The following is a 55,626-nucleotide window of genomic DNA, read 5'->3' as shown; positions in this document are numbered from 1 at the left end:
GGCCGAATCCTTGTCCTGGAACATCCGGACCATCGCCATCGGCACGACCTGCCACGACACGCCGTAGCGGTCGGTGAGCCAGCCGCACTGCACGGGCTGGCCGCCGCCCTCGAGCAGCCTGTCCCAGTAGTGGTCCACTTCGGCCTGTGTCTCGCACTGCACGAGCATCGAGATGGCCGGCGTGAACTTGTATTGCGGCCCGCCGTTGAGCACCATGAACGCCTGCCCGTCGAGCTCGAAGGTGGCGGTCAGCAGCGAGCCCTTGAGGCTCGGATTGGTGTCGCCCCAGAGCAGTCTGTCGGTCACGCGCGAGTTCGGAAAGATCGAACTGTAGAACTTGAGCGCGTCTTCGCCGTTGCCGTCGAACCAGAGGCAGGGAACGATCTTCTGCATGGGATCTCCTGAGTCTTTGATAATGAACTGAAAGGTTCAGTATCGAGGCAACCCGGGAAGTTTGTCAATCCCTCGCGCCCGAGGGCAGCACGACACGGAACCCCACGCCCCGGTTCGAAAGGCCCTCGGTCACTTTCACCCCACCCCCCATGCGCCCAGCAGCCTGCCTGACGATGGAAAGGCCCAAGCCGGAACCAGGCGCTTCGTGGCCCGCTGCGCGATAGAAGCGCTCGAACACCCGTTGATGTTCGTCCGCAGGAATACCGGGACCATCGTCGGCCACCGTGAGCACCAAGGTTGCCGAGTCTTCGGCGCGAAGCGTCACTGCCACGTGCGCACCGTCGTGCACATACCGAACCGCGTTGTTGAGCAGGTTCTCCACTATCGACTGGAACGCGGGCACGTCGATGGACGCGTCCAGGCTGTCCGGGGCATCGAATGTCAGCTCGATGCCGCGCGCCATGGCGCGCGGCGCTGCCTGCGCGAGGATCTCGCGGGCCTGCTGCGCAACGTCGACGTGCTTCGGCACTGCGGGTTGGGCATCGTCCAGCAGCGCAAGATCGAGCAGTTGCTGCGTCAGGTGGGAGGCCCGCGCGATCGCCTGCTCCAGATGAGCCTGGGCACGGCCGCGGCTCTCGCTGCTGTCCGCACCAGCCAGCGCATGCGCCTGTGCCGCAATGACCGCCATTGGTGTTCGCAGTTCGTGCGCGGCGTCATGCACGAACGCGCGCTCGCGCTCCACCTTGTCGCGCAGTTGCTGCAGCATGCGCTCGAGTGCGGAGGCCAGCGGCCTGAGTTCCGCATAGGGCGGATCGACGCCAAGCGGCGAAAGGTCGGATGCCTTGCGACGCCCGATGCCGTCGGCCAGGCGCCGCAATGGCCGCAAGCCGTGCTTCACCGCAAGCCAGACCGGCAACAGCACGATAGGAAAGGCGAGCAGCAGGTAAGGCAGGACGCTGCGCGTGTTGTTGGGCAGCACCTTGGCGAACGTGCGCTCGGGCTCTGCAATGCGCAGCGACCAGCGCGGGGTCTCATCCTGGTAAACCCAATACGCCTCGCCATCGATGTGCTGCGTTGCTACCTTTCGCAGCGGGCCGGCCAGGATCTCGCCGCGCAGTTCCGGCGATGAATGAATCAGCTTGCCCCCGCGGTCCGACAGCTGGAACCGGAGCGTCCCTGCCGGGTTGCCGCTGATCCGCATGGTCTTGTAGATCGTTTCGGCCGAGGCGACCACGTCGCGCACGCGCGCTTCGTCGTCGAGCTGGGAGATCGCTTGGGTCAACGACCTGCCGAGCTTGCTCAGCCCCTGGTCGACGGTCAGCGACTGCCGGAAGTTGATGTACATGTACGCCTGCAATGCCAGCAGCACGAAAACGAACGCCAGCAGCACCGCAAGAAACACCCGCTGCACGAGCGAGGGGCGCCACAGCCTGCTCATGACACGAGCATGTAGCCCACGCCGCGCACCGTGTGCACCATGGCGGCGCCGATCTTGCGCCGCAGGTTGGACACATGCACCTCCACCGCGGCGAAATCCACCGGCTCGCCCAATGGCTCCAGCTTTTGTGCGAGCACACCCTTGGCAACCACCGCGCCCGGCTCGCGCGCCAGTTCGAGCAGCAGCCGGAATTCGCGCGGCGACAGTTCCAGCGGCTCGCCGTTCAAGTACGCCACATGCCGGCGTGGTTCAATGGCCAGCGCGCCCAGGGTCCACACCTCGCTGGCCTGCCGCGCCGAGCGGCGCAGCACGGCGCGTATGCGCGAAATCAGTTCGGCGGTGGCAAAGGGCTTGATCACGAAATCGTCAGCGCCTCCGTCGAGTCCGGCCAGCCGGTCTTCCACCGCCGATCGGGCGGTGATCACGATGACCGGGAGGCTGCTGCCCTCGCGCCGCCAGCGAGCGAGCAGGTCGAAGCCACTGCCGTCGGGCAGCGACAGGTCGAGCAGCACACAGTCGAAGGCACTCCCGTCCAGTTCGCGCGGTGCATCCACCGCCCGCCGGCGCCATTCGCTGCTCAGGCCGTCGACCTTGAGCGCGGCCTGCAGGGCGCGGCCAAGTTCAAGGTCGTCTTCGATCAACAGGATGTGCACCTGGCCATTGTGCGCGAGCAAACCTTTGGCAAAGCCAAAGGTTGCCACCCGCAGAATCCGGGCCCTGACCGCACACCCGAACATTCACGAGGGACGAAAAGCATGAGAAACATCCGCCCCCCAAGCCGTTGCTACGCCGCCCTGGCGGCCCTGTGCGGCGCCGCAGTACTGCTCGCGGGCTGCGTCGCCGGTCCCACGCACCCCTCGCTGGTGTCGGCGCGGCAGGACGACACGCTGCCGCCTCTTGTGCCGATGCGGCGCTTCGTAGCGAACATCGATGCAGTCAACGGCCATGTTCTTTCACCCGATGGCCAACAGCTCGTATGGGTGCAGGCGGTCGGCACCGACGTCGGGCTTGGCGTGCGCAAGACGTCCGATGCCGCCGAGGTCAAAAGCGCGAGCACCCGAACCTTCGCGATCGGCACGCTCGCCCGACCGTTCGTGTCCGGGCCCACTTACATGTGGCTGCCCGACAGCCGCCACCTGGCCTATCTCAAGGATTTCACGGGGGACGAGAACACGCAGATCTTCGTGCTCGACACCGAGGCTCCAAGCGCCAAGCCGTGGGCCGTGACGCCCTGGCCAGGCGTGCGCTCGACGATGCTGGGATGGGGCGCGCCAGGCAGCGCCACTTTTCTCTTCGCGAGCAATCGGCGGGACCGCTCCAGCATGGATCTTTTCGAAGGCGATGCCCGCACGCGCACCGTGCGCGAAATTGCGCGCAGCAATCCCGACAGTCGCGTGCTGGCCTGGTTCATCGACACGCGGCGCGAACTCGCGGGCCGGATGCGGCAGCTCGGAAGCGCCGACGGCTCGGACCGGCTGCTGGAACTGCGCCAGCCCGACGGCAGTTGGCGCGCCTTCAGAACGGTGAAGGCATTCGATTCCTTCTGGCCGCAGCGCGTCGATCTCGGCATGGGCCGGCTCTGGGCCTTGACGAATGTGGGACGCGACAAGCTTGCCATGGTTGAGGTCGATCTCGCCACCGGCACCGAGAAGCTGCTCGCGGAAGATGCCGAAGTCGATCTCGACTACGGCGTGTTCCCGCCACAGCAGGGGGCGCCGATAGCATATGTTTCCGAACCCGGCCGCCCACGTATTGCCTTTCTCGATAGCGTGCTGGGCGGTGAAGTGGCCGGTGCCGTGAAGACGGCCCGGGAGCGCGGCTGGCTGGAGGCTGAGCCCGTCATCACGCGCCCCGCGAGCATGGCCAATGACATGCGCCGCATCGTGCTGCGCTCGACCACCGAGAACGAAGGTGTCGAATTGCTGCTGGACCGCGCGAGCGGTCAACTCACGCGGCTCACGCCACCGCGCGAACCGACCGCCGACCTCTTCTCGCCCATGGAGCCGTTTTCCTTCAAGGCGTCCGACGGCCTGGTGATACACGGCTATCTGGTGCGCCCACGCGGTGTCCAGGGGCCCGTGCCGCTCGTAGTCAACGTCCACGGCGGCCCCTGGGTCCGCGACTCATGGCAGTCCGCCGGCTTCACGCCGACGCAGATGCTCGCGAACCGGGGCTACGCCGTTCTCTACGTGAACTACCGTGGCTCCAGCGGCTATGGGCGAGCCTTCATGATGGCCGGCGCACGCGAAACCAACGGACGGCTCCAGCGCGATATCGCGGAGGCCGTGCAATGGGCCGTCGACCAGGGCGTGGCCGACCCGAAACGGATGGCCGTGCTTGGTGGCAGCTTCGGCGGTTTCTCGGTCCTTGCCCAGCTTATCCAGAAGCCGCACGACTATCGCTGCGGCGTCGACCTGGTGGGCGTCGCCAACTGGCCCCGCGTGATCGAGAACTGGCCGCCTTTCTGGCGCAACCGCCACTACTTCGCCGTCTTTTTCGGCGATGTGAACAAGCCGGAGGAGCGCGCCCGCATGCTGCAAGATTCGCCCATCTCGCAGATCGACCGCATCACCGCGCCGTTGCTCGTGATTCACGGTGCCAACGACGTGCGCGTGTTGCGGCAGGATTCTGAGGACGTGGTGGCCACGCTCCAGAAGCTCGGTCGGCCGGTCGAGTACATGAGCTTTCCTGACGAGGGCCACAGTGCGCGCAAGTGGCGCAACCGGCTCGCGCAATGGCGCAAGATCGAAGACACCCTGGCGAAGTGCCTTGGCGGGCGCAGCAACGGGTTCGATTTCTATGAGCTGATGCCCCGGCAATAGCAGCCGCAAGGCGACTTTTCTACCTGCCGCTGCCGTGTTCTTTTGCAGCCACCCCGCCAATCATCAGCCAGGCGCTCAACGCGCTGAGCACCGCCAGCCCCGCGCTCAGCAGCATCACCCAGCGAAAGCCCGCGACGAAGGATTCAGCCACGGCCTTCTTCATGGCCGCGGCGGTGGCCGCATCGACGCCCGGCGGCAGTGCTGCGCCGGCCAGCTTGCTGCGCTCGCCTTCGAGAAATGCCGTCGCCTCGGGCGAGGCCCCCATGCCGCGCAGGCTCTCGGCCAGGGCGCCGTCGAAGGCCCAGGCCATGACCACGCCGAACACTGCAATGGCCAGCACCGCGGCCGCGCGCGACACCGCATTGTTGACGCCCGAGGCCACGCCCGCCAGCTCCGGCCCCACCGCGTTCATCACGGTGGTGGTGAGCGGCGCCACGGTCACGGTCATGCCGAAGCCCAGCACCACCACCGCGGGAAAGAAGCCGCGCCAGTAGCTCGCTTCGACGCCCGGCACCGCGAACAGTGCGAAGCCCGCCGCGGCAATCGCGGGGCCGATCACCAGCGGCAGCCGCGGGCCGAAGCGGTCGACCAACTGGCCGGCCCAGCCCGAGAGCGCGAACATGATGAGGATGAACGGCAGCAGCGCCGCGCCCGCCACGGTGGCGGAGTAGCCCTGCACCTGGATCAGGTTGAGCGGGAAGAAATACAGCCCGCCGCCGAGCGCCGCATACAGCAGCAGGGTCAGCAGGTTGGCGCCGCTGAAGTTGCCGATGCGCAGCAGCGCGAGCGGCAGCATCGGCGTGCGTGCCCTGCGCTCGGCGGCAATGAAGCCCGCGCTGCCGGCGATGCCGATGCCCAGCGCCGCCAGCACCGCGGGCGAACTCCAGTGCCGCGTGGGCGCCTCGATGAACGCGTAGACGATGCCGCCGAGCCCGGCGGTGGCCAGCAGTGCGCCCACCAGGTCGAGCCCGCCACTGGCCGATGATCCGTGGCTCTCGGGCACGTGGCGCCATGTGATCCACAGCACCAGCAGCGCCATCGGCACATTGATGAGGAAGGCCCAGGCCCACGAGAAATGATCGACCAGGAAGCCGCCCAGCACCGGCCCCGCGGCCGCCGTGATGCCGCTGAAGCCCGACCAGATGCCGATGGCCTTGCCGCGCTCCTTCTCGGGAAATGCGGCGCTGATGAGCGCAAGGCTGCCGGGCACCAGCAAGGCCGCGCCGATGCCCTGCACCGCGCGCGCGGCAATCAGCTGCTGCACGCTGCCCGAGAGCCCGCAAGCCACAGAAGCAACGGCGAAGATGCCCACGCCGATCGCAAAGATGCGGCGCCGCCCGAAGTGGTCGCCGAGCGCGCCGCCCACCAGCAGCAGCGCCGCCAGCAGCAAGGCATAGGACTCGACCACCCACTGCGCCTGAAACGCCGTGGCCCGCAGGTCGGCCTGGATGGCCGGCAGTGCCACGTTGACCACCGTGCCGTCGATGAAGGCCATGCTCGAGCCCACGATGGCCGCGGCCAGCACCCAGGGCTTGGAGGCTTCGGGACAGGCACCCTCCTGCGTCTTGGCGCCATGCAGGATCAGTGCGTTGTCGCAGGGTGCCTTGCCGATCTGTGCCATGGTGATCTCCGATCCATCTTCCAGAAGCAGATGCCTGTCTTGCTCCTTCCCCCGCCGGGGGAAGGCTGGGATGGGGGCTGCCCTCCCCCGGGGGGAAGCGAGAAAGAATCAGGTCGGACAGGCGGTCGCCGCCGGATCCGCCCGCGCCGCGTTCACGCTGCGCGCAATGGCCGCGGCCGCCGCGGCGGTGACGCGCTGCGCGCCATGCGCCACCGCATCGATGCCGCCCGCAACCGCTTCACCCACGTCCAGCTGGCACGCCATCGTGCGGGGCTGGTCGGAGCGCCGCAGCGTCCAGTTGAAGCCCGCGTCCACCCGGCCGCCATCGACCGCGTCGAACCGGCGCACCTGCACCGCGACGCGCCACACGGGCTGCGAAGACTGGCGGCCGCCCTTGGTGACATCGAGCGCGCCGAGCCGCGCCGCGATGCCGCTGGCCAGCGCGTCCTGCAGCTCGTTCTCGAACGATGCGGCCCAGCGGTGCTGCTCGAGCACGTCGACCTGCACGCTGCCGTTCGCCCGGCCCACCACCATCTGCGGCCGTGCGAGCCGCTCGGGCACCGCCACCGGCGCCAGCTCGATGTAGAGCGGCGCGGCGGTGCCGCGGGTCGGCGGTGCCGCTTCCGAAGCCGGCACCGCGCTGGCCAGCGTGTAGTAGTTGTCGGGCTTGCTCGCGCAGCCCGCGAGGACCACCAGCGCTGCGATGACCGCGAGCGGAAGCAGCTTTTTCCTGTTCTTCATTTCTTGTCGTCCGGTTTGCCGCGCAAGAGCGACTCGGGATGCCGCTCGAGGTAGTCGGTCAGCACGCGCACCGAGCCTGCGGCGCGGGTCAGCTCGCGCAGCGTCTGGCGCATGTCCTGCTGCAGCGGAGAGTCGTCGGCCAGCGTGCGCTCGGCGCTGTTGACCGTCTTGCGCACGTCCTTCATGGCGGCAGCCAGTTCGGGCGTCAGGTCGGTGTTGATGCGGCTCACCGCCTGCTCGGTGCTGGCCAGCGTCTTGTTGAGCGAGGCGAGCGTGGTGCGCAGGTCGGCCGCGATCTGCTCGTAGGGCACCTTGTTGAGCTTGCTCGCGATCTCCTGCACCTGCGACTGGATCTCGTCCAGGCTGTTGGCGATGGTGGGCAGCTCGATCGGGTTCTTCGCCATGTCGATCCTGGCGGGCGGCGCCTTGGGGAAGAAGTCGAGCGCCACGTACACCTGCCCGGTCAGCAGGTTGCCGTTGCGCAGCTGCGCGCGCAGCCCCTTCTCGGCCAGGAAGCGCAGCCGCTCCTGCTGGGTGGCGCGCGACTCCACACCACTTTCGCCCGCGCGGCGGCGCAGCCGGTCTGGATAGACCTGCACCAGCACCGGCATGCGGAACTCGCGCTCGGCGCGGTCGAACTCCACGCCGATCGACTTGACCTCGCCGATCACCACGCCGCGGAAATCGACCGGTGCACCCGGCGCCAGGCCGCGCAGCGACTGGTTGAAGTACATCAGCAGCGTCTGCGGAGGACCGTCGGGCTCCTTCATGGCCGCGGTTTCGTCCTGCGCGAGCGTGAAGGCCGTGTTCTCCTTGGCCAGCGGGCCCATGGCGTCATCGGGCGCCTGGAAGGCAATGCCGCCGAGCAGGATGGTGGCGAGCGACTGCGTGCGCAGCGTGAAGCCGCTGGCGCTGAGCTGCGCGTCGATGCCGCTGGCCTGCCAGAAGCGCGTGTTGACGCCCACGAACTTGTCGTAGGGCGCATTGACGAAGATGCGCAGCGTCACGCCGCGGCCGTCGCCGTCGAGTTCGTAGGCCGCCACCTGGCCCACCTTGATGCGCCGGAAATACACCGGCGAACCCACGTCGAGCGAGCCCACGTCGGTGGCGCGCAGCAGGTACTGCTGGCCCGAGGCATCGCGCGTGACGATCGGCGGCACCTCCAGCCCCTTGAACTCGCTCGCGGTTTCCTTCGACACGCCCGCGTCGGCGCCGATGTAGGCGCCCGACAGCAAGGTGCCCAGGCCCGAGATGCCCGATGTGTCGAGCCGCGGCCGCACCACCCAGAAGCGCGAATCCTCGGCGGTGAAGCTCTCGGCCTCCTTGCTGAGCTGCACGGTCACGCGCACATGCGAGCGGTCGCGCGCGAGCCGCAGGCTCTGCACCGTGCCGATCTGCACGTCCTTGTACTTGACGGCCGTCTTGTTGGCCTCCAGGCCCTCGGCCGTGTTGAAGGTGAGAACGATCTCGGGCCCGCGCTGCATCAGGATCCTGACCACCAGCATCACGCCGACCAGCGCGGCCACGATGGGTATCAGCCAGATCAGCGAGGGCAGCCATTCGCGCCGGCGCACCACGCGCGGCGGAGGAAGCCCGGACGGGGGCGATGGATCGTTGGGGGGTCTGGCTTCGTCGTCGCTCATGCTGGCTTGTGTTCCCTGTTGTCGCGTGCCGGTTCCCGGCGTTCCCGTTCGGCTTCCTGCTGCTGTTCGTGCCTGCTGTCCCAGGTGAGCCTGGGGTCGAAGCTCAGCGAGGCCAGCATCGTCAGCACCACCACCGATCCGAAGGCCGCAATGCCCACGCCCGCGTTGATGACCGCAAAGCCCTGGATCTGCACCAGCCCGGTGAGCAGCGACACCACGAACACGTCGAGCATCGACCAGCGGCCGATGATCTCGATGATGTGATAGAGCCTGGCGCGCTCGGGCCGGCGCCAGCTGCTGCCGCGCTGCGCCAGCAAGGCAAGCAGGATCAGCACCGTGAGCTTGAACAGCGGCACCAGGAAGCTCGCAATGAAGATGATGGCCGCGAGCCCGTAGGCGCCCGACACCCAGAAATAGATGACGCCGCTCAGGATGGTGTCGTACTGCGCGCCGAACAGCGTGCGCGTGATCATCACCGGCAGCAGGTTGGCCGGGATGTACATGATGCATGCCGCAATCAGGAAGGCCCAGGTGCGGTTCAGGCTGTAGGGCTTGCGCGTGTGCAGGTGCGTGCCGCAGCGCCCGCAGGGCTCGCCCTCGGCGGCGCCGCGCCAGACGGCATCGCAGTGCGGGCAGGCCACGAGGCCCAGCGCGCTGGCCGTGGCCACCGGCGCTTCGCCCTCGTCCGGGGCCTGCAATTCGCCTGCGCTCACGCCGCCTCCCTGTCGGGCTCGCCGGATTCGCCAGGCGGGCGAAAAGTCATTTCCCAGAAGGCATTGGGATTGAACGAGAGCACGGCGGTGAGCATGACCGTGAGCGCCATGAACGCCCACAGCGCCGGCCCCGCCACCACGCTCGCCATGCTCGAGAGCTTGACGATCGCCACCAGCACGCCGAGCAGGAACACCTCGATCATTCCCCAAGGCCGCAGCATCTGCATGGCGCGCACCAGAATCGCAAAGCCGGCCGGGCGACGCTCGCGGCTGAGCGGCACCAGCAGGTAGGCCAGGATGCACAGCTGCATCAGCGGAAAGAGCAGCGTCGTGGCCAGCACCAGCAGCGCCACCACCGACATGCCCTCCCGGCTCAGCACCAGCACCGCGCCGGCCAGCGTGGTCTGGCTGCGCAGGCCCTGCAGCTCGATCTCGACGATCGGGAACAGGTTGGCAATGGCGAACATGATCAGCGAGGCCACCGTCAGCGGCAGGATGCGGCGCTGCTGGTCGCCCGCGTGGCGGTAGAGCTCGGTGCCGCAGCGGGCACAGCGCGATACCTCGCGCGGCTTCAGGGGCGCGCGGCTGAAGACCGCGTCGCAGCCCGGACAAACCACGGTTTCAGGTACTTCCGTCATAGGGGCGTACCCTAACCGATTCAGCCGCCCGGCCCCGTCGTCTTCAGCCGCAGGCTGCTGAAGACCGCCGCCAGGCCCGCGCAGCAGGCCGCCAGCACCAGCGCCACCACCGGCCCGTGGCCGCCATGCGGGCTCCAGACGCTGAACACGCCGGCCAGCACCACCGCGCCGAGCGTCTGCCCCGTGAGGCGCGCCGTGCCCAGCATGCCGCTGGCCGCGCCGCTGCGGTGCGCCGGCGGCGAGGTCACGATGGTGTGGTTGTTGGGCGACTGGAACAGGCCGAAGCCCAACCCGCACAGCGCCATGCGCCAGGCGATGTCGGCGTTGCCCGGATGCGCCGGCAGCGCCGCCAGCAGCGCCAGGCCGGTGGCGAGCAGGCCCAGCCCGATGCCGCCGAGCAGCCCGTCCGGGTAGCGCCCGATCAACCGGCCCGCGATCGGCGCCATGGCCACGATGGCCAGCGGCCAGGCGGTGATGAGCAGCCCGGCCTCGATGTGGCTGCGGCCGTACACCTCGAGCAGCAGGAACGGCAGCGCAATGTAGGCCAGCATCTGCGCACAGAAGGCGGCGACCGAAGTGCCCATGGAAAGCGCGAACACCGGAATGCGCAGCAGATCGATCGGAAACAGCGGCACCGCCAGCCTGCGCTGCCGCCGCAGATAGACGAAGCCCACCGCCACGCCGGCCAGCAGGATGAGCCAGGCCGACGACTGCGAGCCGCCGGGCACGCCGCCCTCGCGCACGCCCAGCCGGTCGACGCCCAGGAACACCAGCGAGAACATCAGCACGTTGAGCGCCACGTCGACCGGCGAGAAGCGCAGGCCCGCCGCCGGCGCCACGCGGTTGAACGGCAGCGCCCGCAGGCCGAGCGCCAGCGTGATGGCGCCCAGCGGCACGTTGATGGCAAACAGCCACGGCCACGAAGCCACCGAGAGAATGGCGGCCGCCACCGAGGGCCCGGCCACCGAGGACGTGGCCACCACCATCGAGTTGATCGCCATGCCGCGGCCCAGCAGCGCCGACGGAAAGGTCAGCCGCACCAGCGCCGCGTTCACGCTCATGATGCCGGCCGCGCCCAGGCCCTGGAAGGTGCGCGCGGCAATCAGCGTGGCGAGCGAATCGGCGAAGGTGGCGCCGATCGAGGACACCGTGAACACCGCCATGCCCACCAGGTAGACCCGCCGGTAGCCGACCAGGTCGCCGAGCGACGCGAGCGGCAGCAGCATGACCAGCGTGGCGATCTGGTACGCGTTGACCACCCAGATGGCATGCGAGGGGCTGGCCTGCAGTTCGCGCGCAATGCCCGGCAGCGCCAGGTTGACGATGGTGCCGTCGAGCACCGCGACCATGATGCCGAGGATGATCACCAGCATCGCGCGCCGGCGCGCGGGCAGGTCCAGGCCATCGAGCTGCTGCGCGGCCTGGTCGTCGGCCGCCGCCGCGGCCTGCATGTGTGCCGCGCCGCTCACGCCTCTTGCGTCCTGCGCGTGGGTTCGGACCGCACGCTGCCCAGCGTGAGCCAGGTCAGCACCAGCGCAATCAGCGCGCCGCCGGCCATGCCGGCCACCATCGGCAGCGGGCGGCCGTCGGTAAAGACGCCCACCACCGCCATCGCCAGCGCGCCGGTCAGCATCTGCAGCGTGCCGAGCAGCGCCGAGGCCGTGCCCGCGATGGCGCCGTGCATTTCCAGCGCGAGCACGCCGGTGGTCGGAATCACCAGGCCCATGAAGCCGGAGGCGATGAAGTACAGCACGATCAGCACCCAGAGGCTGTCGCCACCCGCCGCGAAGTACGCGAACATGGCCAGCATCGCGATGCCCGAGGCCACCACGCCGAACTTGACGAGGCCCACCAGCCCGAAGCGCTCGCCCAGCGAACCCGTGAACTGCGAGGCGCCGATGAAGGCCGCCGCGTTCACGCCGAAGGCCACGCTGTAGAGCGCGGGCGACAGGCCGTAGTGGTCGATCATCACGAACGACGAATTCGCCAGGTAGGTGAAGAAGCCCGCCATCGCGAAGCCGCCGATGAACACCAGCCCGAGGTAATGCCAGTCGCGCAGCAGCAGCCCGTAGGCCGACAGGGCGCTGCCGAGGCTGCTTTCGACGCGCTCCGAAGGCGGCCGCGTTTCGCGCAGCTGCGTGACCATCATCGCGAGGCCCGCCACAGCGGCAAGGGTCACGGCCCAGAACACGCCGCGCCAGCCCGCCACCGCGATCACGGCGCTGCCCGCCAGCGGCGCGAGGATCGGCGACACGCTGAACACCAGGATCAGCAGCGACATGAGCCGTGCGGCATCGGTGCCGGTGTGCAGGTCGCGCACCACCGCGCGCGGGATCGCCATGCCGGCCGCCGCGCCCAGGCCCTGCACGAAGCGCAGCGCAATCAGCGTGTGGATGTCGGTGGCCAGCGCGCAGCCCACGCTCGCCAGCGCGAACAGCACCAGCCCGGCATACAACGGCGGCTTGCGCCCGACCATGTCCGAGACCGGGCCGTACAGCAGCTGGCCCGCGCCCAGCGAAAGGAAGAACGCCGTGAGGCTCATCTGCACCGCGCCGATGTCGGCGCGCAGCGCCTGGCCGATGGCCGGCAGCGCCGGCAGGTACATGTCGATGGCGAAGGGCCCGATGGCGGAGAGCAGGCCCAGCAGCAGGGCCATCTTGAAAAAGGGAGACGAAGAACGCATTGGACCGATTGTCGCCAAGCGCGGCATCCGGTGCAGGCGTGGGGTCGCCGACCGGCTGTTGCTAATTCTGGGCAAAGAGTACGACCTTCGTATTCATGCCGGTCGCGTGAACGATGTCCTCCATGCGCAACGCGCCAAACGGCCGCTACGCTATCGGCTGTCCCGGAAATTTCGCCACAACCAATCACAACACCGCATCCAGGAGCAGCACCCCATGGCCCTCGCCCGAACGATCCATGCCGACCTTTTTCGCGTCTTCCTTCTGACCCTGGTGTCGCTCTTCGCCATTCCGGCGGCGACGCTGGTCTTCACGGAGTACGCGCTGCGCACGGAAGACGCCGAATTCCTGCAGGCGATCGAGAAGCGCATCGCCTCCGACACCCGCCTGTCCGCCGGCGACAAGGCGCAGGCCACCGAGTTCTACCGCAGCCATCCGCTCTCCAAGGCCTGCAGCGCAACCGCGCCAGAGGACAAGAACTTCCACGACAAGGTGTGCAGTCCCTATTCGATGCACTGGCAGTTCCACTGGGCCGACCGCGCCGCCGGCTGGACGCTGGTGCTGGGCGCGGCACTGCTCGCGGCGGCGCTGGTGCTGGGCGCACTGGCCTTTGCCAACCGCGGCCTGCGCTATGCGAGCTTTGTGGCGGGCTGGCGGCTCATGACGGTGTCGAGCGCGCTCGAGGTCGCGCTGCAGGGCGCGATGCTGGTGTGGCTGTCGTTCTGGCTCACGGCGTACTTCATGCAGAGCTACTACGTCAAGCTGATCATCATCGCGGGCATCGCGGCCGCGGTGGCCGTGTTCTATGCGATCTACACGCTGTTCAAGAAGCTGCCCTTCGGCAACGAGATCGAGGGCGAAGTGGTGGCCGAGGCCGATGCACCGCGCCTGTGGGAGCGCATCCGCCAGCTGGCCGCGCGCGTGAAGACCGCGCCGCCCGACCAGATCGTGGCCGGCATCGACACCAACTTCTTCGTCACCGAGGCGCCCTGCGAGGTGGGCGGACGCACGCTGCAAGGCCGCACGCTGTTCGTGAGCATTCCGCTGCTGCGCGTGCTCGACCAGTCCGAGGCCGACGCGGTGCTGGCGCACGAGCTGGCCCACCTGGGCGGCGGCGACACCCGCAGCAGCGCGGCGCTCGGACCCAAGCTGCTGCAGTTCGACCAGTACACCTGGAAGATGCGCGAGGGCGGGCTGAGCATCGTGGCGCACTACCTGCTGCGCCTCTACCGCATGATCTTCGCCTTTGCCCTGGCGCGCGACAGCCGCGAGCGCGAGTACAAGGCCGACAGCGTCGCCGCGAGCCTCACGGCGCCGGGCGCCATCGTGCAGTCGCTCATCAAGATTGCGGCCTATGCGAGCTACCGCAACGACGTCGAACGCAAGCTCTTTGCGCAGGACCGCCAGCACGACGGCGCGCTGGGCATCGCCGGCTTCGTGGCCGCGGGCCTGCCGCCTTATGCCAACTCCGACGCGTTCGTCGAAACCATGAAGACCGCCGACGTGCCGCATCCCTACGACAGCCATCCGCCGCTGCTCGAACGCATGCGCAACGTGGGCCACCATGTGCCCGAGAGCGCCTACGGCGCCATCGTCGCGACCGCGCCCGCGGCCTCGTGGGCCGACGACATCGAAACCGCCGCCGCCATCGAACAGCGGCTGTGGAGCGACTACGAGCAGCGCTTCGTGCAGAACCACGAACTGAGCCTCGCCTACCGCTACGAGCCGGCCACCGAAGAAGAGCGCGCCGTGGTGCTGCGCCACTTTCCGCCGGTCGCGTTCGCGCTGAAGAACGGCGAGAACATCGAGGTGAGCCATGCGGGCCTGCGCCAGAGCGTGGACGGCGGCTCGACCATCGGCTGGGACGAAGTCAAGAACCTGACTTTCCAGGACAACACCTTCGGCGACCTGCTGGTGGTCACGCACCACGACAAGGGCATGCTCGGCGCGCGCACCACCAAGGTCAAGGTGGGCGGCCTCGGCAAGCAGAAGGAAAACTTCAAGGGCGCGGTCGGCCGCTACTGGCAGCGCCACCAGATCATGCGGGCTCAGCAGCAACAACAACAGGAATCGCCACAACCCTGACGAGCCGCGGGGCGCTGCTCAATACAAGGTGGAGCGCTGCCGCGCCGGCAGCTCGCGGTCGTAGGCCTCGCCGTCGAACGCGGCATCGGTCAGCGCCGACAGGATGGCGCCGGGCGTGGGCACCTCGCGGCGCGATTCCGCCGGCAGCGGTGCCCACAGTTTCGAGCGCTGGATGGCGCGCGCGCACTGGAAGAAAACCGACTCGACCCCGATCTCGATCACGCACTGCGGCAGCTTGCCCTCCATCGCAAAGCGCGCCATGAGCCCGGGCTCGGTCGTGATGCGCGCCCTGCCGTTCACGCGCAAGGTCTCGCCCACGCCGGGAATCAGGAACAGCAGCGCCACGCGCGGGTCGGCCACGATGTTGCGCAGGCTGTCGATGCGGTTGTTGCCGCGGCGCTCGGGCAGCAGCAGCGTCTTCTCGTCCTGCACCGCCACGAAGCCGGGCGGGTCGCCGCGCGGCGAGGCGTCGAGCCCGCCGGGCCCGCTGGTGGCGAGCACCGCGAAAGGCGAAGCGGCAATCAGCGCCTGGTAGCTCGGGTGCAGCCAGGGCACCTCCTTCTTGAGCGAGGCCTCGCCGGCTTCGCCGAACAGCGCTTCGAGCCGTTCGATGGTGTCGATGGCATGGGTCATGGGATCACTCCTTGTTTCTGGTCCGGTGATGCCGACGGGTTCCTGCCGCAGGCCAGTGCCGCCGCGGCCAGCAGCAGCGCGCAAATGCCGTAGAGCCACGACGATGCCACGGCCGGCAGCAGGAGCCCGGCCAGCAGCGGCCCGATGCCGGCGCCGATGTCGCGCCACACCGCGCGCGCGGCCAGCGCATGCATGCGCCCGGGCCCCGGGGTGCGGCGCGCCACGATGGGCGGCAGCAAGGGCAGTTGCAAGGCGCGCAGCACCACGATCGATGCCGCGCAGCTCCACAGCCAGCCCAGCCCGAAGCCCGCCAGCGCGATCGCCGTCACGAGCGAGAGGCTCACCAGCAACCGCTCGGCACCGAAGCGCTCCGCCATGTGGCCGCCGACCGGGCTCAACAGGATTTCCGCCAGGTAGCGCAGCGCCATCAGCGAGCCGGCCATCACCACCGCGCCGCCCGGCATCAGATCCTTGCCCAGGTAGGACAGGCCGACGATGAAGAGCCCGTCGAGCGTGAGCCCTTCCATGAACGACCAGGCGTCGAGGCTGTTGGGCCGCCCGAAGCGGCGCGCAGGCCGGCTGTGTGCGCTGCCGTGCGGCGCCGAAGGCAGGTGCCGCGTGGCCAGCACCGCCGCCAGCGAGAACGCGGCAAGAATGCAGAAGATGACGCGCGGGCCGGCCCACAGCGCCAGCAACGCGCCGAGCGGCAGCGCAAGCACCGGTCCCATCGCGATGAGCGCGCGCGAACGCCCGTTGCGGCGCGCCGCACCCAGCAGTTCGGCCGTGGCCAGCGACTGCGTCGACAGGTTGAGCGCGGCAAAGCACAGGCCCCACACGAGCCGCAGCGGCAGCAGCGCCCAGAAGCCCGAGAGCGTGGCGTAGCCGAGTCCGCAGAACGCGGCCGCCACCACCGCGATGGTGCAGGTGAGCCGGTCGCCGTTGCGCGCATAGAAGCGCGCCACCCAGCCGTACCCCGCAATGCGCACGAGCCGATTGGCCGCAAGCAGCATGCCGGCCTCCGCCAGCGTGACGCCGAACTGTCCGGCATACATCGGCAGCAGCAGGTAGAGCACGACATCGGCCGGCAGCGAAAGCCCGAGCGCAATGGCCGCGTGGCGGGAGTTCAGGTCGGTGGCAGCGAGCGCTGGAGCGGGCGTGGTGCGAAGCATCGAGTCCGCATGGTGCGCCGTGGCACGGCCTGCCGACAAACGACATTAACGCCCGCCATGCGTGAGAAAATTGCACGCATGCCGCTTCGAGAACCGCCCCTCAGTGCCGTGCGCGCCTTCGTCGCCGCGGCCCGCCACCAGAGCTTCACGCGCGCGGCCATCGAACTCCACGTGACCCACAGCGCGGTGAGCCGGCAGATCAAGAGCCTAGAAGAATGCCTGGGCGTCGCGCTGTTCGAGCGCCGCATTCGCCAGGTCGCCCTGACCGCGGAAGGACAGCAGTTCTTTGCCGAGGCAGGCCCGGCCATCGCGCAGATCCATGCGGCGGCGCGTGCGCTGCAGGCACAGGGGCCGGCCCGTGCCGTGAGGATCAACGTGCGGCCCTCCTTCGCGGTGCGCTGGCTCATTCCGCGCCTGCCTTCGTTCGTCGAGCGCTTTCCGGAGATCGAACCGCAGGTGGTCACGAGCACGGTCATGCCCGAGCAGGCCGCGGGCAGCTTCGACATTGCCGTGCGCCGCGGGCTCGAGGGCTGGCCACCCTCCATCGAGCTGCGCCCTTTCCTCGAGGACGAAGTGCTGGTGGTCGGCGCACCGGCGCTGTTCAAGGCACATCCGCTTTCGGACCTGCGCGCGCTGGCCTCGCACGTGCAGCTGTCGGCCCGCACGCGCAAGGAAGACTGGGACGCCTGGAAGAAGCACGTCGGCGCCCCGCGCGCCAAGCCGGCGGGGCGGCTGCAGTTCGACCACCTGCACTTCGTGCTGCAGGCCGCGGTCGACGGGCTCGGCATTGCCTTGGCGCCAACCTCGCTGGTGGCGCACGACCTGGCCTCGGGCCGGCTGCAGTCGCCGCTGCCCTCGCTGCGCATGACGCTGAACCGCTACTACTACGGCCTGGCACCCGACGCCGCGCCGGAAGCCGCATGCGTCGCGCAATGGTTCGAGGAGATGAGGGCCTCGGACTCGCAAGCCGCAATGGCGCTCGCAGGTCCGTAAACGGCCAGCGCCGGACGGCGCGCGCCCGCAGCATGGGTGCTTCCTCCCACATGAAGCACCCTGCCGCATGAAAGCCCCCCTTCCCCGCCCCTTTGTCCACCTCGCGTGGTCCAACCTCGCGGCACAGTCCGCCGAGCAGCTGAGCCTTGCGGCGGTGCCTCTGGTCGCGGTGCTCGTGCTCGGTGCCGGGCCGGGCGAGATCGGCTTCCTTGCCGCCATTCAGACGCTGCCTTTTCTGTTGCTGTCGATGCCGCTGGGCGTGCTGGCCGATCGCATGTCGCGGCAGCGGCTGATGGTCGCGTCCGAGGGGTTGCGCGCCGCCTCGCTGCTGGTGCTGCTGGCCCTGGTGCTGGCGTCCAGGCTCGGCATCGGCTGGCTCGCGGTGCTCGGGTTCCTGGGCGCGGTCGGCACCGTGGGCTTCAGCGTCGCGGCGCCCGCGCTGGTGCCGGCGCTCGTGCCGCGCGACGCCTTGGCCGAGGCCAACGGCCGGCTGGAGCTTGCGCGCAGCGCCGCATTCACGGCCGGGCCTGCGCTGGCGGGCGCACTGGTTGCGTGGGCGGGTGCTCCGACGGCCTTCGTGCTGGCGGCCGTGCTGTCGATGTCGGCAGTCGGCCTGCTGCTGCGCCTGGCCGAGGCGCCGCGCCCGGCTGCATCGCAGCGCCATCCGCTGCTCGATGTGCGCGATGGCGCGCGCTTTGTCTGGCAGCACGAATTGCTGCGGCCCATGCTGATGACGGGCGCGGTCTTCAACATCTCGTGGTTCGTGCTGCAGGCCGGCTACGTGCCGTATGCGGTGCGGGTGCTCGGCCTTGGCGCGCAGGCGGTCGGCTTCACGCTGGCGATGTACGGCGCGGGCATGGTGTCCGGCGCGCTGCTGACGTCGCGCGTGGTGGCGCGCCTGCCGTTCGGCCGTGCGATCCAGATCGGGCCCGCGGTGGCGGTGGTGGCCGCGGCGGCCATGGCGGCCACGCTGCTGGTGCCGGCCGCATCGCTGGCCGCACTGTCGTTCTTTCTGTTCGGTGCCGGGCCGATGGTCTGGACCATCACCACCACCACGCTGCGGCAGAGCGTCACGGCCGGGGCGATGCTGGGCCGGGTGTCGGCGGTGTTCCTCACGGTCAATGCGGGTGCCCGGCCGATCGGCGCCGCGCTGGGCGGCGCGGTGGGGGCCGCGTGGGGCGAGCCGGCCTGCCTGCTGCTCGCGCTGGCGGGTTTCGTGCTACAGGCGGGAATCATTTTTGCCTCGCGCATTGCGGGGCTGCACCGGCTGCCGGTTGCGGCGGCGTGACGGCCTCCGGAGGCTGCTAGAAAAGCGAAGCCATTCCGTTCGGGCGCGCGCCTTCGATGTCGAGCATGCGCAGTTTGGTCAGCGCGCCGCCGCCCGCCGAAAAGCCACCGGGCTTGTTGCCCGCGGCCAGCACGCGGTGGCACGGCACCACGGGCGCGAACGGGTTGTGGCCCATGGCCTGGCCCACCACGCGCGACAGGCCCTTGTCGCCGAGTTCGGCCGCGATCTCGCCGTAGGTGCGCGTCTGCCCGGGCGGAATGCGCCGCGCAATCGCATAGATGCGCTGGTGGAATTCCGACACGGCGCCCATGTCGAGCACGATGTCGCTGAGGTCGTCGGATTCGCCCCGCAGCAATCCCTGGATAGCCGCGATCGCGCCCTGTGCACTTTCAGGAGGATCGGCCTCGGGCAACGCGGGGAAACGGCGCCGCATGCGCGCCCGCGTGGCGGCTTCGCCGTTTTCTTCGGGCAGCTGCACGCCGACGAGCCCGCGCGGCCCCCAGGCCAGCGCGCAGGTGCCGATTGCGGTTTCGAACAAGGCAAAGCCCGGCTCGATGGTTTCGCTGCTGGTGCTGCGCGATGCTGCATTCATCGCGTCATTGTGTGCCAGCCGCTAAGCCTGATCGGGCGACAGGGTTGGCGGCACCAGGTGCCGCTCCAGCAGCACCGCCACGTGCACCGCCTCGCGCTGCACGCCGTCGCCGATCTGGTGGCGGCAGCTGGTGCCGTCGGCCACCACGATGGCGTCGGGCCGCGCGCGGATCGCGGGCAGCAGGCTGGCCTCGGCCATCTGCATCGACACGTCGATATGCCGCGCTTCGTAGCCGAAACTGCCGGCCATGCCGCAGCAGGAGCTTTCGATCAGCTCGGGCTCGGCGCCGGGAATGAGCCGAAGCACATCCAATATCGGGCTGACTGCGCCGAAGGCCTTCTGGTGGCAATGGCCGTGCAGCAGGATCGGCGCCGTGGCCGGCGTGAGCGCGAGCTTGAAGCGGCCGGCCTTGAGTTCGCGCGCAATGAACTCCTCGAACAGCAAAGCCTGCTTCGCCACGGTTTCGGCCTTCTTGCCGAAGCCCATCACCAGGGTTTCGTCGCGCAGCGTGAGCAGGCACGATGGCTCGAGCCCGACGATGGCAATGCCGGCCTCGGCGAGGGGCCTGAGCGCATCGATCAGCGCCTCGGCACGGCGCTTGGCCTCGCCCACCATGCCGCTCGCCAGGAAGGTGCGGCCGCAGCAGTGGTGCCCGCCGCTCTTCTCGACCGTGTGCAGCGTGTAGCCCGCGGCCTTGAGCACGCGGGCCGCCGCCAGCGCGTTCTCGCTTTCGAAGGTGCCGTTGAAGGTGTCGACGAAAAGCACCGCGGCGCGGCCGCCGTTCGCCTGCACCGACAGCACGGCCTCGCGGCTGGCGAACATGCCGTGCAGGTCGGCCTTGGCGCGCCAGAAGGTGTCCGAGCGCCATTGGGGCAGCGACCGGCGCGCTGAAAAACCCAGCAGCTTCTCGCCCAGCCAGGCCGCGCCGGGCACGGTGTTGCGCAGGTTCATGAGCCAGGGCACGCGGCTCGCCCTGTGGGCGTAGTCGGGCATGCGGGCCACCAGCCTGTCCTTGAGCGAGTGGCCGTGGCGCTTCTTGTAGTGGTCGAGAAACTCGATCTTCATCTTCGCCATGTCGACGCCGGTCGGGCAGTCGCGCTTGCAGCCCTTGCAGCCGACGCACAGGTCCATGGTCTCGTACATCTCTTCGCTGGTGAATGCATCGGCACCGAGCTGGCCCGAGAGCGCGAGGCGCAGCGTGTTGGCGCGCCCGCGCGTGAGGTGCTGCTCGTCGCGCGTCACGCGGTAGCTCGGGCACATGGTGCCGGCGTCGAACTTGCGGCAGTGGCCGTTGTTGTTGCACATCTCCACGGCCTTGGCGAGGCCGCCGGTGCTGTCGCCGCCGGTGCCGGGCGCGGTGGTCTGCTCGGTCACCGGGTCGGCATTGACGTTCCAGGCCGACCAGTCGAGCACGGGCTTGAGTTCGATGCGCCGGTAGGGCCTGGGCGCGGTGGGCGGCGCAAATCGGAACAGCGATGCATCGTCCATGCGCGGCGGGTCGACGATCTTGCCGGGGTTGAACAGGTGGGCCGGATCGAGCTCCTGCTTGATGGCGCGGAAGGCCTCGTTGAGGGCCGGGCCGAACTGCCATTCGATCCACTCGCCGCGGCACAGGCCGTCGCCATGCTCGCCGCTGAAGGCGCCCTTGTACTTGCGCACCAGCGCCGCGGCTTCTTCCGCAATCGCGCGCATCTTGGCGCCGCCGTCGGTGCGCATGTCCAGGATCGGCCGCACGTGCAGCGTGCCGACCGAGGCGTGCGCATACCAGGTGCCGCGGCTGCCGTACCTCGCAAACACCTCGGTCAATGCATCGGTGTATTCGGCCAGGTGCTCGAGCGGCACGGCGCAGTCCTCGATGAAGCTCACCGGCTTGCCGTCGCCCTTCAGACTCATCATGATGTTGAGGCCGGCCTTGCGCACTTCCCACAGGTTCTTCTGGCGCGCGTCGTCGGGCATTTCGACCACGCTGCCGGGCAGGCCCAAGTCGCCCATCAGCTCGACCAGTTGCTTCAGTTGCGGCAGCAAAGCGGCCTTGTCGGCACCGGCAAACTCCACCAGCAGGATGGCCGCGGGCTTGCCGATCAGCGCTGTTTCCACCGTGGGCTTGAAGGCCGGGTTGGCCAGGCTCAGCTCGATCATCGTGCGGTCGACCAGCTCCACCGCCGTGGGGCCCAGCTTCACGATGTGCTGCGCCGCATCCATGGCCGCATGGAAGGTCGGGAAGTTCACGATGCCCAGCACCTTGGCTCGCGGCAGCGGCGCGAGCTTGAGCTTGAGGCTCCTCGTGTAGGCCAGCGTTCCTTCGGCGCCGATCAAAAGGTGCGCGAGGTTCACGCTGCCGTCGGCGGCGTAGGGGCGCTCGCTCTGGTTGTCGAAGATGTCGAGGTTGTAGCCGGCCACGCGGCGCAGCACCTTGGGCCAGTGGGCATGGATCTGCTCGCGGTGCGCCAGCGCGAGCCCGTGCACGAACTTCGCGATGCCCGCCGCGCGGGCGCCCAACGTGGATTGCGGGCCGAACTCCACCAGCTCGCCGCTCGAGAGCCAGGCGCTCGCGCCCAGCACGTTGTGCACCATGTTGCCGTAGGCGATGGAGCGCGAGCCGCAGGAGTTGTTGCCCGCCATGCCGCCCAGCGTGGCCTGCGCGCTGGTCGACACGTCCACCGGGTACCACAGGCCGTGCGGCTTGAGCTGCGCATTGAGGTGGTCGAGCACCAGGCCGGGCTCGACGGTGGCCGTGCCCTCCTCCACGTTCACGTCGAGCACGCGGCGGAAATGCTTGCTGTTGTCGATCACCAGCGCGGCGCCCGTGGTCTGGCCGCACTGGCTGGTGCCGCCGCCGCGCGCGAGCACCGGCACCTTCAGGTCGCGTGCGATGTCGATGGCGGTGGCAATGTCGCGTTCATTCGTCGGCACGAAGGCGCCGACCGGCGTGATCTGGTAGATCGACGCATCGGTGGCGTAGCGGCCGCGCGAGCCGTCGTCGAACAGCACCTCGCCCCCGGTCTCGGCGCGCAGCCGGCGTGCGAGCAGCTCGCAGGTGTCGTTGGGCGGAAGAACGGTTCCGGCGGGCTGGATGTGGCTGGCGGGATCGACGCGCATGGTGTGGTGGTGAAGCTCAGCTCGCCTTGTTGTGGGCCTGGGGATAGATCTGGCCGGTGCGCATCAGCTCGAGCACCGTGTCGCGCTTGCGCATCAGGTGCGCGACCAGCACCTTGCGCATCGCCGGCGCATCGCGCGCGGCCAGCGCCTGGACCATCTGTTCGTGCTCTTCGACCGCGTGCTTCCACTTGGCCTCGTCCTGGTTGGTGCGAAAGCGCAGCGACTGCACGCGGGCATTGATGGAGCGGTAGGTGCCGGCCAGCACCGGGTTGCCCGCGGCCTCGTTGATGGCGGTGTGGATGCGCGCGTTGAGGCGGTAGTAGCCCGAGAGATCGCGCCGCGCGAAGCAGGCCATCATTTCGTAATGCAGCGCGCGCACCTCGGCCAGTTCTTCGTCGGTGATGCGCTTGGCCGCCAGCTCGCCCGACATGCCTTCGAGCATGGCCAGGACCTCGAAGGTGTTGAGTACGTCGGCCTCGGTGAGCTTCACCGCCACCGCGCCGCGGTTGGGCAGCAGGTCGACCAGCCCTTCGGCCGCGAGCAGCTTGATGGCCTCGCGCAGCGGCGTGCGCGAGACGCGCAGCTGGAGGCAGAGCTCGCGCTCGTTGAGCTTGGCACCGGGCGCGATGTGCCCCTCGACCAGCATCGTGCGCAGACGCGAAGCCACCTGGTCGTGCAGCGCGAGGCGCGAGATTTCGATGATGTCGGCGGTCATTTCTGTTTCCCTTGAATGCATTTTGAATGCAAAAAACGATGCCAACAACCCGAACATATAAGGGTAAACCATCACGTCAAATTCAATTTTGAATGCAAAACTGAAAGCGAAAGGACAGTCCATGCTGCAACTCGACCTCCATCCCACCGGCCGCCACTTCCTCCAGATTCCCGGGCCGAGCCCGGTGCCCGACCGCATCCTGCGGGCCATGAGCCTGCCGACCATCGACCACCGCGGGCCCGAGTTCGGCACGCTGGGGCTCAAGGTGCTGGGCGGCATCAAGCAGATCTTCAAGACGAAGCACCCGGTCGCGATCTACCCTGCCTCCGGCACCGGCGCCTGGGAGGCTGCGCTCGCCAACACGCTGAGCCCGGGCGACCACGTGCTGATGTACGAGACCGGCCACTTCGCATCGCTGTGGCAGAAGATGGCCACGCGGCTCGGCCTGTCGACCGAATTCCTCGCCTGGTCCGGCAAGGACGAGCAACTGCCCGCCGCACCCAGCTGGCGCCGCGGCGTGCAGGCCGACCTCATCGAGGCGCGCCTGCGCAAGGACACCGAAAGGAAGATCAAGGCAGTGTGCGTGGTGCACAACGAAACCTCCACCGGCGTCACTTCCGACATCGCCTCGGTGCGCAAGGCCATCGATGCGGCGGGCCACCCGGCCCTGCTGATGGTCGACAGCATCTCGGGTTTGGCGAGCGCCGATTTCCGGCACGACGAATGGGGCGTGGACGTCACCATCAGCGGCTCGCAGAAGGGCCTGATGCTGCCGCCGGGCATCAGCTTCAACGCACTCTCGCCGCGCGCGCTCGAAGCCTCGAAAAGCGCCAGGCTGCCGCGCGCGTTCTGGGCCTGGGACGAGATCGTGGAGATGAACAAGGACGGCTACTGGCCCTACACGCCCAACACCAACCTGCTCTACGGCCTGTCGGAATCGCTCGACATGCTGCTGGCCGAAGGACTGGACAACGTGTTTGCGCGCCATCAGCGCTGGGCCGCCGGCGTGCGCGCGGCAGTCAATGCCTGGGGCCTGCCGATCCAGTGCGCCGACCCGGCCGTGTATTCGCCCGTGCTCACCGGCGTGATCACGCCCGAGGGCGTCGATGCCGATGCGCTGCGCCGCCTGATCCACCAGCGCTTCGACCTTTCGCTGGGCACCGGCCTGGGCAAGCTCAAGGGCCGCATGTTCCGCATGGGCCACCTGGGCGACAGCAACGACCTGACGCTGGTGGCCATGGTCGCGGGCGTCGAGATGGGCATGAAGCTCAGCGGCATCAAGCTCGCGGGCAGCGGCGTGCAGGCCGCGATGGACCATTTCGCGAGCCATGCAGCGGCGCATGCCGGCCTGCAGAAGGCCGCGTAGCCGCAAGAACACACCGGCCGCAGCGCGCCGCTCGAACGGCGCGGCGACCGCCACCCTGCCGGGCTTTCGATCCCGGCACGCATCGGACCCACCCCACACTGGAGACAAAGATGATGCAGAGACGTACGCTGATCCAAGCCGCGGGTGCCGCGGCCGCCACGCTGGGCGTGCCCCGGCTCTTCGCGCAGGAGTGGCCTTCGGGGCCGGTGCGCATCGTGGTGGGCTTTCCGCCCGGCGGCGGCACCGATGCGCTCGCACGCGTGGTGGCCCAGAAACTCACGGTGATGTGGAACCAGCAGGTCATCGTCGAGAACAAGGGCGGCGTGGCCGGCGTGCTGGCGGCCGAATACGTGTCGCAGCAGCCCAGCGACGGCAGCACGCTGCTCATGGCGCACATCAACAGCCATGCGCTCGCGCCCAGCCTGCAGCCCAAGCTGCGCTACAGCGTGGAGCGCGACTTCGTGCCGATCGTGCTGGTGGGCGTCACGCCCAACCTGCTGATCGCCAGCCCGGCGCAGAAGGCGCTCACGGTGAAGGACATCGTGGCGGCATGCAAGGCCTCGCCCGGCACGGTGAGCTTCGGTTCGGCGGGCGCGGGGTCGGCGCAGCACCTGGCGCTGGAAATGTTCAAGCTGCAGGCCGGGGTCGATGCGCTGCATGTGCCCTACAAGGGCAGCGGCCCTCTGCTGGCCGACCTGATGGGCGGCCAGATCCAGTACAGCTTCGAGACCATGACCGCGGCCACGCCGCACGTGAAGAGCGGCCGCGTGCTGGCCGTGGCGCAAACGCGCGGCAAGCGCGCCAAGGGACATCCGAACGTGCCGACGATGCAAGAGCAGGGCTTCGCGGGTTTCGAGGCCACGACGTGGTACGGGCTCGCGGGCCCGGGCAAGCTGCCGCAGGGCATTGCCGAGAAGGTGAACCGCGACGTCAACACGGCACTCGCGATGCCCGACGTGCAGGAAAAGCTCGACACCTATGGCGCCGAGGATGGCGGCGGGTCGCAGGACAAGTTCAAACAGTTCATTGCCACCGAGATCGCCAAGTGGGCGAAGGTGGTGAAGGATGGCAAGGTGCATGTGGACACTTGAAGCGCTCTTGTTCGGGGTGCGCTCCCGCCGACGGGGGACATTCGCGGAGGGGAGTACCCGGTGGCCTGTGCACGCGCCCTGAACAGCAGCGCCCGAACACAAGAACCCGCAAATACAACACGCCAGAGCAACTGAGAAAATCGCCGAATGAACTCATCGATGACCGCCCTCGCCGACGCGCTGATCGCCGCGCGCCGGAACAACCGCACTCTCGGCGCCGCGCCCTGGACCGACGCGCTGCAAGACGCAACCCAGGCCTATGAAGTGCAGGACGCCGTGGCCGCCGCACTCGGCTGGTTCGGCGACGACGGCGCCGTCCCCCGCCATTGGAAATCCGGCGGCGGCTCGCGCAGCGCCACGCTCACGCATGCGCCGCTGCCCCCGGCCGGCGTGCGCACGAGCCCGGCCGATTTCAGCGACCTTGCCTTTCACGTGCCCGGCATCGAGGCCGAGATCGCGCTGCGCCTCGGACAGGACGTGACGCCCGCGCAAGCCGCGCAGCTCGACCACGGCGATGCGGCTTCGCTCATCGATGCCATGGCCGTCTCCGTCGAGATCGTCGATTCGCGCTGGCAGGACCTGGCCGCCACGCCCGCCTTGCTGCGCCTGGCCGATTCGCAGGTGCACGGCGCGCTCGCGATCGGCGAATGGCAGCCCTATGCCGCGGTCGACTGGGCTTCGCAGCGCTGCGAAACGAAGGTCGGCAACGCCGACACCGTGGTGCGCGAAGGCACCCATCCGCTGGCCGATCCCGCGTGGCTTCTGCCGGCCTGGCTGCGCCACGTTACGCGCCATGGGCAGACCGCGCCGGCCGGCACCGTGGTCACCACCGGCTCGTGGGTCGGCATCGTGCCCTGCCGCCGCGGCGATCAGGTGGCGGTGGAATTCGCGGGCATCGGCGCGCTGCGCTTGAGCGTGTAGCGCCCTCCTCCGACACCCGAGTACGCCACCAGGAAGTCGAGCACCGCGCGCACGCGCGCCGGCAAGGTGCCGGCCTTGCCGATGTACACCGCGTGGATCGGCTCCACCTCGCCCGGATTGAATTCTTCGAGCAGCGGCACCAGGCGGCCCGCATCGATGTCGTGCTGGATGTGGTACAGCGACAGCCGCGCCACCCCCGCGCCGGCAAGGGCCAGCTGGCGCAGGGTTTCGCCGTCGCCCGCGCGCACCGGCCCGGCCACGGGCAGCGAGACCGTTCGCCCATCCACGCGCAAGGGCCAGTCGGGCGTATTGCGCCGGTAGCTCCAGCCCAGCCGGTTGTGCGCCTCCAGTTCCTGCGGCGTGTGCGGCGTGCCGTACTTCGCAAGGTAGCCCGGCGAGGCCACGATGGACTGGCTGGTTTCGCCCAGCCGCCGCGCCACCAGGTCGGACGGCGGCAGCTGGCCCCAGCGGATCGCGATGTCGGCGCGTTCGTCCATCAGGTCGACGATGCGGTCGGTCAGCGCGATGTCCAGCGTGATCTGCGGATGCAGCTCGAGCAGGCGCGGCACCAGCGGAACCAGCTTGTGGTGCCCGAAGGACACGCTCGCGTTGATGCTCACGCGCCCGCGCGGCGCGGCGCCGGCGGCGGCGCAACGCTCGGCCTCGTCCATGTCGGCCAGCACGCGCGTGCTGCGCTCGTAGAAATGCAGGCCTTCGGGCGTGAGCTGCAGCTTGCGCGTGGAGCGGTACACCAGCTGGATGCCCAGCCGCAATTCGAGCCGTGCGACCAGCTTGCTCACCGCCGAAGGCGTCATGTCGAGCAGCCGCGCCGCCGCGGAAAAGCCGCCGGCTTCGACCACCTGCACGAAGGCTTCCATTTCGCCGGAGCGGTTGACGTCGATGCGCGGCATGGCGGGTGTCCTTGTCTGTGACTTCAATTCACAAGTGCGTGTAGCAGCGGCATTCTAGTCATCGAGGCCGGATGCCCGCACAGTACAGGGCATCATGCCAATCGCTCTACTCGCCCTTACCGCCGGTGCCTTCGGAATAGGCACCACCGAATTCGTCATCATGGGCCTGCTGCTGCAGGTCTCGTCGGATCTGCACGTCTCCATCACGGCCGCCGGCCTGCTGATCTCGGGCTATGCGCTCGGGGTGGCCGTGGGTGCGCCGATCCTGACCATCGCCACCCGCAAGCTGCCGCGCAAGACCGTGCTGCTCGCGCTGATGGCGATCTTCACGCTCGGCAACCTGGCCTGCGCGCTCGCGCCCAGCTACGAGCTGCTGATGGCCGCGCGCGTGATCACCTCGCTCGCGCACGGCACCTTCTTCGGCGTCGGCTCGGTGGTGGCCACCGGGCTGGTGGCGCCGGAACGGCGCGCCTCGGCCATCGCCATCATGTTCACCGGCCTCACGGCCGCCACACTGCTGGGCGTACCCGCCGGCGCCTGGCTCGGGCTGCACTACGGCTGGCGCGCCACCTTCTGGGCGGTGACGCTGATCGGCGTGCTGGCCTTCACGGTGCTTGCCGTGTTCGTGCCCCGCGTCAAGGGCGAAGCCAGGCCGGCGCCGCTGCGCGAGGAACTCGCGGTGCTCGCGCGGCCGCAGGTGCTGCTCGGCCTGGCGATGACGGTGCTCGGCTACGCGGGCGTGTTCGTGGTGTTCACCTACATCCAGCCCTTGCTGACGCAGGTCGCGGGCCTGTCCGAATCGGCGGTGTCGCCGATCCTGCTGGTGTTCGGCGGCGGCCTGGCCGTGGGCAACATCCTCGGCGGCAGGCTGGCCGACAGGTCGACCATGCCGGCCGTGCTCGGCACGCTGGTGGCGCTGGCCGCGGTGCTGGGCGCGATGCAGTTCAGCATCGGGACGCCGTTCGCGGCCGTGGTGTTCGTCGGCCTGCTCGGCATCGCTTCGTTCGCCACCGTGGCGCCGATGCAGCTGCGCGTGCTCGAAAAGGCCTCGGGCGCGGGCCAGAACCTGGCGTCGAGCCTCAACATCGCGGCCTTCAACCTGGGCAATGCGCTCGGCGCCTGGGTGGGCGGCGTGGTCATCGACCATGGTCCGGGCCTGCGCGCGCTCGGCTGGGTGGCGGCGCTGCTCACGCTCGCGGGGCTGGCGATCGCGCTCTGGAGCCGTTCGCTCGACCGGCGCGAACGCGGCAATGCCTCTACGGCCGATCGCGCGTCGGCCCGGGCTTGAACTCCCCCTCTTTTTTTCAACGATCACAAAGACGCGACATCATGGAACAACGCTTTCTCGGCCGCTCCGGCTTCAAGGTCCCCGCACTCGGCTTCGGCGCCGGCACCTTCGGCGGGCAGGGTCCGCTCTTCAGCGCCTGGGGCAACACCGACGTGGAGGGCGCGCGCAGCATCGTCGACCTGGCGCTGGATGCCGGCGTGACGCTGTTCGACACGGCCGACGTGTACTCGAACGGCGCTTCGGAATCGATCCTCGGCGCCGCGCTCAAGGGCCGGCGCGACAAGGCCATCATCTCGACCAAGCTCGCGCTGCGCGCCGGCGACGGGCCGAACGATGTCGGCGCCTCGCGCCACCACCTGATCGCCGCGACCGATGCCGCACTCAAGCGCCTGGACACCGACTACATCGACATCCTCCAGCTGCACGCCTTCGACGCGATGACGCCGGTCGAGATGGTGCTCGACACGCTCGACGACCTGGTGCGCGCGGGCAAGGTGCGGCTGATCGGTGCCTCGAACTTCTCGGGCTGGCAGCTGATGAAATCGCTCTCGGCCTCCGACCGGCTCGGGCTGCAGCGCTTCGTGGCCAACCAGACCTACTACTCGCTGATCGGCCGCGACTACGAATTCGAACTGATGCCGCTGGGCCTGGACCAGGGCCTGGGCGCCATCGTCTGGAGCCCGCTCGGCTGGGGCCGGCTGACCGGCAAGCTGCGGCGCGGCCAGCCGCTACCCGCCGGAAGCCGCTTGCATGAAACCGCCGGCTTCGCGCCGCCCGTGGACGACGAGCGCCTCTACCGCGTGGTCGATGCGATGGACCAGGTGGCCGAGGAAACCGGCAAGACCTTGCCGCAGATCGCGCTCAACTGGCTGCTGCAGCGGCCCACCGTGTCGAGCGTGCTCATCGGTGCGCGCAACGAAGAGCAGCTCAGGCAGAACCTCGGCGCGCTCGGCTGGCAGCTCAGCGCAGACCAGATCCAGCGGCTCGACGCGGCCAGCGCGGTGACGCCGCCCTACCCTTACTACCCGTACTGGAATGGTCAGTTCGCGGAGCGCAGCCCGGTGGCGGTGTGAGCTGACCGCGGCTCCGCCGCGAGCTGGTCGACCAGGCCGTCGACCTTCTGCTCCGCCTGCCGCAGCGACTCGGCCAGTTGCTCGCCGCCGAACTCGTCGCACTCCACCGCCGCCTCGAACACCTCGGTGATGCCGATGTAGCCGAACACCGAGCGCACCGTGCGCTCGGCATGGTTCAGGTGCGCGATGCGGCCGCCCGGGTCGTAGCCGTGGTCGCCGCGCGCGCCGAGCAGCACCATGCGCTTGCCCGCATCGGCGAGCATCGGCCAGTACGGCACCGCACCGCGCGAGCGATCGAAGCCGAAGGTGCGGCCCACGCGCACGATGTTGTCGATCCAGGCCTTGAACTGCGCAGGCACGCTGAAGTTGTACATCGGCAGGCCCACCACGATCAGGTCGGCGGCCACGAGCTGGTCGACCAGGCGGTCGCTCTCGGCCAGCACGTCGGCCATCCAGGGTTGGCGATCGGCGGGCGCGGTGAAGGCCGCGTGGATCCAGCGGGCATCGACATGCGCGGGCGGATGCCGGCCCACGTCGAGGTAATCGACGCGGTCCACCGGCCGCGCCTCGCGCCAGCGCTCGACGAAGCGCGCCGACAGCCGGCGCGTGTGCGAGCCATGGGGATCGATGCCGGAGCGGCCCGGACGGGCACTGGCGTCGATGTGAAGAAGGTTCATTGTGTTCATGGATGAATTTCTCTGTTCTGTCTTGCACTGCCACAATGGCGGCACAGGTCCTGAATCTAGAGATGTGCAAGACCTTCGACAAACGATCATTTCTCCATCGATGAACGAGATTGGCTCATCCATCCGGCGCCCCCGGCACCTCCCTCCCCTGCTCTCGCTGCGGGCCTTCGAGGCGGCGGCCGCGCACCTGAGCTTCCAGCGCGCGGCGCTGGAGCTTTCGGTCACGCCTTCGGCCATCAGCCACCAGGTGCGCGCGCTCGAAGACACGCTGGGCCGTTCACTGTTCCGCCGGCTCACGCGGCAGCTCGCGCTGACGCCCGCGGGCGAGCGGCTGTTCGACGACCTGCGCGCGGGCTTCGACGCACTGGAGGCCGGCGTCGAAAGGCTGCGCCAGCCCTCGGTCTCGCAGGCCGTCACGCTCACCACCAACACCGCCTTCGCAGCACGCTGGGTGCTGCCGCGCATGGCGGCCTTCCGCAAGGCCTGTCCCGGCATCGAACTGCGGCTGCATGCGAGCGACACGCTGGTCGACCTGGCGCGCGGCGGCGCCGACATTGCCGTTCGATCAGGCAGCGGCAACTGGCCGGGCCTGGTGTCGCGCGAGCTGATGCCCGAGCGCTACGCGCCGCTGTGCAGCCCGATGCTGGGCCTGAAGCGCGCGGCCGACCTGCCGAAGCACCAGCTGATCCATTGCGACTGGCAGCCCGGCGCCGCAGCGCCCGCGCTGTGGCCGCGCTGGTTCAAGGAGGCCGGCCTCGCGCCGCCGCGGGGCCGCTCAATGAAGGCCGCGGGCCTGTCGTTCTCGGACGAGACCCACGCCATCCTGGCCGCGCTCGCGGGCCACGGCGTCGCGCTCCTGAGCCTCACACTCGCGGCCGAGGAACTGCGCAGCGGCGCGCTGGTGCAGCCCTTCGGCCCGGCGCTCGACACGAGCAGCTACTTTCTCGCGGTGGCCGCCGGGCATGAAGGCGAGCCGGCCGTGCGAGCCGTGTGGGAGTGGATCGCGTCGCAGGCTTCGAAGGCCTGAAACCAATCCGCGCGCGTCCCCGGCGCCAGCCTTTCATCCCCCGCGCAGTTGCTCGCGCAGCTTCTGCCCGATCTCCGGCCTCTCGAGGAACGGATCGGCCGGGTTCTTGACCGCCACGATGTTCTCCATGCGGCTGCGCACGTTGCCCAGCGCCTTCGGGTGGCTGAACACATAGAACTGGTTGTCGCTGATCGCATCGAACACCTTTGCCGCCACTTCGGCCGCCGTGATCTTGCCGCTGCTCACCGCCTTGTTGCTCATGGCCTGGCCAATGAGCTGGCTCCTGGTGAGCTCGGTTTCCTTGGGCGCGTTCGGCCGGTTGCGCTCGCTGCTCGTGATGCCCGTGGGCACGAAATACGGGCACAGGAGGCTCGCGCCGATCTGGTCCGTGACCAGCGTCAGGTCCTGGTACAGCGTCTCGGTGAGGCTCACGACCGCGGCCTTGGCGGCGTTGTAGATGCCCATGTTGGGCGGCGTGAGCAGCCCGGCCATGCTCGCGGTGTTGGTGATGTGGCCGCGGTAGGCCGGGTCTTTCGCGGCGGCCTCGAGCATCATCGGCGTGAACAGGCGTACGCCGTGGATCACGCCCCACAGGTCCACGCCCAGTACCCACTCCCAGTCGGCCACGGTGTTCTCCCACACCAGGCCGCCCGCGCCCACGCCTGCGTTGTTGAACACGAAGTGCGGCGCGCCGAAGCGCTCCTTCACCGCAAGGGCCAGGGCTTCCATCTGCGCAGCGTCAGACACGTCGACCTTGCGCGCCAGCACCTGCGCGCCGGCGGCTTCCATCTCGGCGCGGGCCTTGTCGAGCGCGTCCTGCTGCACGTCGACCAGCACGAGATTCATGCCGCGCGTGGCGCCGATGCGCGCGCACTCGAGGCCGAAGCCCGAACCCGCGCCGGTGAGTACGGCCGTCTTGCCCTTGAAGTCCTGAATCATTTGCCGGTTCCTTCTTGCGTTGAATGTCTCTGACTGACGTTGGAACCGCTATTGAAATACGGAACACGCCGCGGCGCAGTCACGAAGGTGCCCGCTCGGGGACTTCAGGCTTCGGCTTGCTTCAGCACGTAGCCGATGCGTGGGAAGTGCACGTGCACCGTGCCGACGCGCTCGTGGCTGCGCTCCAGCGTGTAGTGCGTGCGCGTGGCGGCCACCAGCGTGCCGGGCGTTTCCTCCAGGCCGAAACTCTCGGCCCGGACGGTGACCGCACTGCCCAGCGCAATGCCATGGTCGTCCTGGAAGGTGCTGTCGGTCAGCAGCGTGTGCGGCGTGGCGGCCTTGGCGATGGCGATGGCTTCGTCCGAGCTGGATTTTTCGATGCTGCCATGGCCGATCGCGGCCATGCGCTCCATCCAGTCGATGACCGCGGGGGTGAGGTCGAGGATGCCGCGCACCGAGTCGATGCGGCGCGTGTACCAGAGCGGGTGATAGACCGAGAAGTCGGTGATGCACGGCACCTCGCCCAGCAGGTAGGGCTTGTCGTCGAGCATGTCGGACAGGCGGCGCAGGTACGACTTGTAGGCGCTGGTGGCGTCGGCCGGACGCAGCCGCGTCATGTTGCCCGTGCTCATCTTCGCGCGGTCTTCGCCGAAGGCCTTGGCGGCCTCGGGCGGCGCCTTGGCGAACAGCTCGGCCGCGCCCCGGGGCTGCATGCTCCAGGCCATGGCGGCCCAGAACAGGGTGGTGTCGGCCCACTGCGCGAGGATGCGCGACATGCCTTTTTCGGGCTCGGGGTAGAGCGTGGCTTCGGGCTGCAGGTGCTCGAGCACGTCGGCGATCAGCGCGCTGTCGCAGTAGATGTCGGCGCCGATCTGCAGGAACGGCGTCTTGCGGTAGCCGCCCGTGAGCACCTCCACGTCGGGCTTGGGCATGATGGGCGGAATGAGCACCGATTTCCACGGCAGCTTCTTGGCGCCGAGGATGAGCCGCACCTTCTCGGAGAACGGCGAGGTGTTGTAGTGGTGCAGGATGAGTTCGGCCATGTGCTGGTTTCCCGTGGATGAGTGTGTTGCCGAGCTCAGCGCGGCTGCGCACGCCCGATGATCGAATCGAAATCGGTGCCCGCACCCAGCGTGCCGAACACGTTGCCCCAGTCGCCGCCCAGCCGCGATGCGCAGAAGGCGCCCACGATGGCCGGCGGTGCGGTCTGCGCGAGTAACGCCGCTTGCACGGCCAGGGCCACGTCCTGCGCGAGGCGTCGCGCCTCGGCCTCGGAAGCCATGGCCTCGATGCGTGCCGGCAGCGCGTCGGCCAGACGGTCGAGCGCCGCATGCTGGCCGCGCGCGGGCGCCAGCTCCTTGGCCAATGCGGCCACCGCATCGCCCTTGCGCAGGCCCCGCAGCAGGTCGAGCGCCATGATGTTGCCTGCGCCTTCCCAGATCGAGTTGAGCGGCATCTCGCGGTAGATGCGCGCCATGATGCCTTCGCCGCCCTCTTCCACATAGCCGTTGCCGCCAAGGCATTCCATGGCCTCTTGCGCAAAGTGGCTGCCGCGCTTGCAGATCCAGAACTTGGCGACCGGCGTGAGCAGGCGTGCCATCAGGCGCTCGTGCTCGTCGGCCTGCCGGTCGAAGGCCCGCGCGAGGCGGATGGCCAGCGCGGTCGAGGCTTCGCTCTCCAGGGCCAGGTCAGCCAGCACGTTTTTCATGAGCGGCTGCTCGATCAGCGGTTTGCCGAAGGCCATGCGCTGGCTCGCGTGGTTGAGCGCGATGCTCAGCGCCTGCCGCATCAGGCCGCTGGTGCCCAGCGCGCAGTCGAGCCGGGTCATGGTGCCCATCTCGAGGATCTGCGGAATGCCGCGACCCTCTTCGCCCACGAGCCATGCGCTGGCGCCGTGGAACTCGACCTCGGAACTGGCGTTGGCCTTGTTGCCGAGCTTGTCCTTCAGGCGCTGGATGTGGATGGCGTTGCGCGTGCCGTCGGGCAGCACGCGCGGCAGGAAGAAGCAGCTCAGGCCGGCCGGCGCCTGGGCCAACACCAGGAAGGCATCGCACATCGGCGCCGAGAAGAACCACTTGTGGCCGGTGATCGCGTAGCGCTCGCCCCAGGCGTCGCCAGCCTCGCGCACGGCGCGCGTGGTGTTGGCGCGCACGTCGGAGCCGCCCTGCTTCTCGGTCATGCCCATGCCCATGGTCACGCCAGGCTTGTCCTTGAACGAAGCGAGCGCGGGGTCGTACCAGAGGCTGCCGAGCTTCGGGCCCCAGTCGGCGTACACGGCGGCATTGCCGCGCAATGCGGGCGTGGCGGCGTAGGTCATGGAGACCGGGCAAAGGATCGACGGCTCCAGCTCGGTGAAGAGCATGAAGCCGGCCGCGCGCAGCAGGTGCGGCGAGGCCGAGGTGCCTGTCCAGGGCGTGCCGTGCAGGCCTGCGCCCACGGCGGCGGCCATGAGCACGTGATAGCTCGGATGGAACTCCACCTCGTCGATGCGCCGGCCGAAGCGGTCGTGCGTGTGCAGTTCGGGCGGGTGGGTGTTGGCGAGCCGCGCATGCGCCTGCATCTCGGCCGAGCCGATGGCCGCACCCAGTTCGTTCAGCTGCGCGAGCTGAAGAGATGGCGCATTGAACTTCAGCGCATCGCGCAGGGGCCGGTTGGTTTCGAACAGGTTGTAGCCCACCAGCGGCTCGGGCTGGTTGAATACCTCGTGCGTCGAATTCATTCGAATACCTCCGTGCTTCGCACTGCGGTGCACGCTGGCTTGGGGCGGCCCGGCGCGGCGCGCATACCGGCCTCCTTGCCGTGCGTTCAATTCATCAGATCAGTTTGACCAGTTGCTTGCCGAAATTCTTGCCCTTGAGCAAACCCAGGAAGGCCTCAGGGGCAGCCTCGATGCCTTGCGCCATCGACTCGCGCGGCCTGAGCTTGCCGCTGGCCACCAGCGCACCGAGTTCGGCCAGCGCCTCGGGCCACACCTCCATGTGCTCGCTCACGATGAAGCCCTCGATCTTCATGCGGTTGATGAGGATCAGCGCCGGGTTCGCAAGCGGCAGCGGCTGCCCGTCGTAGCCCGCGATCATTCCGCACAGCGCCACGCGCGAGAAGGCGTTGGCGCGCAGCAGCACGGCGTCGAAGATGTAGCCGCCCACGTTCTCGAAGTAGCCGTCGATGCCGCTCGGGCAGGCCTCCTTGAGCGCGGCGCTCATGCTCTTGACGTCGGGGTGCTGGCGGTAGTCGATGCAGGCGTCGAATCCGAGCTCGTCGGTCACGTACTTGCACTTGTCCGGGCCGCCCGCAATGCCCACCACGCGGCAGCCGCGCGCCTTGGCCAATGCACCGAAGGCGCTGCCCACCGCCCCGCTGGCCGCCGTGACGACCATCGTCTCGCCGGCCTTCGGCGCAATGATCTTCACGAGGCCATACCAGGCCGTGACGCCCGGCATGCCGACCGCGCCGAGGTAGTGCGACAGCGGCACCTGCGTGGTGTCGACCTTCTTGAGCGCGCCGGGCTGCGAGGCATCGACCACGCTGTATTCCTGCCAGCCGCCGAAGCCCACCACCTTGTCGCCGACCGCGTACTTGGGGTGCTTGCTCTCGACCACTTCGCCGGCCGTGCCGCCCTGCATGACCTGGCCCACGGGCTGCGGCTGGGCGTAGCTCTTGGAATCGTTCATGCGCCCGCGCATGTACGGGTCGAGGCTCATGTAGTGGTGGCGCACCAGCACCTGGTTGTCCTTGAGCGCGGGCGTCTCGGCGGTCACGAGCTTGAAGTTGCTGGCAACGGCTTCGCCGTCGGGCCGGTTGTCGAGGTGGATCTGCTTGTTGGTGGGCATGGGTGTCTCCGGGGGAATGCAATCAATCGGTGGAAGGCGGGCGCATCGCGTTGGCGCTCGCGGGGCCTGTGGGCAGCCGGCGCTTCACGTACTTGAAGGTGCCGGTGGCATGCGCGCACACGTGCTCCAGTTCGTCGTAGATCCTGGCCTCGGTGAAGGCCAGCGTCGCGGTGCGGTGGATCAGCGTGCCGCGCGCATGCAGAGGCCCGACCGAAGGCTGCATGAAGCTGGTCTTCATCTCGATGGTGACCACGCCCGTCTCGGGCGCCACGCTGCGCGCCGCGGCCGCCATGGTGATGTCGAGCAGCGTCATGCAGGCGCCGCCGTGCGTCACGTCGAAGGTGTTGAGGTGTTCGGGCTTGGCGGTGTAGATGATCTCCGACTCGCCGCCCTCGAATTTCGTGAGCTCGAAGCCCAGGTGGCGCGCGAACGGGATCTGGCTCGTGTAGGAGCGGATGTTGATGTCGTTGGAATCTTCAGCCATTTCAAGCACCAAGGACCACGCTCACGCCACCATCCACAGCCAGCCACTGCCCCGTGATGTGCTTGCCGGCATCGCTCGCGTACAGCAGCGTGATGCCCTTCAGGTCTTCCTCGTCGCCCAGGCGCCCGAGCGGCGCATGCGAGGCCATCTTTTCCTCGCCCAGCGACTTGATGAGGCCGGCGGCCATCTTCGTCATGAAGAAGCCCGGGCAGATTGCGTTCACGTTGATGTTGAACTTGCCCCATTCGGCGGCCAGCGTGCGCGTGAAGCCGATCACCGCCGTCTTCGAGGTGTTGTAGGCCAGCGTCTGCATCTCGGGCGGGTTGCCGTTGAGGCCCGCGATCGAGGCGATGTTGATGATGCGGCCCGTCTTCTTCGGAATCATGTAGCCGTTGGCCACATGCTGCGACAGGATGAAATAGCCGCGCACGTTGAGGTTCATCACCTTGTCCCAGGCCTCGACCGGATGGCTCTCGGCCGGCGCGCCCCAGCTGGCGCCCGCGTTGTTGACGAGGATGTCGATGGCGCCCATGCGCTGCAGTGTCTCGTCGGCCAGGCGGCGCGTGTCTTCTTCCTTCGAGCAGTCGGCGGCGATCCAGCGCGCGTCGATGCCGGCCGATTGCAGTTCGGCCGCGGCCTGTTCCAGGTCGTCGGCCTTGCGCGAACTCAGCATGATCTTCGCGCCGGCCTCGCCGAGCGCATGCGCCATCTGCAGGCCCAGGCCGCGCGAGCCGCCGGTGATGAGGGCGGTCTTGCCGCCGAGGTCGAACAGCTTTTGGATGGTGCGGGCGGTCATGGGAAAGTCTCCGTTGTTCGGTCTGGAATGTTCAGGCGATGTAGTCCATGCACTGGCGCGCTTCGCGCACGGCGCCGATGAAGGGCTTCAGCGCCACGTGCTGCGGATGGTCCGCATAGGCCGCGAGCGCGGCCGCGTCGGTGAATTCCGAATACAGGACCAGGTCGTAGGTGGCTTCGAGCCCGGGCTGGGCAATGGCCACCTCGAAACGCAGCGTGCCGGGCGACAGACTGGCGCAGGCATCGAGCAGCGCCTTGGCCTTGAGAAGGTTGGTCGCCTTGTCGGCGCCTTCGGCATGTTCCTTGAACTTCCACATCACGATGTGCTTGAGCATGGTTTGTCTTTGGGGTTATTTGTCGCTGAGGCGCGAGCGCACGTAGATCAGCACGACGCCCACCAGCGCGACCACGGCGCCGGGCACGGCCATCGACCAGCCGAGCGCCGGCTCGGTGCGGCCCGTGGCAATGCCGAGAATCATGAGAAGCAGGCCGCCGTAGATCAGGATCCAGATCCACTTCTCGAGCCGCGCGTGCGGCTTCGGCGGCTTGGCGGGGTTGGGCGTGTTGTTGGGGGCGGCGTTGGCCATTGTCAAAAAGCGTCCTCGGGCAATGCTGTACAGGTAGGGTCGCGGCTCTCGACCACGTTGAGCCAGGCACCGATTTTCGGCAGCTCGTAGTGGAAGAAGTAGTCCGTGGCGCCTATCTTGCCAGCTGTTACCGCCCTGGCCTTTTCCGCATCGATTTCCAGCGCCCGCCGCGCCACGTCCAGCCAGATCCAGGCCAGCACGGTATGGCCGAAGGCCTGCATGTAGGGCACGGCGTTGGCCAGCGCATCGGCCGGGTCGCCGGTGGACCAGGCGGCCGCGGTGGCGCCGACTATGCGCTGCCATGCGGCCTCCAGCGCCTTGGCATGCGCCGCGAGCCCGGGCACCTTGGCGGGGCGGCCGATGGTTTCGGCGATGCGCCCGCCCAGCAGTTGCAGGCCGCGGCCCTTTTCCATCAGCACCTTGCGGCCCAGCAGGTCGGCCGCCTGGATGCCGTGCGTGCCTTCGTGGATCATGTTCAGGCGGTTGTCGCGCCAGTACTGCTCCACCGGAAAATCGCGCGTGTAGCCGTAGCCGCCATGCACCTGGATGGCCAGCGAATTGGCTTCCAGGCACCACTCGCTGGGCCAGCTTTTGGCGATGGGCGTGAGCACTTCGAGCAGCAGGCGCGCGTCGTCCGCGGCCTGCGCCTCGCCGGTCTTCTGCTCGTCGACCAGCCGGGCGCAGTACAGCTCCAGTGCCAGCGCGCCTTCGCAGTACGCCTTCTGCGCGAGCAGCATGCGGCGCACGTCGGCATGCTCGATGATGCGCACCTGCGGGCTGGCCGAGTCCTTCACGACCGCCGTGCCGGGCTGCTCCGCCTTCTTCACGAGCCGGCCCTGCGGCCGGGTCTTCGCGTAGTCGAGCGAGGCGTGGTAGCCCGCCATGCCCAGCATGGTGGCGGCCGTGCCGACGCCGATGCGCGCCTCGTTCATCATGTGGAACATGCAGTGCAGGCCCTTGCCCGGCTCGCCGACCAGGTAGCCCACCGCGCCGGCCTTGCCGCCGACCGGGTACTTTCCCTCGCCGAAGTTCAGCAGCGTGTTGGTGGTGCCGCGCCAGCCCAGCTTGTGGTTGAGGCCTGCCAATGCGACGTCGTTGCGCTCGCCGGTCAGCTCGCCTCGGGTATTCACCATGCGCTTCGGCACGATGAACAGCGAGATTCCGCGCGTGCCCGGCACCAGCTTGCCATTCGCGTCCGGAATCTTCGCGAGCACGATGTGCACGATGTTCTCGGTCAGTTCATGGTCGCCCGCCGAGATCCACATCTTGTTGCCCGTGAGCCGGTAGCGCGGCCCGAGCGGATCGCTCTGGTAGTCGTCGCCATCGGGCACGGCGCGCGTGGCCACGTCGCTCAGCGACGAGCCGGCCTGCGGCTCGGACAGGCACATGGTGCCGGCCCAGCGGCCCGAGAACTCGTTCTTGGCGAACACATCCTTCTGCATCCCGGTGCCGTGCACCATCAGCAGGTTGGCGTTGCCGCTGGTGAGCATGTTCGAGCCGATGCTGACCGAGGCCATTGCGAAGAAGCTGTTGGCCGCGGCCTGCAGCGTGTAGGGCAGCTGCATGCCGCCGATGTCGTAGTCCTGCGCCGCGCTCATCATTCCCGATTCGACAAAGGCCCTGTGCGCATCGTGCGTGGCCTGCGGCAGCACGACCTTCTCGCCATCGAAGTGCGGCTCCTGCGTGTCGACGATGCGATTGGCCGGCGCGTACTTCTCGCGCGCAATGCGCTCGCAGGTGTCGAGCACCGCATCGAAGGTTTCGCGCGAATGGTCGGCAAAGCGCTCGCGCTGGCTCAGCGATTCCGCGTCGAGCCAGTCATAAAGCAGAAAGTCGAGGGTGGGACGCAGGCTCATGATCGATCTCGGTGTGAAGGGATGCGCGGGTTCTGCGCCGGGAACACCGCGGAACCGGCTTTGCCGGGCCGCTGGTGTCGTCCCCTGAACGGGGTTGGCGAGGGCGGCGACGCGCTACGCGCCGCCGGCTGGGCGAGAGTTAAAGAACTTCAAACACGCCCGCAGCGCCCATGCCGCCGCCGATGCACATCGTGACCAGCACCTTCTTCGCGCCGCGGCGCTTGCCTTCGATGAGCGCATGGCCCGTCAGGCGCTGGCCGCTCACGCCGTAGGGGTGGCCCACGGCAATGGCGCCGCCGTCCACGTTCAGGCGGTCGCCCGGAATGCCGAGCTTGTCGCGGCAGTAGATCACCTGCACGGCGAAAGCCTCGTTGAGCTCCCACAGGTCGATGTCGTCGACCGTGAGGCCCAGGCGCTTGAGCACCTTCGGAATCGCGAACACCGGGCCGATGCCCATCTCGTCGGGCTCGCAGCCGGCCACGGCAAAGCCGAGGAAGCGGCCGAGCGGCTTCAGGCCTTTCTGCTGTGCGTACTTCTCGTCGACCACCACGCAGGCGCCGCCGCCGTCGGAGAACTGGCTCGCATTGCCGGCCGAGATGAGCCCGCCGGGAATCGCCGGGCGGATGCCGCTGATGCCTTCCTTGGTGGTGCCGGGGCGGATGCCTTCGTCGTTCTCGACGGTCACTTCCTTGGTGCGCAGGCCCATCACCGGGTCGGCCACGCCGGCCAGCACGGTGATCGGCGCGATCTCGTCCTTGAAGCGGCCGGCTTCGAGCGCGGCGGTGGCCTTCTGCTGGCTGGCGGCGCCGTATTCGTCCATGGCGTCGCGGCCGATGTTGTAGCGCTTGGCCACCTGCTCGGCCGTCTGCAGCATGTTCCAGTAGATCTCGGGCTTGTGCTTCACGAGCCAGGGGTCGGCCAGCATGTGCTTGTTGGCTTCGTTCTGCACGCAGGAGATGCTCTCGACGCCGCCGGCCACGTACACCTCGCCCTCGCCCGCGATGATGCGCTGCGCGGCGGTGGCGATGGTCTGCAGGCCCGACGAGCAGAAGCGGTTGATCGTCATGCCCGAGGTGGTGACCGGGCAGCCGGCGCGCAGCGCGATCTGGCGCGCGATGTTGGAGCCGGTGGCGCCCTCGGGCGTGGCGCAGCCCATGATCACGTCGTCGACTTCGGCGGCTTCGATGCCGGCGCGCGAGATGGCGTGCTGAACGGCGTGGCCGCCGAGCGTGGCGCCGTGCGTCATGTTGAAAGCACCCTTCCAGCTCTTCGCGAGCGGCGTGCGGGCGGTGGAAACGATGACGGCGCTGGTCATGGTGAGGTCCTTTGAAGATGGAAGGGAAAGAGGGTTGTGGTCGTCATTGCGCCGGCGCGGCGTTGCCGTTGCGCAGGAGCTGGTGATAGAAGCCGATCATCTCGCCGTAGTTGGCGATGGAGACGCGCTCGTTGTTGCCGTGGAAACGCGCGAGGTCCTCGCCCTTCATGCGCAGCGGCGAGAAACGAAAGACCGCGTCGCTCACCAGACTGAAGTGGCGCGAGTCGGTGGCGGCCGTCATGAGGCCGGGGGCCACCACCACATCGGGAAACGACTGGCGCACCGCCTGCTGGATTGCGCGGTAACCCGTGCTATCGGTCGGCGAGACGGGCGATGGCTCCGAGTTGCCTGGATAGCGCTTGATCCTGATCTCGTCGTTGCCCAGACTCTTGCGCAGATGCGCTTCCACGCTGTCGATGGTGTCGCCCGGCAGGATGCGGAAGTTGACCGCCGCCTCGGCGCGGCCGGGCAGCACGTTGTCCTTGTTGCCGGCGCGCACGATGGTGAGCGCCGTGGTCGTGCGCAGCATCGCGTTGCTGCTCGGGCTTTTCTCGAGCTGGCCGCGCACCAGCGGTTCGGTGAGCCACAGGTTGGAGAGCATCACGCGGTTCACGCCGCTCATCTCGGGCGCGAGCGCACCGAACATCTGCGCGGCCACGCCCTTGATGCCGCCGGGCATCGGGTTGGCTTCGAGCCGCGCGAGCGCCGCGCTCATGCTGCCGATGGCGCTGTGCTGCGGCGGCATCGACGAATGGCCGGGCGCGGTGTCGAGCGAAAGAAAGAAGGTGCCGTAGCCCTTCTCGGCCAGGCCGATGAGCGCCGCCGGTTTCGACAGGCCGGGCAGCACGCCGTCGAGGATCAGCAGGCCCTCGTCGAGCACCCAGTCCAGGCGCACGTTGCGCGACTTGAGCAGCTCGGCAATCGGCTGCGCGCCGCGCAGGCCGCTCACCTCCTCGTCGTCGCCCATCACGAGGTAGACGGTCTGCCTCGGCTGGAAGCCGCTTGCGACCAGTAGCTCGATGGCTTCCATCTGCGCGAACAGGTTGCTCTTGTTGTCGAGCGTGCCGCGGCCCCAGACGAAGCCGTCCTTGATCTCGCCCGCGAAGGGGTCGACCGTCCAGGCCTTCTCGGTGCCCGGTGCGATGGGCACCATGTCCTGGTGCGCCATGAGCGCGACGGGCCTGGCCTGCGGATCGCTGCCAGCCCAGGTGTAGAGCAGTGCCCTGTTGCCGACCACCTCCTTCTTGAGGGTCGCGTGGAGCCTGGGGAACTGCTGCGCGAGGTAGGCATGCAGCTTGTCGAACTCGGCCAGGTTCGCGGCCGGGTCGTCGAGGCTGGACACCGTGCGGAACGTGATCGCCGTGGACAGCCGCTTCGCGGCCGCCTGCAGGTCGATGTCCAGCTTGGGTGCGGGCGCCACCGCCAGCTGCTGCGATGGCGTGGTCCAGGTCTTGGCCGCCACGGCCGCCGCCAGTGCCAGCAGCACCAGCAGCAGCCCGAGGAAGATGCGTTTCAACATGGGCGGCCTGGGTCCCTTCGCGATCAGCTGAACTGCTTGCCTTCAGCCACCAGCTTCTGGATCAGCGGCGCGGGCTGCCAAAACTCGGCGTCGTCGCGCGGGTTCTTAGCAAAGCGCTTCATGGTTTCGGCCACGTTGTACAGGCCCACCTGCGATGCGTAGTGCATCGGGCCGCCGCGCCAGACCGGGAAGCCATAGCCGGTGAGGTACACCATGTCGATGTCTCCCGATTTCGAGGCGATGCCGTCCTCCAGGATGTGCGCGCCTTCGTTGACCAGCGCATAGACCAGGCGCTGCACGATCTCTTCATCGGAGATCTTGCGCGGCGTGATGCCCAGTTCCTTGCGGTGGTCCTCGATCATCTTGTTGACGAGTTCCGACGGAATCGCGTCGCGCTTGCCGGCCTGGTAGTCGTACCAGCCTGCGCCGGTCTTCTGGCCGAAGCGGCCCAGTTCGCAGAGCTTGTCGGCCGTGCGGCTGTACTTCATGTCCGGATGCTCCACGGCGCGGCGCTTGCGGATGGCCCAGCCGATGTCGTTGCCGGCCAGGTCGCCCATGCGGAACGGGCCCATGGCAAAGCCGAACTTCTCGACGGCCTTGTCGACCTGCTGCGGCGTGGCGCCCTCGTCCAGCAGGAAGCCCGCCTGGCGCGAGTACTGCTCGATCATGCGGTTGCCGATGAAGCCGTCGCACACGCCCGAGACCACGGCCGTCTTCTTGATCTTCTTGCCGATGTCCATCACGGTGGCCAGCACGTCCTTGGCCGTTTCCTTGCCGCGCACCACCTCGAGCAGCTTCATCACGTTGGCCGGGCTGAAGAAGTGCATGCCGACCACGTCCTGCGGACGCTGGGTGAAGGCGGCGATCTTGTCGACGTCGAGCGTCGAGGTGTTGGAAGCCAGGATGGCGCCCTTCTTGGCCACGCGGTCGAGTTCCTTGAACACCTTTTCCTTCACGCCGAGTTCCTCGAACACGGCTTCGATGATCAGGTCGGCATCCTTCAGGTCGTTGTAGTCGAGCGTGGTGCTCAAAAGCGCCATGCGCTGCTCGTACTTGTCCTGCTTGAGCTTGCCCTTCTTGACCTGGGATTCGTAGTTCTTTCGGATGGTCGCAATGCCGCGGTCGAGCGCTTCCTGCTTCATCTCGAGGATCTTCACGGGGACGCCGGCATTCAGGAAGTTCATCGAGATGCCGCCGCCCATGGTGCCGGCGCCGATCACGCCCACCGACTTGATCTCGCGCTTGGGCGTGTCCTCGGGCACGTCGGGAATCTTGGAGGCCGCGCGCTCGGCCATGAACAGGTGGCGCAGCGCCAGCGATTCGGGCGTGAACATCAGCGCGGTGAAGATCCGGCGCTCCTCGGCCATGCCTTCGTCGAACTTCATCTTCGTCGCGGCCTGAACGGCATCGACGCACTTGAGCGGCGCAGGGTAGTTCTTCGACATGCCGCCCACCATGTTCTTCGCGAACTGGAAGTAGGCATCGCCCTGCGGGTGCTTGCACGGCAGGTTGCGCACCAGTGGCAGCGCATCGCCGGTCTTGCTTGCGACGCTCTTGGCAAATGCAACAGCTTCCTCGAACACCGATTCGGGTGAAGCCGCGAGCTGGTCGAACAGCTTCTGGCCCGGCAGGCCGGCCAGCAGCTCGCTCTTGACGGGCTCGCCGCTCACGATCATGTTGAGCGCGGTCTCCACGCCCAGCACGCGCGGCAGGCGCTGCGTGCCGCCGGCGCCGGGAATCAGGCCCAGCTTGACCTCGGGCAGCGCAATGCTGGTGCCGGGAGCCGCCACGCGGTAGTGGCAGCCGAGCGCCAGCTCAAGCCCGCCGCCCATGCACACCGAATGGATGGCCGCGACGATCGGCTTCGGCGAAGCCTCGAGCGCAAGGATCACGCTCAGCAGGTTGGGCTCCTGCAGCGCCTTGGGCGTGCCGAATTCCTTGATGTCCGCACCACCCGAGAACGCCTTGCCGGCACCGGTGATGACGATGGCCTTGACGGCATCATCGGCGTTGGCCTTCGCGAGCCCATCGGTGATGCCGATGCGGGTCGAGAAACCGAGACCGTTGACCGGCGGGTTGGTCAGTGTGATCACGGCGACATCGCCGAGCACTTTGTATTCAGCCGTCATGCTGCGTTCCTTTGATTGGGAAGGGAAATGGGATGAGTTTTGGGTGCGGCCGACGCTTGCCGGGCCAGTCACGATACGTGTCGGCACCAAAAAGCACGAGTGTTCTTTTCGCTGGCGATTCTAGAGGGCGGCCAGCGGGCAGTTCAGTCGCGATTGGGACAAAGCTGTCAGGAATATTGGAAAAAGAACAGGGAGTGAATTTGCAATGACTCAGGTACCGGACACACGGGCGTGGAGGGCGGGCACCGGCCTGCTTCCCGTATGGGAGGCGAACCATTGTTGCCGATGCGACGTGGAGGAAGCAGGTCTGACCATGTCGAGGAACCGCCCACGATGGTCTTTCCGGCGCCTCCCGCGCCGCGGCTCACGCCCGCGCAGAAGCAAGCCGCGAAGGACAAGCAGCTCAGGAAGAACGTACTGGCGCTCATGGAAGGCGTCAGCGCCATGGCGGAATGGTTCAGCCAGCCTCCGTCGCCGCGCAAGTCGGCGGTGTCGGTTGCGCCGGCACCTGCGCCTCCGCCCGCGGTGCAGCTGAAGCCATTCGACATCCAGGACATTCCGGCCACGATGGGCAAGCTCCGCATGCTGGTATCCGCGGCGATGATGGAGCGATGGTTTCGAGGGCAGTTGAACTACTCGCCGACCGAGAAGGACGAGCAAGGCGGCCTGAACCAGAAGGGCCAGCCCTACCCGCCTAGCATGATCGACAAGTCCCCTGATCACCATGGGCTGGGTGCTGAGGTACGAGCGTGCGCGGGTCGCGGTTCGAGGAACTGACGGAACAACGCGACTACACACGTGGAATGGCGTCGTGGATGTTTCGCCCAAATCTGAAGATGCATGCAACACTGCGCCTACTCGGCTGTTAGTCGCCAGAGTTAAAAAAATCTTTAGAAGTCAGGGGGAATAAATGTTGGAGAAAATCAGAATAAAGTCTTGCCAGCTTGCTGTTGCTTTGGTCGCTATGTCGGCGAGCCTTTCGGCTTCAGCGATTACAGGCGAAATTCGGGGATATTTTGACTATCGAGTGTTGGGCTTGAGCGAAAACGGAGTGGACATGTGCCCTAAATCGGGCTACTCTGGCGTTAATAACACCTCGAACCCCACCATCGCATTTGTTTCCGCGCCATCCGGAAAACCTTATGTTGAATACGGGGGTACAAATCGAGCTCGCGTCTATTGTCCTCAAATTGTTACCGACACATATTTGCAAAGCGGAGCAGTGGTCACCAGCCCAGGCGTCCAGCAGTATGTATTTGACTGTCCTCGCGGAGATGGCGGACACCGTCAAGGAAGTAGCATCAGTCGTTACATCAGCCTGCCGAAAGGGCTGGTTGACTTTCAAGCAGGAATCCTTATAGCGTGGCCATACTTCAATGGTGTCAAAGTCGAGTCGCCAAGTCCGACTGCGCAATATGATTTCGCTCGTTGCGAATGCCTTGCCGAAGGAAGCATCTATAGTGAAAAATACCAGCGCTGCTTTATAAAAAATACAAAATTTCCACCTATCGTTCTCGGTTTCTTCAACGGGGTATGGAATACAGAGAAGCAAGCTGAAGACGGGCTGAACGCACTGAAGAGCGTTGTTGGCTCCACTCACGGCGATAGACCGATTCGCTATGAGAAGTTTTACAACCAGACCGGTCGCAGCACCGGGAACACCGAGGCGCAAGACATCGCCGAAACCTTCATCCAGCGCAGCACCGAACTTGATGATGTGCTGGCAGACCGCTGGGAGCATTACTGGGAAATGCTTTCGGGCCGCCACCGCCTTGCGGGCTCATTCACGGAACGCCTGGTTAGCGGTTTGCATGACGGCGGAGAAGCTTTTTCCCAATTGATCGATTCGATCGCTAGCTCCATGTTGGCGGGCTTTGTCAAAGGCTTGGCTTCGCTATTGAGCAACCCGCCCACGGCGGTGGACATGGCCGACCATCTGAGCCGGCTGCAAGCGATAGCGGACGAAGGCAGCGATTTCGTCCTTGTGGCCCATTCGCAAGGCAATCTGTTCGTCAACCTGGCTTACGACGGGCTGAAGAAAAGCCACCCCGCAACTCTGCAGGCCGTCGTGCATGTGGCGCCTGCCTCGCCCACCGTGCGCGGCATGCACGTGCTGTCCGATTTGGATGCCGTGATCAATGGTCTTCGCAACTTCGGAAGCTGGACGGTCCAAGCAATCAATCTGTGGCTGCCGTTCAACAAGGCGGATGCAAGCGGGCACACCCTGGTTGGCACATATCTCAATGGGCAAACGCCGGCAAGTACGACCCCCAATGGCCCCCCAGACACAACACCTCGGGCGCATGTGAAGGGGCTGATCATCAACGCGCTCAATCAGGTTTTGGCACCGTAGAAGAAACACAGGGAGAAGTCAAAGTGAATGCAGCACGTAAGAACGCTAGGTTTCAAGCAATGCACGCGCGCGTCGCAAGCGCTACGGTCGTAGTGGCCGTAGTGTTGGCCGCGTGCGGCGGTCACAGCAGCGACAGTGGCGTAGCGCCACCGGCGTCACAGGGGCCGGGAGCCACCGGCACTGGAACGAGCACTGGTGCAGACACAGGTACAGGTACAGGTACAGGTACAGGTACAGGTACGGGTACGGGTACGCCAACCCTGCGCGAACGGATCGCCGCGCTGGAACGCAGTGGCGCCTATCCCACGCTGGATCGCTCGACCGACATCGCCGGTCCGGACACCAATAGCAACGGCGTGCGCGACGACATCGAGGCCTGGATCCAGACTCAGCCGCTCAACGATGCGCAGAAGAAGGCATTGATGCAAGACGCAAGAGCCACGCAACGAACCTTGCTGGTCGATCTGAACGATAAGGCGGCATTGCAGAAGGCGGGCGAAGGGTTCGGCGCTTCCTTCAACTGCGGAATGATGCAGTTTCCCGAATACTCCGATTTTTCGAAGTTCGCCGGCAAGATCGAAGCCATGACGGCCAACACCAGACAGCGTGCGGAGCGCTACATGAGATACAACGCGGCAAGGTCCGGGAGTTCCACCAGGTCGCCCGACGGAGATACCTGCGAGCCCTGAGCAAGTCCGTCGATCTCGACTATCCACTCGTGGTCGACAAGAGGCCGGTGCACTCACAGACATCTCGTGAAGACCTTGTGTACTACCCGGTGCGAAATCGCGCATTCAAGGTTTGGCAGATGAAGCACCAGCAAGGAGGTGACTTCATCGCTTGTTCGGACATTCGTTGGGTGACCCTCGATACGGCGATCCGGGTGCAGCTATGAGGGCTAGACGAGGACAGCGTCAATGTGGGCGCCGCGAGGAGTCGGCCATCGACCTCCCCCCGCCCTGGTGGGAACGATGGACCGCCAAGCTCCCCTGACCCCGGCAGCCTAGACCTCCAGCCACTCCTTGCGCGTCGCCGCGTCGGCGCGCAGGCTGTCTGGCGTGCCGTCGAACACGATGCTGCCGTGGCCCATGACGAGCGCACGGTCGGAGATCTGCATCGCAATGGTCAGCTTCTGCTCGATCAGCAGCACCGAAATGCCCTTGTCCTTGAGCGTGCGCAGGTACTGCCCCACCAGCTCGACGATCTTGGGCGCGAGGCCTTCGGTGGGCTCGTCGATGATGATCAGGTCGGGGTCGCCCATCAAGGTGCGGCACAGCGTGAGCATCTGCTGCTCGCCGCCCGAGAGCACGCCGGCCTCGGTGTGCTGGCGCTCCTTCAGGCGCGGGAACATGCCGTACATGTCGTCGAAGGACCAGCGGCTTCCCTTGCCCGATCCCTTCTGGCCCAAGAGCAGGTTCTGGTGCACCGTGAGCTTGGGAAAGATGTCGCGGTTCTCGGGCACGTAGCCGATGCCCAGGTGCGCAATTTCGTAGGCCTTCCGGCGCAGGATGTCCTGGTCCTTCCAGCGCAGCGTGCCCTCGGCATGCACCAGGCCCATGATGGCCTTGGCGGTGGTCGAGCGGCCCGAGCCGTTGCGGCCCAGCAGCGCGACGATTTCGCCGGCGCCGACGTTGAAGGAAACGCCATGCAGCACATGGCTCTTGCCGTAGTAGGCGTGGATGTCGTGAAGCTTCAGCATGTCAGTGGCTCCGCGGCGTGTTGTTGTGTTGCGGGTTGCTTGTGTTCTTGGCGTTGTTGTTCGGGGCGCGTGCACAGGCCACCGGGTACTCCCCTCCGCGAATGTCCCCCGCCTTCGGCTCCTCCTTGATTTCGCTGCGGGGAGCACCCGATGCCCTGCGCACGATGGGCGCGGCTGTGGTGCTGGCTGATCAACCACCGTTCCGCATAACGATCACGTCGATGGGGTGCCTTGCGCAGCGAAATCAAGGAGGAGGCCGCAGGCCGGGGGACATTCGCGGAGCAAGGTACCCCGTCGGCGAGATCGCGCCCTGGACAAGGCATGTCAAACACAACGCGACGCAGAGAAAAGCGGATTGCCATCAGTGCCCCGCCCCCTGCGCATCGGCAACCGAAGACCCCAGATAGGCTTCCTGAACCCGCGCATTGGCGCGAACCGCGGCCGGCGTGTCGAAGGCGATGACCTCGCCATACACCACCACCGCGATCTTGTCGGCCAGCCCGAAGACCACGCCCATGTCGTGCTCCACCGTCAGCAGCGTCTTGCCGACCGTGACGTGCTTGATCAGCGAGATGAAATGCGCGGTCTCGGTCTTGCTCATGCCCGCCGTGGGCTCGTCCAGAAGAATGACGCCGGCGCCGCCGGCAATGGTCACGCCGATCTCGAGCGCGCGCTGCTCCGCATAGGTGAGGTTCACCGCGTGCACGTCGCGCTTGCGCTGCAGGCCGATCTGCCGCATGAGCTCTTCGGTGCGCGCGTTGGCGTCGTCCAGGTTCGAGAGAAAGCGCAGGAAGGTGTAGCGGTAGCCCAGGCTCCACAGCACGCCGCAGCGAAGGTTCTCGAACACGCTGAGCTTCGGGAAGATATTTGTGATCTGGAAGCTGCGCGACAGGCCCAGCCGGTTGATCTCGAAAGGCTTCTTGCCGTCGATGCGCTGGCCGTTCAGCAGCACCTCGCCGCTCGTGGGTGCGAGCCGCCCGCTGATCAGGTTGAACAGCGTCGACTTGCCCGCCCCGTTCGGGCCGATGATGGCCACGCGCTCCCCGGCCTTCACGGCCAGGTCCACGCCGCGGATGATTTCGGTCTTGCCGAAATTCTTGCGCAGCGACTTCAGTTCCAGTGCATATTGCGCGCTCATTACGCGGCCTCCCGGCGCTTGATTTCTGCTTCGATCTCTTCCTGCGCCTGGCCCCAGACACGCACGAAGCGCCGGCGCGCCACCTCCAGCGCGGCCAGGCCCACGGCCAGGATCGCAGCGGCGCCGAGCCAGCTGGCCGCGGCGGACGTATCGATCGCCACGCCGAAGTAATTCAGGTTGGGCCCGAGCGCCGAATTGAGCTGGATGTGATAGATCATCTCGATCAGCGCGGCAGCGCCCACCACCACCGGCACCAGCGCCACGGCCAGCGCGACATACAGCAGCCAGAAGCGGTTGAACTTGCCGAACTTGGCAACCCGCAGGTTCATCATCACCAGGCTGGCGATGCCGCCCGGCGCGAACATCACCATGAACACGAACACCAGGCCGAAATAGAGCTGCCAGGCCTTCGAGAGCTCCGACAGCAGGATCGAAGCGAACACCAGCAGCACCGCGCCGATGATCGGGCCGAAGAAGAACACCGCCCCGCCCAGGAAGGTGAACAGCAGGTAGCCGCCCGAGCGGATGGCGCTCAGGCTGTCGGCCGCGTTCACGATCTCGAAGTTGATCGATGCCAGCCCGCCGCCGATGCCCGCGAAGAAGCCCGCGATGATGAAGGCGAAGTAGCGCACGCGCTGCGTGTTGTAGCCGATGAACTCCACCCGCTCCGGGTTGTCGCGCACCGCATTCAGCATGCGGCCGAGCGGCGTGCCGGTGAAGGCATACATGAGCGCGGTGCAGACGAAGCAGTAGGCGGCGATCAGGTAGTACACCTGGATCTGCGGGCCGAAGTTGAAGCCGAAGAAGCTCGGCCCGTACACGCGGTTGGTGGTGATGCCGCCCTCGCCTCCGAAGAAGCTCGGGAACATCAGCGCCATGGAGGCCACGAGCTCGCCGATGCCCAGCGTGATCATCGCGAAGGTGGTGCCCGACTTCTTGGTCGTGACAAAGCCCAGCAGGATGGCAAAGAACATGCCGGCCAGGCCGCCCACCAGCGGAATGGCCACCAGCGGAATCTGCAGCCCGCCCTTGTCGGCCATGTTCATCGCGTGGATCGCAAGGAATGAACCGAGCCCGACATACACCGCATGGCCGAAGCTCAGCATGCCGCCCTGCCCCAGCAGGATGTTGTAGCTCAGGCAGATGATGATCAGGTAGCCCATCTGCGAGAGCATGGTGAGCGCCAGGCTGCTCTTGAACAGCAGCGGCGAGACGATCAGCACGATCGCGAACAGCGACCAGATCAGGAAGCGCCCGATGTTCCAGGGCTTGAAGCGGTAGTACTGCGTGGTGGCCGCAGTGGTCGTGGTGGTTGTGCTTGTCATGGCTTCAGTCCTCCCGGGTGCCAAGAAGACCCTTGGGCCTGAAGATGAGGATCAGCACCAGGAACAGGTAAGGCAGGATCGGCGCGACCTGCGAGATCGTGAGCTTGAGCAGCTCGTAGCCGAAGGTCTGGTCGGTCACCGTGACGCCCAGCAGCTGCAGGCCACCCGCGAACGACTGGTCCATGGCCACCGCGAAGGTCTGGATGATGCCGATCAAGAGCGACGCCAGGAATGCGCCGGCCAGCGAGCCCATGCCGCCGACCACCACCACCACGAAGATGATCGAGCCGACCGAGGCCGCCATCGCAGGCTCGGTGACGTAGGTGTTGCCGCCCACCACGCCCGCAAGGCCCGCGAGCGCGGCACCGCCGCCGAACACCAGCATGAAGACGCGCGGCACGTTGTGGCCCAGCGCCTCGACCATGTCGGGGTGCTTGAGCGCTGCCTGGATCACCAGGCCGATGCGCGTGCGCGTGAGCAGCAGCCACACCGAGATGAGCATCAGCACCGCCACCAGCATGATGAATGAGCGCGACTTGGGAAACTGCGTGCCATACAGCGAGAACAGCGGCCCCTGCAGCTGCGGCGGCAGGCCGTAGGGCACGGTCGAGCGGCCCCAGGCGAGCTGCACCAGCTCCAGGATGAGGTACGAAAGCCCGAAGGTCACCAGGAGTTCCGGCACGTGGCCGAACTTGTGGACCCGGCGCAGGCTGTAGCGCTCGAAGGCGGCGCCCAGCAGGCCCACCAGCAGCGGCGCGATGAACAGCGCCGGCCAGAAGCCGACGATGCCCGACAGCGTGTAGGCGATGTAGGCGCCCAGCATGTAGAAGCTGGCGTGCGCGAAGTTGAGCACGCCCATCATGCTGAAGATCAGCGTAAGGCCGGAGCTCAGCATGAACAGCAGCAGCCCGTAGCTGACGCCATTGAGCAGCGAGATGACGAAGAATTCGACGTTCATCGGTCTTTCGTGTCAGGTGAGAAAAGAAAAAAGGCCCGAGTGTTGAAGTCGGGCCTCGACCGGTCGGCGCGCGATCAGGCGATCACGAGGCGTTGGGCCGCTTCATCTGGCACGACGTGGGCGTGCTCGCAACGTAGGCCTCGTAGAACTTGACGGGCGCCAGCGTGTAGCCGGTGTTCTCGGGGCTGTAGGGGTTCTTGGCGTCGGCCTTCTGCCAGCGCGTGATCCACAGGCCCTGCTGCAGCTGGTGGTCGGCCTTGCGCATCTCGACGTCGCCGTTGAAGCTCTTGAACTTCATGCCTTCCATCGCGGCCGCCACCTTGACCGGCTCGGTCGACTTGGTGCGCACGAAGGCTTCGCTGAGCATGGCGTACACCGTGTAGATGTCGGTGGTGTACATGTCGTCGTTGAACTTCTTCTTGAACTCGTTCATCAACGGTTGCACGGGGCCGGGCGCGTTGTAGTGGCTGTAGCCCACCTGGTAGACCTTGCCGTCCGAAGCCGCGCCCATGGCGGTGGGCGTGCCGTTGGTCACGGCGTAGTAGGTGTAGAACTTGACGTTCAGGCCCGAGTCGTTGGCCGACTTGATGAGCAACGCGAGGTCGGAGCCCCAGTTGCCGGTGATGACGGTGTCGGCACCCGAAGCCTTGATCTTGGCGATGTAGGGCGAGAAGTCGCGCACCTGCGCGAGCGGATGCAGGTCGTCGCCCACGATCTCGACATCGGGCCGCTTGTCCTTGAGGTTCTGCTTGGCGAACTTGGAGACCTGCTGGCCGTGCGAGTAGTTCTGGTTGATGAGGTAGACCTTCTTGATGTCGGGCTGTTCCTTCATGAAGGCGGTCAGCGCTTCCATCTTCATGGAGGTGTCGGCGTCGAGCCGGAAGTGCCAGTAGCTGCACTTGCTGTTGGTGAGGTCGGGGTCGACGGCCGCGTAGTTGATGTAGAGCACTTCCTTGCCCGGGTTGCGGGCGTTGTGCTTCTCGAGCGCGTCGATGATGGCCAGCGCCGGGCCGGAGCCGTTGCCCTGCACCACGTAGCGCGCGCCCTGATCCATCGCGGAGCGCAGCGCGCTGGTGGTTTCCTGCGGACTCAGCTTGTTGTCGATGGCGATGACCTCGAACTTCACGCCGGCCGCGTTCTTCTTGTTGAACTCCTCGGCCAGGAACTGGAAGGTCTTGAGCTGGTTGGTGCCAACGGCTGCCATCAGGCCCGACAGCGGGTCGAGCCAGGCGATCTTCACGGTCTCGCCCTTCTGGGCCAGGGCGCCAGCGGCGCTCGCTGCAAGGATGGATGCGGTAGCGATTTTCAGAGCGAACTTCACGATCTATATCTCCTGGTCAAACCGAATCAAAAAGACTTGCACGAGCGTACAAGCGTTCACTGCCCCTCCCCTCAGGGAATGCCCGAAGGGGGCGGCCGCAAAGGCCCGTTTCTATCGCGCAGGCGACAGCGCATTTCTCCAATTTCTACCCGAGGGTAGACAGCTTCTACCCACGAGTAGGAAATGCGTTCACAAAGACGCTCAAGGGCGCTTCATCTGGCAGGTCGTCGGCGTGCTGGCCACATACGACTCGTAGTACTTCACGGGGACATTGGTGTAGCCGGTGTTCTCGGCGTCATAGGGGTACTTGGCGCTGGCTTTCTCCCAGCGCGAGATGTAGAGGCCCTGTTGCAGCTGGTGGTCGGCCTTGCGCATCTCGACCTCCCCGTTGAAGCTCTTGATCTTCATGCCCTCGAGCGCGGCCGCAACCTTGACCGGATCGGTCGACCTGGTCTGCACGAAGGCGGCGTCGAGCAGCGCGAACGTGTGGTAGATCGACGATTGCGTCAGGTCGTCGTTCATCTTCTTCTTGTAGCCGGCGAGCAGCTTCTGGATTTCGCCGCCCATGTTGTAGTGGCCATATGCCACGGTGTAGATCTTGCCGGCGGAGGTGGCGCCCATGGCCGTCGGGGTCCCGGTGCCGAAGGCGTAGTAGGTGAGGAACTTGACGTCCAGGCCCGAATCGTTGGCGGCCTTGATGAGCAGCGACAGGTCGGAACCCCAGTTGCCGGTGATGACGGTGTCCGCGCCCGAGGCCTTGATCTTGGCGATGTAGGGCGAGAAGTCGCGCACCTGGGCGAGCGGGTGCAGGTCGTCGCCCACGATCTGGATGTCGGGGCGCTTGGCCTTCAGGTCTTCCTTCGCGAACTTGGACACCTGCACGCCGTGCGCGTAGTTCTGGCCGAGGATGTAGACCTTCTTGATGTCGGGCTGGTCCTTCATCCAGGTGGTCAGCGCCTCCATCTTCATGGAGGTGTCGGCATCGAGGCGAAAGTGCCAGTAGCTGCACTTGCTGTTGGTGAGGTCCGGGTCGACCGCCGCATAGTTCAGGTAGAGCAGTTCCTTGCCCGGATTGCGTGCGTTGTTCTTCTCGATGGCGTCGATGATGGCCAGTGCCGGCCCGGAGCCATTGCCCTGGGTGATGTAGCGCGCGCCCTGGTCCTGTGCGGAGCGCAGCGCGGCGGTGGTTTCCTGCGGGCTCAGCTTGTTGTCGATCGCGATGATCTCGAACTTCACGCCCGAGGCATTCTTCTTGTTGAACTCTTCGGCCAGGAACTGCGTGGTCTTGAGCTGGTTGGTGCCCACGGCTGCCATCAGGCCCGACAGCGGATCGAGCCAGGCGATCTTGACGGTCTCGCCCTTCTGGGCGAATGCGGCCGTCATGCCGACCAACATGGCACAGGCGGCTGCGGACTTGATGGCAAATTGCATGAAGAGTCTCCGGAGTGAAAGTCGGGATGCCAGCGTACAAGCGCCCTTTTCTTCGCCGCACAGGGATTGCCCGGAAGGAAGGCCGCCGAAGCGGCCCCGCTATCGCATGCGCGACAGTGCGGACGGGCTTTGGCGCCTGGTCAGGTGGTGGGAAGCTTGTAGTCCTTGAGCAGTTCGCGCAGCCTGGTCTTGAGGATCTTGCCGGTGGCACCGATCGGAATCGCCTCGACGAACACCACGTCGTCGGGGATCTGCCACTTGGCCGTCTTGCCCTCGTAGAACTTCAGCAGCTCCTCGCGCGCGACTTCCGCATTGGGCTT

Annotated in this window: 49 protein-coding genes and 1 pseudogene (1 of these 50 only partly in view); 14 read left to right on the top strand and 36 right to left on the bottom strand. The window is 67.2% G+C overall.

The genetic code is table 11. The features are described 5' to 3' along the window. The 3 genes from FB547_RS30980 to FB547_RS30970 all read right to left on the bottom strand — a co-directional run. Positions 1–393 carry the 5' portion of a VOC family protein gene (locus FB547_RS30980; RefSeq protein WP_145747451.1) on the bottom strand. The gene continues 84 nt to the left of window position 1, outside the view, so the window shows 393 of its 477 coding nt (coding positions 1–393); it begins with the start codon at positions 391–393; its stop codon lies off the left edge, out of view. 64 nt (positions 394–457) lie between these two features. Beyond that, complete coding sequence (locus FB547_RS30975) at positions 458–1,831, bottom strand: sensor histidine kinase (RefSeq protein ID WP_145747450.1); 1,374 nt, start codon at positions 1,829–1,831, stop codon at positions 458–460. Continuing rightward, positions 1,828–2,484 carry a response regulator transcription factor gene (locus FB547_RS30970; protein ID WP_145747478.1) on the bottom strand — a complete coding sequence of 219 codons (657 nt, stop codon included), beginning with the start codon at positions 2,482–2,484 and terminating at the stop codon, positions 1,828–1,830. The genes FB547_RS30975 and FB547_RS30970 overlap by 4 nt, the downstream gene beginning before the upstream one ends. A gap of 102 nt (positions 2,485–2,586) precedes the next feature. Here FB547_RS30970 and FB547_RS30965 point away from each other — a divergent pair, with 102 nt between their 5' ends. Continuing rightward, positions 2,587–4,653, top strand: coding sequence for a S9 family peptidase (locus FB547_RS30965; RefSeq protein WP_145747449.1), 2,067 nt, complete (start codon positions 2,587–2,589; stop codon positions 4,651–4,653). 19 nt (positions 4,654–4,672) lie between these two features. Here the strand turns inward: FB547_RS30965 and FB547_RS30960 are convergent, their stop codons facing one another. The 7 genes from FB547_RS30960 to FB547_RS30930 all read right to left on the bottom strand — a co-directional run bounded on the left by FB547_RS30960 (position 4,673) and on the right by FB547_RS30930 (position 12,665). Continuing rightward, positions 4,673–6,274 carry an MFS transporter gene (locus tag FB547_RS30960; protein WP_145747448.1) on the bottom strand — a complete coding sequence of 534 codons (1,602 nt, stop codon included), beginning with the start codon at positions 6,272–6,274 and terminating at the stop codon, positions 4,673–4,675. A gap of 108 nt (positions 6,275–6,382) precedes the next feature. After that, positions 6,383–7,015: a membrane integrity-associated transporter subunit PqiC gene (locus tag FB547_RS30955; protein WP_145747447.1), complete on the bottom strand. Its 633-nt coding sequence runs from the start codon at positions 7,013–7,015 to the stop codon at positions 6,383–6,385. Beyond that, positions 7,012–8,658, bottom strand: coding sequence for an intermembrane transport protein PqiB (locus FB547_RS30950; RefSeq protein WP_145747446.1), 1,647 nt, complete (start codon positions 8,656–8,658; stop codon positions 7,012–7,014). Before FB547_RS30950 ends, FB547_RS30955 begins: the two co-directional genes overlap by 4 nt. Next, complete coding sequence (locus FB547_RS30945; protein WP_145747445.1) at positions 8,655–9,371, bottom strand: paraquat-inducible protein A; 717 nt, start codon at positions 9,369–9,371, stop codon at positions 8,655–8,657. Before FB547_RS30945 ends, FB547_RS30950 begins: the two co-directional genes overlap by 4 nt. Continuing rightward, positions 9,368–10,009 (bottom strand): paraquat-inducible protein A, encoded by a 642-nt coding sequence (locus FB547_RS30940; protein ID WP_145747444.1) that lies wholly within the window; start codon positions 10,007–10,009, stop codon positions 9,368–9,370. Before FB547_RS30940 ends, FB547_RS30945 begins: the two co-directional genes overlap by 4 nt. Positions 10,010–10,029: 20 nt before the next feature. Continuing rightward, positions 10,030–11,460: an MFS transporter gene (locus FB547_RS30935; RefSeq protein WP_145747477.1), complete on the bottom strand. Its 1,431-nt coding sequence runs from the start codon at positions 11,458–11,460 to the stop codon at positions 10,030–10,032. A 14-nt stretch (positions 11,461–11,474) separates the two neighbouring features. Continuing rightward, entirely contained in the window at positions 11,475–12,665 is a 1,191-nt protein-coding gene (locus tag FB547_RS30930) for a multidrug effflux MFS transporter (RefSeq protein WP_145747476.1), read from the bottom strand. Positions 12,666–12,906: 241 nt separating this feature from the next. Between FB547_RS30930 and FB547_RS30925 the strand changes: the two genes are divergently transcribed. Beyond that, complete coding sequence (locus FB547_RS30925; protein WP_145747443.1) at positions 12,907–14,775, top strand: M48 family metallopeptidase; 1,869 nt, start codon at positions 12,907–12,909, stop codon at positions 14,773–14,775. 18 nt (positions 14,776–14,793) lie between these two features. Here the strand turns inward: FB547_RS30925 and FB547_RS30920 are convergent, their stop codons facing one another. Together FB547_RS30920 and FB547_RS30915 are read right to left on the bottom strand one after the other, a co-directional pair. Beyond that, a complete protein-coding gene (locus tag FB547_RS30920; RefSeq protein WP_145747442.1) occupies positions 14,794–15,408 on the bottom strand; it encodes a pyridoxamine 5'-phosphate oxidase family protein in 615 nt (204 codons plus the stop codon). Continuing rightward, entirely contained in the window at positions 15,405–16,577 is a 1,173-nt protein-coding gene (locus FB547_RS30915; RefSeq protein WP_145747441.1) for an MFS transporter, read from the bottom strand. The genes FB547_RS30920 and FB547_RS30915 overlap by 4 nt, the downstream gene beginning before the upstream one ends. Positions 16,578–16,655: 78 nt before the next feature. Between FB547_RS30915 and FB547_RS30910 the strand changes: the two genes are divergently transcribed. Both FB547_RS30910 and FB547_RS30905 read left to right on the top strand, forming a co-directional pair. Continuing rightward, positions 16,656–17,570, top strand: coding sequence for a LysR substrate-binding domain-containing protein (locus tag FB547_RS30910; RefSeq protein WP_145747440.1), 915 nt, complete (start codon positions 16,656–16,658; stop codon positions 17,568–17,570). A gap of 67 nt (positions 17,571–17,637) precedes the next feature. After that, complete coding sequence (locus FB547_RS30905; protein WP_145747439.1) at positions 17,638–18,858, top strand: MFS transporter; 1,221 nt, start codon at positions 17,638–17,640, stop codon at positions 18,856–18,858. A gap of 16 nt (positions 18,859–18,874) precedes the next feature. Here the strand turns inward: FB547_RS30905 and FB547_RS30900 are convergent, their stop codons facing one another. The 3 genes from FB547_RS30900 to FB547_RS30890 are packed head-to-tail and all read right to left on the bottom strand — an operon-like array spanning position 18,875 to position 23,264. Further along, positions 18,875–19,450 (bottom strand): methylated-DNA--[protein]-cysteine S-methyltransferase, encoded by a 576-nt coding sequence (locus tag FB547_RS30900; RefSeq protein WP_145747438.1) that lies wholly within the window; start codon positions 19,448–19,450, stop codon positions 18,875–18,877. Positions 19,451–19,471: 21 nt separating this feature from the next. Then, complete coding sequence (locus tag FB547_RS30895; RefSeq protein ID WP_145747437.1) at positions 19,472–22,549, bottom strand: FAD-binding and (Fe-S)-binding domain-containing protein; 3,078 nt, start codon at positions 22,547–22,549, stop codon at positions 19,472–19,474. 16 nt (positions 22,550–22,565) lie between these two features. Continuing rightward, a complete protein-coding gene (locus tag FB547_RS30890) occupies positions 22,566–23,264 on the bottom strand; it encodes a GntR family transcriptional regulator (RefSeq protein ID WP_145747436.1) in 699 nt (232 codons plus the stop codon). Between the two features lie 121 nt (positions 23,265–23,385). On the opposite strand from FB547_RS30890, the gene FB547_RS30885 reads away from it, so the two are divergent. From FB547_RS30885 to FB547_RS30875, 3 genes are all read left to right on the top strand, one after another. Beyond that, positions 23,386–24,630: a pyridoxal-phosphate-dependent aminotransferase family protein gene (locus FB547_RS30885; RefSeq protein WP_145747435.1), complete on the top strand. Its 1,245-nt coding sequence runs from the start codon at positions 23,386–23,388 to the stop codon at positions 24,628–24,630. A 113-nt stretch (positions 24,631–24,743) separates the two neighbouring features. Continuing rightward, positions 24,744–25,721: a Bug family tripartite tricarboxylate transporter substrate binding protein gene (locus tag FB547_RS30880; RefSeq protein ID WP_186454309.1), complete on the top strand. Its 978-nt coding sequence runs from the start codon at positions 24,744–24,746 to the stop codon at positions 25,719–25,721. 147 nt (positions 25,722–25,868) lie between these two features. Further along, positions 25,869–26,642: a fumarylacetoacetate hydrolase family protein gene (locus tag FB547_RS30875; protein ID WP_145747433.1), complete on the top strand. Its 774-nt coding sequence runs from the start codon at positions 25,869–25,871 to the stop codon at positions 26,640–26,642. On the opposite strand, the gene FB547_RS30870 is transcribed toward FB547_RS30875, so the two are convergent. After that, the gene (locus FB547_RS30870; RefSeq protein ID WP_145747432.1) at positions 26,591–27,553 is read right to left on the bottom strand and encodes a LysR substrate-binding domain-containing protein; all 963 of its coding nucleotides are present in this window, start codon (positions 27,551–27,553) and stop codon (positions 26,591–26,593) included. The two genes, FB547_RS30875 and FB547_RS30870, sit on opposite strands and share 52 nt — an antisense overlap. Before the next feature lie 94 nt (positions 27,554–27,647). Between FB547_RS30870 and FB547_RS30865 the strand changes: the two genes are divergently transcribed. Both FB547_RS30865 and FB547_RS30860 read left to right on the top strand, forming a co-directional pair. Next, complete coding sequence (locus tag FB547_RS30865) at positions 27,648–28,841, top strand: MFS transporter (RefSeq protein WP_145747431.1); 1,194 nt, start codon at positions 27,648–27,650, stop codon at positions 28,839–28,841. Positions 28,842–28,882: 41 nt separating this feature from the next. After that, positions 28,883–29,914, top strand: coding sequence for an aldo/keto reductase (locus tag FB547_RS30860; RefSeq protein WP_145747430.1), 1,032 nt, complete (start codon positions 28,883–28,885; stop codon positions 29,912–29,914). On the opposite strand, the gene FB547_RS30855 is transcribed toward FB547_RS30860, so the two are convergent. Then, complete coding sequence (locus tag FB547_RS30855) at positions 29,881–30,600, bottom strand: FMN-dependent NADH-azoreductase (RefSeq protein WP_145747429.1); 720 nt, start codon at positions 30,598–30,600, stop codon at positions 29,881–29,883. The genes FB547_RS30860 and FB547_RS30855 overlap by 34 nt on opposite strands. A gap of 100 nt (positions 30,601–30,700) precedes the next feature. Between FB547_RS30855 and FB547_RS30850 the strand changes: the two genes are divergently transcribed. Next, positions 30,701–31,627 (top strand): LysR substrate-binding domain-containing protein, encoded by a 927-nt coding sequence (locus tag FB547_RS30850; protein ID WP_145747428.1) that lies wholly within the window; start codon positions 30,701–30,703, stop codon positions 31,625–31,627. A 33-nt stretch (positions 31,628–31,660) separates the two neighbouring features. On the opposite strand, the gene FB547_RS30845 is transcribed toward FB547_RS30850, so the two are convergent. The 12 genes from FB547_RS30845 to FB547_RS30790 all read right to left on the bottom strand — a co-directional run bounded on the left by FB547_RS30845 (position 31,661) and on the right by FB547_RS30790 (position 45,081). Beyond that, complete coding sequence (locus FB547_RS30845; protein WP_145747427.1) at positions 31,661–32,566, bottom strand: SDR family oxidoreductase; 906 nt, start codon at positions 32,564–32,566, stop codon at positions 31,661–31,663. Between the two features lie 104 nt (positions 32,567–32,670). Beyond that, a complete protein-coding gene (locus FB547_RS30840) occupies positions 32,671–33,609 on the bottom strand; it encodes a glutathione S-transferase family protein (RefSeq protein WP_145747426.1) in 939 nt (312 codons plus the stop codon). 35 nt (positions 33,610–33,644) lie between these two features. Further along, on the bottom strand, positions 33,645–35,285 hold the full coding sequence (locus tag FB547_RS30835; protein ID WP_145747425.1) for an isovaleryl-CoA dehydrogenase: 1,641 nt from the start codon (positions 35,283–35,285) through the stop codon (positions 33,645–33,647). Between the two features lie 94 nt (positions 35,286–35,379). Beyond that, complete coding sequence (locus FB547_RS30830) at positions 35,380–36,396, bottom strand: NADP-dependent oxidoreductase (RefSeq protein WP_145747424.1); 1,017 nt, start codon at positions 36,394–36,396, stop codon at positions 35,380–35,382. A 22-nt stretch (positions 36,397–36,418) separates the two neighbouring features. Continuing rightward, on the bottom strand, positions 36,419–36,880 hold the full coding sequence (locus FB547_RS30825; protein ID WP_145747423.1) for a PaaI family thioesterase: 462 nt from the start codon (positions 36,878–36,880) through the stop codon (positions 36,419–36,421). A gap of 1 nt (position 36,881) precedes the next feature. Then, positions 36,882–37,676: an SDR family oxidoreductase gene (locus tag FB547_RS30820; RefSeq protein WP_145747422.1), complete on the bottom strand. Its 795-nt coding sequence runs from the start codon at positions 37,674–37,676 to the stop codon at positions 36,882–36,884. A 31-nt stretch (positions 37,677–37,707) separates the two neighbouring features. Further along, a complete protein-coding gene (locus FB547_RS30815) occupies positions 37,708–38,010 on the bottom strand; it encodes a Dabb family protein (protein ID WP_145747421.1) in 303 nt (100 codons plus the stop codon). A 15-nt stretch (positions 38,011–38,025) separates the two neighbouring features. Continuing rightward, a complete protein-coding gene (locus tag FB547_RS30810; RefSeq protein ID WP_145747420.1) occupies positions 38,026–38,262 on the bottom strand; it encodes a hypothetical protein in 237 nt (78 codons plus the stop codon). Between the two features lie 2 nt (positions 38,263–38,264). Then, positions 38,265–40,118: an acyl-CoA dehydrogenase gene (locus tag FB547_RS30805; protein ID WP_145747419.1), complete on the bottom strand. Its 1,854-nt coding sequence runs from the start codon at positions 40,116–40,118 to the stop codon at positions 38,265–38,267. A 139-nt stretch (positions 40,119–40,257) separates the two neighbouring features. Then, positions 40,258–41,433, bottom strand: coding sequence for an acetyl-CoA C-acyltransferase (locus tag FB547_RS30800; protein WP_145747418.1), 1,176 nt, complete (start codon positions 41,431–41,433; stop codon positions 40,258–40,260). 43 nt (positions 41,434–41,476) lie between these two features. After that, positions 41,477–42,952: a M20 family peptidase gene (locus FB547_RS30795; protein WP_145747417.1), complete on the bottom strand. Its 1,476-nt coding sequence runs from the start codon at positions 42,950–42,952 to the stop codon at positions 41,477–41,479. A gap of 23 nt (positions 42,953–42,975) precedes the next feature. Beyond that, complete coding sequence (locus tag FB547_RS30790) at positions 42,976–45,081, bottom strand: 3-hydroxyacyl-CoA dehydrogenase NAD-binding domain-containing protein (RefSeq protein WP_145747416.1); 2,106 nt, start codon at positions 45,079–45,081, stop codon at positions 42,976–42,978. A 333-nt stretch (positions 45,082–45,414) separates the two neighbouring features. Here FB547_RS30790 and FB547_RS30785 point away from each other — a divergent pair, with 333 nt between their 5' ends. The 4 genes from FB547_RS30785 (at position 45,415) to FB547_RS33740 (ending at position 48,329) form a co-directional block, all read left to right on the top strand. Further along, a complete protein-coding gene (locus tag FB547_RS30785; RefSeq protein WP_145747415.1) occupies positions 45,415–45,858 on the top strand; it encodes a DUF6402 family protein in 444 nt (147 codons plus the stop codon). A 133-nt stretch (positions 45,859–45,991) separates the two neighbouring features. Then, positions 45,992–47,434 (top strand): hypothetical protein, encoded by a 1,443-nt coding sequence (locus FB547_RS30780; protein ID WP_145747414.1) that lies wholly within the window; start codon positions 45,992–45,994, stop codon positions 47,432–47,434. Positions 47,435–47,493: 59 nt separating this feature from the next. Further along, the gene (locus tag FB547_RS33745) at positions 47,494–48,123 is read left to right on the top strand and encodes a hypothetical protein (protein WP_186454307.1); all 630 of its coding nucleotides are present in this window, start codon (positions 47,494–47,496) and stop codon (positions 48,121–48,123) included. Beyond that, a complete protein-coding gene (locus FB547_RS33740; protein ID WP_374710125.1) occupies positions 48,060–48,329 on the top strand; it encodes a DUF6402 family protein in 270 nt (89 codons plus the stop codon). Before FB547_RS33745 ends, FB547_RS33740 begins: the two co-directional genes overlap by 64 nt. A gap of 108 nt (positions 48,330–48,437) precedes the next feature. On the opposite strand, the gene FB547_RS30770 is transcribed toward FB547_RS33740, so the two are convergent. From FB547_RS30770 to FB547_RS30740, 7 genes and pseudogenes are all read right to left on the bottom strand, one after another. Further along, a complete protein-coding gene (locus FB547_RS30770) occupies positions 48,438–49,133 on the bottom strand; it encodes an ABC transporter ATP-binding protein (protein ID WP_145747413.1) in 696 nt (231 codons plus the stop codon). A gap of 361 nt (positions 49,134–49,494) precedes the next feature. Further along, on the bottom strand, positions 49,495–50,271 hold the full coding sequence (locus tag FB547_RS30765) for an ABC transporter ATP-binding protein (RefSeq protein ID WP_145747412.1): 777 nt from the start codon (positions 50,269–50,271) through the stop codon (positions 49,495–49,497). After that, complete coding sequence (locus FB547_RS30760; protein ID WP_145747411.1) at positions 50,271–51,596, bottom strand: branched-chain amino acid ABC transporter permease; 1,326 nt, start codon at positions 51,594–51,596, stop codon at positions 50,271–50,273. The genes FB547_RS30765 and FB547_RS30760 overlap by 1 nt, the downstream gene beginning before the upstream one ends. A 4-nt stretch (positions 51,597–51,600) precedes the next feature. Continuing rightward, entirely contained in the window at positions 51,601–52,554 is a 954-nt protein-coding gene (locus FB547_RS30755) for a branched-chain amino acid ABC transporter permease (RefSeq protein WP_145747410.1), read from the bottom strand. Positions 52,555–52,636: 82 nt separating this feature from the next. Next, positions 52,637–53,875, bottom strand: a complete 1,239-nt coding sequence (locus FB547_RS30750) for a branched-chain amino acid ABC transporter substrate-binding protein (RefSeq protein ID WP_145747409.1) — start codon at positions 53,873–53,875, stop codon at positions 52,637–52,639. Positions 53,876–54,076: 201 nt separating this feature from the next. After that, entirely contained in the window at positions 54,077–55,306 is a 1,230-nt protein-coding gene (locus tag FB547_RS30745; protein ID WP_145747408.1) for a branched-chain amino acid ABC transporter substrate-binding protein, read from the bottom strand. A 140-nt stretch (positions 55,307–55,446) separates the two neighbouring features. Next, positions 55,447–55,626 (bottom strand): annotated as a pseudogene (locus FB547_RS30740) (long-chain fatty acid--CoA ligase); the annotation flags it as partial.

Source organism: Variovorax beijingensis, from assembly GCF_007828835.1.
GTDB classification, from domain to species: Bacteria; Pseudomonadota; Gammaproteobacteria; order Burkholderiales; family Burkholderiaceae_C; genus Variovorax; species Variovorax beijingensis_A.
This window is presented reverse-complemented; position numbering and strand designations above follow the sequence as displayed.

What these genes read in the sequence shown, in the direction of transcription:
- FB547_RS30975 (WP_145747450.1), bottom strand. Translation starts at nt 1,831, where the DNA reads ATGAGCAGGCTGTGGCGCCCCTCGCTCGTGCAGCGGGTGTTTCTTGCG.
- FB547_RS30965 (WP_145747449.1), top strand. Translation starts at nt 2,587, where the DNA reads ATGAGAAACATCCGCCCCCCAAGCCGTTGCTACGCCGCCCTGGCGGCC.
- FB547_RS30960 (WP_145747448.1), bottom strand. Translation starts at nt 6,274, where the DNA reads ATGGCACAGATCGGCAAGGCACCCTGCGACAACGCACTGATCCTGCAT.
- FB547_RS30955 (WP_145747447.1), bottom strand. Translation starts at nt 7,015, where the DNA reads ATGAAGAACAGGAAAAAGCTGCTTCCGCTCGCGGTCATCGCAGCGCTG.
- FB547_RS30950 (WP_145747446.1), bottom strand. Translation starts at nt 8,658, where the DNA reads ATGAGCGACGACGAAGCCAGACCCCCCAACGATCCATCGCCCCCGTCC.
- FB547_RS30940 (WP_145747444.1), bottom strand. Translation starts at nt 10,009, where the DNA reads ATGACGGAAGTACCTGAAACCGTGGTTTGTCCGGGCTGCGACGCGGTC.
- FB547_RS30935 (WP_145747477.1), bottom strand. Translation starts at nt 11,460, where the DNA reads ATGCAGGCCGCGGCGGCGGCCGACGACCAGGCCGCGCAGCAGCTCGAT.
- FB547_RS30930 (WP_145747476.1), bottom strand. Translation starts at nt 12,665, where the DNA reads ATGGCCCTGCTGCTGGGCCTGCTCTCCGCCATCGGGCCCTTCGCCATC.
- FB547_RS30925 (WP_145747443.1), top strand. Translation starts at nt 12,907, where the DNA reads ATGGCCCTCGCCCGAACGATCCATGCCGACCTTTTTCGCGTCTTCCTT.
- FB547_RS30920 (WP_145747442.1), bottom strand. Translation starts at nt 15,408, where the DNA reads ATGACCCATGCCATCGACACCATCGAACGGCTCGAAGCGCTGTTCGGC.
- FB547_RS30915 (WP_145747441.1), bottom strand. Translation starts at nt 16,577, where the DNA reads ATGCTTCGCACCACGCCCGCTCCAGCGCTCGCTGCCACCGACCTGAAC.
- FB547_RS30910 (WP_145747440.1), top strand. Translation starts at nt 16,656, where the DNA reads ATGCCGCTTCGAGAACCGCCCCTCAGTGCCGTGCGCGCCTTCGTCGCC.
- FB547_RS30905 (WP_145747439.1), top strand. Translation starts at nt 17,638, where the DNA reads ATGAAAGCCCCCCTTCCCCGCCCCTTTGTCCACCTCGCGTGGTCCAAC.
- FB547_RS30900 (WP_145747438.1), bottom strand. Translation starts at nt 19,450, where the DNA reads ATGAATGCAGCATCGCGCAGCACCAGCAGCGAAACCATCGAGCCGGGC.
- FB547_RS30895 (WP_145747437.1), bottom strand. Translation starts at nt 22,549, where the DNA reads ATGCGCGTCGATCCCGCCAGCCACATCCAGCCCGCCGGAACCGTTCTT.
- FB547_RS30890 (WP_145747436.1), bottom strand. Translation starts at nt 23,264, where the DNA reads ATGACCGCCGACATCATCGAAATCTCGCGCCTCGCGCTGCACGACCAG.
- FB547_RS30885 (WP_145747435.1), top strand. Translation starts at nt 23,386, where the DNA reads ATGCTGCAACTCGACCTCCATCCCACCGGCCGCCACTTCCTCCAGATT.
- FB547_RS30880 (WP_186454309.1), top strand. Translation starts at nt 24,744, where the DNA reads ATGCAGAGACGTACGCTGATCCAAGCCGCGGGTGCCGCGGCCGCCACG.
- FB547_RS30875 (WP_145747433.1), top strand. Translation starts at nt 25,869, where the DNA reads ATGAACTCATCGATGACCGCCCTCGCCGACGCGCTGATCGCCGCGCGC.
- FB547_RS30870 (WP_145747432.1), bottom strand. Translation starts at nt 27,553, where the DNA reads ATGCCGCGCATCGACGTCAACCGCTCCGGCGAAATGGAAGCCTTCGTG.
- FB547_RS30865 (WP_145747431.1), top strand. Translation starts at nt 27,648, where the DNA reads ATGCCAATCGCTCTACTCGCCCTTACCGCCGGTGCCTTCGGAATAGGC.
- FB547_RS30860 (WP_145747430.1), top strand. Translation starts at nt 28,883, where the DNA reads ATGGAACAACGCTTTCTCGGCCGCTCCGGCTTCAAGGTCCCCGCACTC.
- FB547_RS30855 (WP_145747429.1), bottom strand. Translation starts at nt 30,600, where the DNA reads ATGAACACAATGAACCTTCTTCACATCGACGCCAGTGCCCGTCCGGGC.
- FB547_RS30850 (WP_145747428.1), top strand. Translation starts at nt 30,701, where the DNA reads ATGAACGAGATTGGCTCATCCATCCGGCGCCCCCGGCACCTCCCTCCC.
- FB547_RS30845 (WP_145747427.1), bottom strand. Translation starts at nt 32,566, where the DNA reads ATGATTCAGGACTTCAAGGGCAAGACGGCCGTACTCACCGGCGCGGGT.
- FB547_RS30840 (WP_145747426.1), bottom strand. Translation starts at nt 33,609, where the DNA reads ATGGCCGAACTCATCCTGCACCACTACAACACCTCGCCGTTCTCCGAG.
- FB547_RS30835 (WP_145747425.1), bottom strand. Translation starts at nt 35,285, where the DNA reads ATGAATTCGACGCACGAGGTATTCAACCAGCCCGAGCCGCTGGTGGGC.
- FB547_RS30830 (WP_145747424.1), bottom strand. Translation starts at nt 36,396, where the DNA reads ATGCCCACCAACAAGCAGATCCACCTCGACAACCGGCCCGACGGCGAA.
- FB547_RS30825 (WP_145747423.1), bottom strand. Translation starts at nt 36,880, where the DNA reads ATGGCTGAAGATTCCAACGACATCAACATCCGCTCCTACACGAGCCAG.
- FB547_RS30820 (WP_145747422.1), bottom strand. Translation starts at nt 37,676, where the DNA reads ATGACCGCCCGCACCATCCAAAAGCTGTTCGACCTCGGCGGCAAGACC.
- FB547_RS30815 (WP_145747421.1), bottom strand. Translation starts at nt 38,010, where the DNA reads ATGCTCAAGCACATCGTGATGTGGAAGTTCAAGGAACATGCCGAAGGC.
- FB547_RS30810 (WP_145747420.1), bottom strand. Translation starts at nt 38,262, where the DNA reads ATGGCCAACGCCGCCCCCAACAACACGCCCAACCCCGCCAAGCCGCCG.
- FB547_RS30805 (WP_145747419.1), bottom strand. Translation starts at nt 40,118, where the DNA reads ATGAGCCTGCGTCCCACCCTCGACTTTCTGCTTTATGACTGGCTCGAC.
- FB547_RS30800 (WP_145747418.1), bottom strand. Translation starts at nt 41,433, where the DNA reads ATGACCAGCGCCGTCATCGTTTCCACCGCCCGCACGCCGCTCGCGAAG.
- FB547_RS30795 (WP_145747417.1), bottom strand. Translation starts at nt 42,952, where the DNA reads ATGTTGAAACGCATCTTCCTCGGGCTGCTGCTGGTGCTGCTGGCACTG.
- FB547_RS30790 (WP_145747416.1), bottom strand. Translation starts at nt 45,081, where the DNA reads ATGACGGCTGAATACAAAGTGCTCGGCGATGTCGCCGTGATCACACTG.
- FB547_RS30785 (WP_145747415.1), top strand. Translation starts at nt 45,415, where the DNA reads ATGGTCTTTCCGGCGCCTCCCGCGCCGCGGCTCACGCCCGCGCAGAAG.
- FB547_RS30780 (WP_145747414.1), top strand. Translation starts at nt 45,992, where the DNA reads ATGTTGGAGAAAATCAGAATAAAGTCTTGCCAGCTTGCTGTTGCTTTG.
- FB547_RS33745 (WP_186454307.1), top strand. Translation starts at nt 47,494, where the DNA reads ATGCACGCGCGCGTCGCAAGCGCTACGGTCGTAGTGGCCGTAGTGTTG.
- FB547_RS30770 (WP_145747413.1), bottom strand. Translation starts at nt 49,133, where the DNA reads ATGCTGAAGCTTCACGACATCCACGCCTACTACGGCAAGAGCCATGTG.
- FB547_RS30765 (WP_145747412.1), bottom strand. Translation starts at nt 50,271, where the DNA reads ATGAGCGCGCAATATGCACTGGAACTGAAGTCGCTGCGCAAGAATTTC.
- FB547_RS30760 (WP_145747411.1), bottom strand. Translation starts at nt 51,596, where the DNA reads ATGACAAGCACAACCACCACGACCACTGCGGCCACCACGCAGTACTAC.
- FB547_RS30755 (WP_145747410.1), bottom strand. Translation starts at nt 52,554, where the DNA reads ATGAACGTCGAATTCTTCGTCATCTCGCTGCTCAATGGCGTCAGCTAC.
- FB547_RS30745 (WP_145747408.1), bottom strand. Translation starts at nt 55,306, where the DNA reads ATGCAATTTGCCATCAAGTCCGCAGCCGCCTGTGCCATGTTGGTCGGC.